General features: G+C 61.4%; 42 protein-coding genes. 28 read left to right on the top strand and 14 right to left on the bottom strand.

Annotated elements, in window-relative coordinates; genetic code table 11:
• Positions 1–191: 191 nt before the first annotated feature.
• Positions 192–569 (bottom strand): hypothetical protein, encoded by a 378-nt coding sequence (locus J3361_RS26025; protein ID WP_186709198.1) that lies wholly within the window; start codon positions 567–569, stop codon positions 192–194.
• Between the two features lie 247 nt (positions 570–816).
• Here J3361_RS26025 and J3361_RS26020 point away from each other — a divergent pair, with 247 nt between their 5' ends.
• Positions 817–1767, top strand: a complete 951-nt coding sequence (locus J3361_RS26020; protein WP_207966961.1) for a YihY/virulence factor BrkB family protein — start codon at positions 817–819, stop codon at positions 1765–1767.
• Complete coding sequence (gene def / locus J3361_RS26015; protein ID WP_207966960.1) at positions 1764–2303, top strand: peptide deformylase; 540 nt, start codon at positions 1764–1766, stop codon at positions 2301–2303. Before J3361_RS26020 ends, def begins: the two co-directional genes overlap by 4 nt.
• 128 nt (positions 2304–2431) lie before the next feature.
• On the opposite strand, the gene J3361_RS26010 is transcribed toward def, so the two are convergent.
• From J3361_RS26010 to J3361_RS26000, 3 genes are all read right to left on the bottom strand, one after another.
• Positions 2432–2854 carry a GNAT family N-acetyltransferase gene (locus J3361_RS26010; protein WP_207966959.1) on the bottom strand — a complete coding sequence of 141 codons (423 nt, stop codon included), beginning with the start codon at positions 2852–2854 and terminating at the stop codon, positions 2432–2434.
• A gap of 289 nt (positions 2855–3143) precedes the next feature.
• Positions 3144–3698, bottom strand: a complete 555-nt coding sequence (locus tag J3361_RS26005; RefSeq protein ID WP_207966958.1) for a hypothetical protein — start codon at positions 3696–3698, stop codon at positions 3144–3146.
• Between the two features lie 162 nt (positions 3699–3860).
• The gene (locus J3361_RS26000; protein WP_186730497.1) at positions 3861–4892 is read right to left on the bottom strand and encodes a LacI family DNA-binding transcriptional regulator; all 1032 of its coding nucleotides are present in this window, start codon (positions 4890–4892) and stop codon (positions 3861–3863) included.
• Positions 4893–5108: 216 nt separating this feature from the next.
• Between J3361_RS26000 and J3361_RS25995 the strand changes: the two genes are divergently transcribed.
• Together J3361_RS25995 and J3361_RS25990 are read left to right on the top strand one after the other, a co-directional pair.
• On the top strand, positions 5109–5642 hold the full coding sequence (locus tag J3361_RS25995; protein WP_186613539.1) for a gluconokinase: 534 nt from the start codon (positions 5109–5111) through the stop codon (positions 5640–5642).
• Positions 5643–5734: 92 nt separating this feature from the next.
• Positions 5735–7087 carry a GntP family permease gene (locus tag J3361_RS25990; RefSeq protein ID WP_207966957.1) on the top strand — a complete coding sequence of 451 codons (1353 nt, stop codon included), beginning with the start codon at positions 5735–5737 and terminating at the stop codon, positions 7085–7087.
• A gap of 120 nt (positions 7088–7207) precedes the next feature.
• On the opposite strand, the gene alaC is transcribed toward J3361_RS25990, so the two are convergent.
• Positions 7208–8425, bottom strand: coding sequence for an alanine transaminase (gene alaC, locus J3361_RS25985; RefSeq protein ID WP_207966956.1), 1218 nt, complete (start codon positions 8423–8425; stop codon positions 7208–7210).
• A 209-nt stretch (positions 8426–8634) separates the two neighbouring features.
• Between alaC and J3361_RS25980 the strand changes: the two genes are divergently transcribed.
• Together J3361_RS25980 and J3361_RS25975 are read left to right on the top strand one after the other, a co-directional pair.
• Positions 8635–9297, top strand: coding sequence for a LysE family translocator (locus J3361_RS25980; protein ID WP_207966955.1), 663 nt, complete (start codon positions 8635–8637; stop codon positions 9295–9297).
• A 79-nt stretch (positions 9298–9376) separates the two neighbouring features.
• Positions 9377–9865 (top strand): GyrI-like domain-containing protein, encoded by a 489-nt coding sequence (locus J3361_RS25975; RefSeq protein WP_207966954.1) that lies wholly within the window; start codon positions 9377–9379, stop codon positions 9863–9865.
• Positions 9866–9900: 35 nt separating this feature from the next.
• Here J3361_RS25975 and J3361_RS25970 read toward each other — a convergent pair whose 3' ends face one another.
• Entirely contained in the window at positions 9901–10386 is a 486-nt protein-coding gene (locus J3361_RS25970) for a GNAT family N-acetyltransferase (protein WP_207966953.1), read from the bottom strand.
• A 142-nt stretch (positions 10387–10528) separates the two neighbouring features.
• Between J3361_RS25970 and J3361_RS25965 the strand changes: the two genes are divergently transcribed.
• From J3361_RS25965 to J3361_RS25950, 4 genes are all read left to right on the top strand, one after another.
• Entirely contained in the window at positions 10529–10963 is a 435-nt protein-coding gene (locus tag J3361_RS25965; RefSeq protein ID WP_207966952.1) for an SgcJ/EcaC family oxidoreductase, read from the top strand.
• 67 nt (positions 10964–11030) lie between these two features.
• Complete coding sequence (locus J3361_RS25960) at positions 11031–11375, top strand: YciI family protein (RefSeq protein WP_186709173.1); 345 nt, start codon at positions 11031–11033, stop codon at positions 11373–11375.
• A gap of 27 nt (positions 11376–11402) precedes the next feature.
• On the top strand, positions 11403–11879 hold the full coding sequence (locus J3361_RS25955; protein ID WP_207966951.1) for an SRPBCC family protein: 477 nt from the start codon (positions 11403–11405) through the stop codon (positions 11877–11879).
• Positions 11879–13114 (top strand): RNA polymerase sigma factor, encoded by a 1236-nt coding sequence (locus J3361_RS25950; protein WP_207966950.1) that lies wholly within the window; start codon positions 11879–11881, stop codon positions 13112–13114. Before J3361_RS25955 ends, J3361_RS25950 begins: the two co-directional genes overlap by 1 nt.
• 219 nt (positions 13115–13333) lie before the next feature.
• Here the strand turns inward: J3361_RS25950 and J3361_RS25945 are convergent, their stop codons facing one another.
• The 4 genes from J3361_RS25945 to J3361_RS25930 form a co-directional block, all read right to left on the bottom strand.
• Complete coding sequence (locus tag J3361_RS25945) at positions 13334–14677, bottom strand: imelysin family protein (RefSeq protein ID WP_207966949.1); 1344 nt, start codon at positions 14675–14677, stop codon at positions 13334–13336.
• 191 nt (positions 14678–14868) lie between these two features.
• Positions 14869–16920 (bottom strand): GGDEF domain-containing phosphodiesterase, encoded by a 2052-nt coding sequence (locus J3361_RS25940; RefSeq protein WP_207966948.1) that lies wholly within the window; start codon positions 16918–16920, stop codon positions 14869–14871.
• Between the two features lie 295 nt (positions 16921–17215).
• Entirely contained in the window at positions 17216–17812 is a 597-nt protein-coding gene (locus tag J3361_RS25935; protein ID WP_122566812.1) for a Fe-Mn family superoxide dismutase, read from the bottom strand.
• A 176-nt stretch (positions 17813–17988) separates the two neighbouring features.
• The gene (locus tag J3361_RS25930) at positions 17989–18591 is read right to left on the bottom strand and encodes a LysE/ArgO family amino acid transporter (RefSeq protein WP_207966947.1); all 603 of its coding nucleotides are present in this window, start codon (positions 18589–18591) and stop codon (positions 17989–17991) included.
• A gap of 99 nt (positions 18592–18690) precedes the next feature.
• On the opposite strand from J3361_RS25930, the gene J3361_RS25925 reads away from it, so the two are divergent.
• The 4 genes from J3361_RS25925 to J3361_RS25910 all read left to right on the top strand — a co-directional run bounded on the left by J3361_RS25925 (position 18691) and on the right by J3361_RS25910 (position 22634).
• On the top strand, positions 18691–19584 hold the full coding sequence (locus tag J3361_RS25925) for a LysR family transcriptional regulator ArgP (protein WP_207966946.1): 894 nt from the start codon (positions 18691–18693) through the stop codon (positions 19582–19584).
• Positions 19585–19642: 58 nt separating this feature from the next.
• Positions 19643–20635 (top strand): NAD-dependent epimerase/dehydratase family protein, encoded by a 993-nt coding sequence (locus J3361_RS25920; RefSeq protein ID WP_207966945.1) that lies wholly within the window; start codon positions 19643–19645, stop codon positions 20633–20635.
• A gap of 105 nt (positions 20636–20740) precedes the next feature.
• Positions 20741–21616, top strand: coding sequence for an ATPase (locus tag J3361_RS25915; protein ID WP_207966944.1), 876 nt, complete (start codon positions 20741–20743; stop codon positions 21614–21616).
• A gap of 175 nt (positions 21617–21791) precedes the next feature.
• The gene (locus tag J3361_RS25910; protein ID WP_207966943.1) at positions 21792–22634 is read left to right on the top strand and encodes a cache domain-containing protein; all 843 of its coding nucleotides are present in this window, start codon (positions 21792–21794) and stop codon (positions 22632–22634) included.
• Between the two features lie 950 nt (positions 22635–23584).
• Here J3361_RS25910 and rapA read toward each other — a convergent pair.
• The gene (gene rapA / locus J3361_RS25905) at positions 23585–26431 is read right to left on the bottom strand and encodes an RNA polymerase-associated protein RapA (RefSeq protein ID WP_207966942.1); all 2847 of its coding nucleotides are present in this window, start codon (positions 26429–26431) and stop codon (positions 23585–23587) included.
• A gap of 229 nt (positions 26432–26660) precedes the next feature.
• Here rapA and J3361_RS25900 point away from each other — a divergent pair, with 229 nt between their 5' ends.
• The 3 genes from J3361_RS25900 to ccoM all read left to right on the top strand — a co-directional run bounded on the left by J3361_RS25900 (position 26661) and on the right by ccoM (position 27519).
• Complete coding sequence (locus tag J3361_RS25900; RefSeq protein ID WP_207966941.1) at positions 26661–27002, top strand: aspartate-semialdehyde dehydrogenase; 342 nt, start codon at positions 26661–26663, stop codon at positions 27000–27002.
• A gap of 94 nt (positions 27003–27096) precedes the next feature.
• A complete protein-coding gene (locus tag J3361_RS25895; protein WP_207966940.1) occupies positions 27097–27258 on the top strand; it encodes a hypothetical protein in 162 nt (53 codons plus the stop codon).
• Between the two features lie 144 nt (positions 27259–27402).
• Positions 27403–27519, top strand: a complete 117-nt coding sequence (gene ccoM / locus J3361_RS29740) for a cytochrome c oxidase subunit CcoM (protein ID WP_014336959.1) — start codon at positions 27403–27405, stop codon at positions 27517–27519.
• Positions 27520–27769: 250 nt separating this feature from the next.
• Here ccoM and J3361_RS25890 read toward each other — a convergent pair whose 3' ends face one another.
• Both J3361_RS25890 and J3361_RS25885 read right to left on the bottom strand, forming a co-directional pair.
• Positions 27770–29245 (bottom strand): inorganic phosphate transporter, encoded by a 1476-nt coding sequence (locus J3361_RS25890; RefSeq protein WP_186704480.1) that lies wholly within the window; start codon positions 29243–29245, stop codon positions 27770–27772.
• 365 nt (positions 29246–29610) lie between these two features.
• Positions 29611–29811, bottom strand: coding sequence for a hypothetical protein (locus J3361_RS25885; protein ID WP_003184509.1), 201 nt, complete (start codon positions 29809–29811; stop codon positions 29611–29613).
• Positions 29812–30386: 575 nt separating this feature from the next.
• Here J3361_RS25885 and pcaR point away from each other — a divergent pair.
• The 11 genes from pcaR to pcaC all read left to right on the top strand — a co-directional run bounded on the left by pcaR (position 30387) and on the right by pcaC (position 41396).
• Positions 30387–31229, top strand: a complete 843-nt coding sequence (pcaR, locus tag J3361_RS25880; RefSeq protein ID WP_003184507.1) for a pca regulon transcriptional regulator PcaR — start codon at positions 30387–30389, stop codon at positions 31227–31229.
• A gap of 141 nt (positions 31230–31370) precedes the next feature.
• Positions 31371–32717, top strand: a complete 1347-nt coding sequence (locus J3361_RS25875) for an MFS transporter (RefSeq protein WP_207966939.1) — start codon at positions 31371–31373, stop codon at positions 32715–32717.
• Positions 32718–33028: 311 nt separating this feature from the next.
• Entirely contained in the window at positions 33029–33889 is an 861-nt protein-coding gene (locus tag J3361_RS25870) for a CoA transferase subunit A (protein ID WP_207966938.1), read from the top strand.
• Entirely contained in the window at positions 33886–34665 is a 780-nt protein-coding gene (locus tag J3361_RS25865; protein WP_181290317.1) for a CoA-transferase subunit beta, read from the top strand. Before J3361_RS25870 ends, J3361_RS25865 begins: the two co-directional genes overlap by 4 nt.
• The gene (pcaF, locus tag J3361_RS25860; protein WP_207966962.1) at positions 34662–35867 is read left to right on the top strand and encodes a 3-oxoadipyl-CoA thiolase; all 1206 of its coding nucleotides are present in this window, start codon (positions 34662–34664) and stop codon (positions 35865–35867) included. Before J3361_RS25865 ends, pcaF begins: the two co-directional genes overlap by 4 nt.
• Positions 35868–35905: 38 nt before the next feature.
• Positions 35906–36610 carry a protocatechuate 3,4-dioxygenase subunit beta gene (gene pcaH, locus J3361_RS25855; protein ID WP_207966937.1) on the top strand — a complete coding sequence of 235 codons (705 nt, stop codon included), beginning with the start codon at positions 35906–35908 and terminating at the stop codon, positions 36608–36610.
• Position 36611: 1 nt separating this feature from the next.
• Positions 36612–37178, top strand: a complete 567-nt coding sequence (gene pcaG / locus J3361_RS25850; protein ID WP_207966936.1) for a protocatechuate 3,4-dioxygenase subunit alpha — start codon at positions 36612–36614, stop codon at positions 37176–37178.
• 193 nt (positions 37179–37371) lie between these two features.
• Entirely contained in the window at positions 37372–38667 is a 1296-nt protein-coding gene (locus J3361_RS25845) for an MFS family transporter (protein WP_207966935.1), read from the top strand.
• A gap of 148 nt (positions 38668–38815) precedes the next feature.
• On the top strand, positions 38816–40180 hold the full coding sequence (locus J3361_RS25840; protein ID WP_207966934.1) for a 3-carboxy-cis,cis-muconate cycloisomerase: 1365 nt from the start codon (positions 38816–38818) through the stop codon (positions 40178–40180).
• Between the two features lie 12 nt (positions 40181–40192).
• Positions 40193–40993, top strand: a complete 801-nt coding sequence (gene pcaD, locus J3361_RS25835; RefSeq protein WP_207966933.1) for a 3-oxoadipate enol-lactonase — start codon at positions 40193–40195, stop codon at positions 40991–40993.
• Positions 40994–41003: 10 nt separating this feature from the next.
• Positions 41004–41396: a 4-carboxymuconolactone decarboxylase gene (gene pcaC, locus J3361_RS25830; RefSeq protein ID WP_014336968.1), complete on the top strand. Its 393-nt coding sequence runs from the start codon at positions 41004–41006 to the stop codon at positions 41394–41396.
• A 226-nt stretch (positions 41397–41622) separates the two neighbouring features.
• Here the strand turns inward: pcaC and J3361_RS25825 are convergent, their stop codons facing one another.
• Positions 41623–42876 carry an OprD family porin gene (locus J3361_RS25825; RefSeq protein WP_207966932.1) on the bottom strand — a complete coding sequence of 418 codons (1254 nt, stop codon included), beginning with the start codon at positions 42874–42876 and terminating at the stop codon, positions 41623–41625.
• Positions 42877–43436: the final 560 nt, after the last annotated feature.

Below are 43436 nucleotides of genomic sequence, written 5' to 3'. Positions count from 1 at the left end.
GCGAGTGAGATTTTATTTTTTCAGGCAAAAGAGGGCATACAAGGATCAGGAGCGTCACGTGAGCTCGGAAATGTGTATAAGGGACAGCTGCAAGACCGCATCGCGTCCATCGCGGGCAAGCCTTGCTCCCACATAGCGGGAGCAAGCTCCCTCGCCACAACAGCTCCCCTGCAATCAACCTATGTGGCGCATTACAACCTGAACTGCGCAAAATCCAGGTTGGTGCCCCCCGGCCGCATGTCCTGCAGGTAGGAGTCCTTGTCAGCGCTCAGCTCCAGGCTCAGGGCTGCCTTGCGTTTGCCCTGGTTGCGCACTTCCAGGCCTTCCATCTTTTCCCGCAGGAACACCGTTGGCACCTTCAAGTGCAACAGCTCATCGGTGGCTGGCGTGTGCAGCAGCAGGTGGATCCATTCGTACTGACCGATGGCCAGGCGCGCCACCGGGATATCGAACCAGAAGATGTTGCGGTTGCGGTTCAATTCGCTGAAGTGGCAGTTGTTGACGCCCAGTACGGCGCCGCCCAGTTCAAGGTTTCTGCGGGCGATGGCCTGCTTTTTATCGAGTTTCATAACGTTCCTACGGGGTTGGAGCTTCAGGCCGCCGCCTGAATACGTGGGGCATTCTCGGTGGTTGCCGGGTAAACATAAAGCCCCGCCTGTACGAACGATGAAACTTGGCTTGGCAATCACCGGTCAACTCAGCGTCGGGCCTGAAAAGACGAAATTGATCCAACGTCGCCAAACAGGCTACTTTGTTGTGGCAACGCCCCCTGAGTCGCCAAGCGACCACCCCTTTTTGCGGCGAAAGGAGACGCACATGATGTTCCCGGCCTTGAAAGGCTTACCCTTGCATCGTGTGATGATGCGCACCGTGACCGAGTTTCTCGACGACGAGATGTCGACCTACGCCTCGGCTTTGGCCTACCAAATGCTGTTTTCGCTGTTCCCGTTCATTCTCTTTCTGATCGCATTGATCGGCTTCCTGCACCTGCCGGACTTCTTCTCCTGGCTGCGCCTGCAATCGGAACTGGTGCTGCCGCCCCAGGCCCTGGAGCAGGTCAACCCGGTGATCGACCAGCTCCAGCAATCCAAGGGCGGCTTGTTGTCGGTGGGTATCGTCATTGCCTTGTGGACCGCTTCGGCGGGCGTGCGGCTGATGATGAGCGCGATGAACGCCGCCTACGATGTGGTGGAGGGCCGTCCGGCCTGGAAGCGCTTTCCGCTGTCGATCTTCTACACGGTCGGAATCGCCGGCATGCTGCTGGCCGCCGCGGCGCTGATGGTGCTCGGGCCGCAGGTGATGGGCTGGATTGCGGCCCAGGTCGGCCTGGAGGAGTTCATCGTCACGCTTTGGACGATCGTGCGCTGGCCGGTGATCGTGTTCTTGCTGATGGTCGCCGTGGCGCTGATCTATTACGTGATGCCCGACGTCAAGCAGGAGTTTCGCTTCATCACCCCGGGGTCGGTGCTGGCGGTGGTGGTGTGGATCATCGCCTCCCTGGGCTTCGCGTTTTACGTCAAGACCTTCGCCAACTACAACGCCATGTATGGCAGCATCGGCGCGATCATCGTGTTGTTGCTGTATTTCTACATCTCTTCGGCGGTGCTGCTGCTCGGTGCGGAGATGAACGCAGTGATCGAGCACATGTCCGCCGAAGGCAAGAATCCAGGTGAAAAGAACCCGGGCGAGCATGAAAAACAGCACGTGTCCGGCCTGGGGCGCGACCATTCCATCCCTCACACCCACCCTGACGAAGCCCGACCATGATCCGTGAAATCCTGAAAATGGGCGACGAACGCCTGCTGCGCATCGCCCCGCCGGTGCCCGCCGACATGTTCGACAGCCCTGAGTTGTGGCAATTGATCGACGACATGTTCCAGACCATGGAAAGCGTCGGCGGTGTCGGTCTGGCGGCGCCGCAGATCGGTGTCGACTTGCAACTGGTGATCTTCGGCTTCGAACACAGCGAGCGTTACCCCGACGCCGAGGCGGTGCCCCAGACAATCTTGATCAACCCTTTGATCACTCCGTTGGGCCCGCAGATGGAAGAGGGTTTTGAGGGTTGCCTGTCGGTACCGGGCCTGCGCGGTGCGGTGGATCGCTACCGGGACATCCGCTACGAAGGCTTCGACCCCAAGGGCGAGCCGATCGTGCGCTACGCGTCGGGCTTTCATGCGCGGGTGGTGCAGCATGAATGCGATCACCTGATCGGGCGCTTGTACCCGTCTCGCATCACGGATTTCAGCAAGTTTGGCTTTACCGACGTGATGTTTCCGGACCTGGACCCCGCGCCCGACGACTAGCTAACAACCGACCCAAAGCCCTGTGGGAGCGGGCTTGCTCGCGAAAGCGGTAGGTCAGCTTGCATTGATGTTGAATGTGCCGCCGTCTTCGCGGGCAAGCCCGCTCCCACATTGATCTGTATTGCACTTCAGGACTGTGTATTTAGCTTCAACCCCATCGCAATCATCGGCTTGCTGCGCGCATACCGGCTCAGGCGTTCGGCCATCGCGTAGGGCAGTTCGGGGTCGAAGCTGAAACCACGCCGCTCATAAAAACCGCGCAAGTCCGGATGGCAGAACAGCCACACCGGCTCATCCACGTCTTTCACCGCCGCAGCGATCAATCGCGCGGCAATGCCCTGTACGCGGTACGCCGGGTCGACAAACAACCCGGTCAACCAACGCCCGCCCGACACGGGGCGCAGGCACAGGGCGGCGACGATCTCATCGCGCCTTGCCACCCACAATTGTGCGTCACGCACCGCTTTCATCGAGGATTGATGGGCGCGGTAAAACTTGTTCATCAGTGGCCACAGCGGCTCGTCGAGTTGCGTGTAATGGATTTCGGACATGGCAGGGTCGTGGCGCAGAAGGGGGAGGCGATTATAAAAGAACGCGGCTGCGGCGATAGGTGTATACCTGACTGCACATCCCGTATGAGTGGAGTACGTATCATGGCCAAAGGCATGGATTCAAAAAAAGCGGCAAAGAAAAAACCGGCGAAGAGCGCTGATGAAAAGCGCGCTGACAAGAAGGCCAAGAAGGTGAATCTGTTCGGTCATTGAGGCGCTACCGTCTCGGTTGAGCTCAGGTTGAGCTGGGGTGGTGCCCCAGCTCGAACCCGTCGCTATGAGTCGAAGCTCAAAGCGAGGCGAGAAACATGTCCGTGGCCGAGGCTTTGTCGTCGGTGCGGCTCTCCTGGGCCTTTTCCACTTGTGCCATCGCTGATTTGTCCTGCATGCGCTGGGCAATCTCCTGGCTGACCGCCATCTGCTTCTCGGGTGGCATCGCCTCGAACTCCTCCTCGGTAATGCCCATCTCTTCAAGGATACTGTCGCGCAGGCGCTCTTCGGGCGTCTTGCTCATGTAATCCTTGAATTCCGCTAATGCCGAACTGCCAATGTCCTTGGCCTCTTCGGACGCTGACGAGGCGACCGTCTGCAATTGCACGCGGGTCTTGGCGAACGCCTCGTCGACATTGTCGCTGATGGCGGTACTTGCATTGACCTGTTGCGTGGCGCGTTTGTTGAAAGAATCCTGGACTTGGGCACTGCCCTGGCTGGCCTGGGCCTGGACGTTATCGCGCAACGCCTGCAATGCGGCGCTTTGCAGGCCGCTGGCGGCTTCGGCGGTAGGATCTTCGCCCGGGCGCTTGAGCGGCAAGACCATCGCTTGCTGTTTTGCACTGACCAACATGATGAACACCTTGTAGGTAATGACTGAGCGAGGGGCAGGAGCAATTCCCATGCCGTTGCCGCGTGGCCCCTATTCCAGGGGCTTTTAGACGGGCGTGCTGGGAGCCGGGCGGCCAATCCTTGCCGTTTGTCGGCACGGATCGACCGCCTCGTGCCGGGCCGCTCAGGTGCTTTCGCGAACCTTGAGCTCAAAGCCCATGTCCACCACCGGCTGGGCGATGCGGTTGCCGGCCATCAACGTCAGCATCTGTTCGGCGGCGCGGCGGCCGATGGCTTCCCGTGGGGTGCTGATGCTGCTCAGGCGCGGCACCATGTGGGCCGAGGCGGGCAGGTCGTTGAAGCCGAGGACCGAGACCTGCTCGGGGATCTTGATTCCGCAGCGCAGGGCCTCGAACAAGGCGCCGTGGGCCAGGTCGTCGTTGCCGAAGAAAATCGCATCGACGTCCGGGTGGCTGTCGAGCAATTGCAGGAACAATTCGCCTCCCAGGCCCACCGAGGAGGGACGCGGGGTCAGCAGTTCCAGGTCCGGGTCATACAGACCGGCTTTCTGCAGGGCGCGGCGAAACCCTTCGCCGCGCAGCAGGGTGCGCTGGTCCAGTTGCGCGCCGATGTAGGCCAGGCGCTTGCGGCCTTTGGAAATCAAGTGCTCGGCCGCCGTTTCGCCAGCCTTGAGCTGGGAAAAACCAACGCAGTTGAGCCCGGCACCGGGGTCCAGTTCCATCATGTACACGCAGGGAATATTGCTGGCCTCGATCATCCGCCGGGCGCTTTCGGTGCGGTCGAAACCGGTCAGCAGCAACCCCCGTGGCTGATAGGCCATGTAGTTGCGCAACAAGTCTTCTTCTTCGTCCCGGGAGTAGTGGTAGTTACCGATCACCACTTCGAAGCCCTTGGGCCGCAGGACCCGATGGATGGCTTCCAAGGTGTCGATGAACAACAGGTTGGACAACGACGGCACCAACACCACAACCGAATGGCTCTGGGCCGAAGCCAGGGCGCGGGCAGCGGGATTGACGACGTAGTTGAGTTCCACGGCGGCCTGGCGGACTTTTTCCACCAGTTCCGAGGCAACGGTGCTGACCCCGCGCAGGGCACGGGAGGCGGTGATGGGGCTGACACCGGCCAGGCGTGCGACTTCGTTGAGCGTGGGGCGACCGGTGGTGCGAGTATTCTTATCGTTTTTAGGGGCGGTCATCAGGGCGGCTTGCCAAACAAAAATCAAGGCACTAAGGTAGCGCTGTCTCGACGCCGCTGCAAATGCGTGAACGGGGGTTGCCTGATCTCCCGTCCGCTCGCGTCGTGAACGAACATGCTGCAACCACAAAAATGACAAGAAGGCGTCGGCAACTTCTGCTTTTGCTGCGGTGTCATAACTGGCAAAGGTAGCGCTGTCTGCGCGCTGAGGTGTTACATGAACAATCCCATCACCGCCCTGGTCATCATGGGCGTTGCCGGTTGCGGCAAAACCTGCGTCAGCCAGGCCCTGTGCCAATTGAGCGGCGCCACCGCCATCGAAGGCGACACCTTCCACCCCGCGGCCAACATCCAGAAGATGAGCGCCGGTATTCCCCTGAACGACGACGACCGTGCCGGCTGGCTCGACAGCCTGTGCGATGAGTTGCGCCGTGTCGACGCCACGGGCGAGCGCCCGGTGCTGACCTGCTCGGCCCTCAAGCACAGTTATCGCGAGCGCCTGCGCAGTGCCTTGCCCGGCCTGGGCTTCGTATTCCTTGAATTGACCCCCGAAGTGGCCGCCGACCGCGTTTCCCACCGTCCCGGTCATTTCATGCCGTCGACTTTGATCGACAGCCAGTTTGCCACCCTTGAATCCCCTGTCGGCGAGCCCCTGACCCTGGCTCTGGACGCGTCCAGCCACAGCATCGACGAACTGGCCCGCCAGGCTTACGTCTGGTGGTTGGCCCACGGTTTGAAGCTCGCCGGCTGAGTTTCAAAAAATTTGCGTCAGAAAGATAGCGCTGTCCCGACGGCCCATAAATAACTGCTTCAATAACAACAACAAATCAGGAGACACCTCCCATGTTCGGCATGTCCCACGAGACGTTCCTACTGCTTGATGCAGTGGTCACGGTGATCGGACTCATCGTCCTCATCACCAAGTTCAAATTCCACCCGTTCATTGCACTGACCATCGCCGCCGCGTTCCTCGGCCTGACGTCGGGCATGCCGACCGGCACCATCATCAAGGCGTTCCAGGACGGCTTCGGTGGCGTGCTCGGCTTTGTCGGCATCATCCTGGCGTTGGGCACGATGCTCGGCAAGATGATGGCCGAGTCGGGTGGGGCCGACCAGATCGCCCAGACCCTGATCCGCGCCTTCGGCAAGGACAAAGTGCAGTGGGCGATGATGTTCGCCGCGTTCCTGGTGGGCATCCCGCTGTTCTTCGAGATTGGCTTCGTGTTGCTGATCCCGCTGGTGTTCATCGTGGCGCGCCGCACCGGCGTATCGATCATCAAGATCGGTATCCCGCTGCTGGCCGGTCTTTCCGCAGTCCACGGCCTGGTGCCACCGCACCCGGGGCCGCTGCTGGCGATCGGCATCTTTGGCGCTGACATCGGCAAGACCATCCTTTATGGACTGATCGTCGCGCTGCCGACCGCCATCATTGCCGGGCCGATCTTCGGTACGTTCATTGCCAAGCACATCCCCGGCCATCCGAACCAGGAACTGGTGGATCAACTGGCCCGCGACACGAACGCCGCCGAGCTGCCAAGCTTCAGCATCACCCTGATCACCGTACTGTCGCCGGTGTTCCTGATGCTGCTCAAGACTTTTGCTGACGTGGCGCTGCCGGACGGCAACCTTTTCCGCGTCTGGATGGACATGATCGGCCACCCGATCTCGGCCTTGCTGCTGGCGTTGCTGCTGTCGCTGTACACCTTCGGCTACAAGCAGGGCATCGGCTCCAGCCAGATGCTCAAATGGCTGGACGCAAGCCTGGCCCCGACCGCCGCGATCATCCTGATCATCGGTGCCGGCGGCGGCTTCAAGCAGATGCTGGTGACCAGCGGTGTGGGTGATGTGATCGGCCACATGGCGGTCAGCGCGCAAATCTCGCCGATCCTGTTGGCGTGGCTGGTGGCGGCGGTGATTCGTATTGCGACGGGTTCGGCCACTGTGGCGACCATTACGGGGGCCGGGATCGTGGTGCCGGTGGTGGGGATGATGCCGGGTGTGAACCGTGAGCTGCTGGTGCTGGCGACCGGTGCCGGTTCGTTGATCCTGTCCCACGTCAACGACGCAGGTTTCTGGCTGGTCAAGCAGTACTTCAACATGACCGTGGCCGAAACCTTCAAGACCTGGACCGCGATGGAAACCATCCTGTCCGTGGTGGGGCTGATCTTTATCCTGCTGTTGTCGCTGGTGATCTAACAAACACCACAAAACAACTGTGGGAGCGGGCTTGCTCGCGAAGGCGATATAACATTCAACCTATTTGTTGACTGTCAGTCCGCCTTCGCGAGCAAGCCCGCTCCCACATTGAGTTTCGTATCAGGCGCCAGGTTTGTTTACCAAGCCATCCGCCCGAAACATCCCACGGATCCCCCGCACAGCCTGGCGAATCCGGTCCTGGTTCTCGATCAGCGCAAAGCGCACATGATCATCCCCATATTCCCCGAACCCAACCCCCGGCGAGACGCAGACCTTGGCTTCGGCCAACAGCTTCTTGGCAAACTCCAATGAACCCAAGTGGGCGTAGGCTTCGGGAATCTTGGCCCAGACGTACATCGACGCCTTCGGGTTCTCCACCATCCAGCCCAGCTCATGCAGGCCCTTGACCAACACATTGCGGCGTTGGCGGTACTGCTCGGCGATGTCGCGCACGCATTGCTGGTCGCCTTCAAGGGCGGCGATGGCGGCCACTTGCAGCGGGGTGAAGGTGCCGTAGTCGTGGTAGCTCTTGATCCGCGCCAGGGCGTTGACCAGTTCCGGATTACCGACCATGAAACCGATGCGCCAGCCGGCCATGTTGTAGCTCTTGGACAGGGTGAAGAACTCCACCGCGATGTCTTTCGCCCCAGGCACCTGCATGATCGACGGGGCTTTCCAGCCGTCATAGACGATGTCGGCGTAGGCCAGGTCGTGGATCACCAGCACGTCGTATTGCTTGGCCAGGGCAATGACCCGTTCGAAGAAGTCCAGCTCCACGCACTGGGCGGTGGGGTTGGAGGGGAAGCCGAGGATCATCATCTTCGGCTTGGGGATCGAGCCGCGAATGGCCCGCTCCAGTTCGTCGAAGAAATCCACGCCGGGCACCAGCGGCACCGAACGCACCTGGGCGCCGGCGATCACTGCGCCGTAGATGTGGATCGGGTAGCTGGGGTTGGGCACCAGCACCGTGTCGCCCTGGTCCAGGGTAGCCAGCATCAGGTGTGCCAGGCCTTCCTTGGAACCGATGGTGACGATGGCTTCGGTTTCCGGGTCGATGTCCACTTCATAGCGGTCCTTGTACCAGCGCGAAATGGCGCGGCGCAGGCGCGGAATGCCTTTGGACGTGGAGTAGCCGTGGGTGTCTTCACGCTGGGCGACGGTGACCAGTTTCTCCACGATGTGCGGGGGCGTGGCGCCGTCGGGGTTACCCATGCTCAAGTCGATGATGTCTTCGCCGCGCCGACGCGCAGCCATCTTCAGCTCGGCAGTGATATTGAATACATACGGGGGGAGTCGATCGATGCGCGCAAAGCGGCGCGGCGAACCTTGTTCGGCCATTGTTGCCTCGAGATACGTGAGCGCCCGGAACCGTCCGAGCGACGTTGGCCACTGCGGTGGCCTGCGGCGCAAGATAATCGGGCGGATGTCGGATTGTCCAGTAGCCGCGCCCAACTATTTTCGACGACACTGTCGACCAGGCTGCTCTGCCATCGATGGCTGCAGTGGCATGTTCAACCTGTCTCACCCCAATCCTGATGGAATGAATGATGGAATTTTCCAGCGGCTTCCTGCTGAGCCTTTCCCTGTGCCTGGACATTGGCGTGGCCAATATCGCAATGATCACCCTGGCGATGCAGCGCGGGTATTTCCAGGGTTTCGCCCTGGGCCTGGGCACCTGCGTGGGCGATCTGGTCTACGCCGTCCTGGCCCTGGCCGGCATGACCGTATTGCTGCAATACGAAACGGTGCGCTGGGTGCTGTGGATCGGCGGGTCGGTGCTGTTGCTGTATTTCGCGGCGAAGATGATCCACTCGGCGATCTATCACGGCACGGTCCTGGCCGAGGCGGGCGAGGTGCAGGGTAACTCTTCGCGCCAGGAGTTTTTCCGCGGGATTTTCCTGGCGATGTCATCGCCCAGCGCCATCCTCTGGTTCGCGGCGGTGGGCGGCACGCTGATCGCTCGTTCGGGCGGCGGAACCCTGCTCAGCTCGGCGTTGTTCCTCAGTGGTTTTCTCTGTGCCGGGCTGCTGTGGTGCGCGGCCTTGTGCCTGGCCGCGACCCAGGGCGGCAAACTGTTGGGGGATAAATTGTTGCGTTATTCCTATTGGGCATCCGCCGCGATTTTCTGCTATTTCGCAGTGTTCGTGATTGTTTCTGGTTACAACGAGTTTGTAGGAAAAGCCGTCACCGGCACCGTGCCTGGCATCTGACAAGCGAAACGGCCTGGCAATTGCGGTTTGGCTTCTATACTGCCAAACCCGACTTCACGTTTTGCTGGAGTGTTGCCGCATGGAAAAGCCCAAACGCGAGTACACAGCCATACCACGCTTTGAACAGGGCCGTTTTCAGCTGATTGCCGGCTTTGGTGCCCGGTTTACCGAGGACACCGCCCAAGACATCCCTTTGCTCTGGGAAAAGTTCCTGCCCTGGCTCGGCAAAGTGCCAGGGCAGAAAGATGAAGTGACTTACGGCGTGTGTTGCAACCCGGACGGGAAGGGTGGGTTCGAATACATCGCCGGCGTGGAGATCAGCCGGCTCGACGATCTGCCGGAACAATACCGCTGGATCGAAATCCAGCCAGGGCATTACGCGGTCTTCGAACACAAAGGGCCGTTGAAACAGCTGCCGGACACGTTCCAATACATCTGGAACGAGTGGCTGCCGCATTCCGGCCACGAAGCGGCGGATGAGCCTGAATTCGAGCGCTACAGCGAGGACTTCAATCCCAGAACCGGCCAAGGCACGCTGGAGATCTGGATCCCGCTCAAGCCCAGTTGAGCGGCGCGGGGCCCTGTGGGAGCGTTTTCTGTTGGTCAAAACACCAACGCCATCCGCCGCTCATAACCGATGCGGCCCTTGTAGGCTTCACCACTGTCGACCCAGCCCATCCGGGTATACAGGCCGATGGCCGAGTCGTTGTCGGCGTCCACGGAGAGCTCCAGCCCGCGAATCTCCGGCCAGGCGGCTCGCGCCACGGCGGGCAACGCCTGCAGGCATGCCTTGCCATAACCTTGGCCTTGGGCCCGGTGGTCGACTTGCAGGGCATGCAGGGTGGCGCTGTGTTCGTTGGCCCAGGCGGGCAGTACCGGTGGGCGCTTGAGCAGCAGGAAGGCCACCGGCACCCCCTCAGCCAATAGCGCAAAGCCTTTGACCCCGGGGCCAGGCTTGGACAGCAGCATGTGCAGGGCACCATGGATATCGCCAGAGAACTTGATCTGTCCAGGGTGGATTTCGATGGCGGTGACCTGTTCGCGTTGAAGCGGGGTCAGGTCTTCGTAGGGGACGAGTTGAGCGGTCACAAAAACATCCGTTGTTTGCCGGCAGAATAGGACGTGGATTCTAGCGAATTTTTTTCTTTGGATTATTTTTGTTGGGCTGTCGATTCGCTGTTTCTCCAAACGACTAAGGGTGTCTTCAACAAAAAAACTGCGGAGAATCACCATGAATACCCAAGCCACTGAAACCGAAATCCAGGTCCTGATCGACACCTATCGCCAAGCCGTCATGGCCAAGGACGTCGAAAAAGTCATGGCGCTCTATGACGAGGACATTGTCTCGTTCGATGCCATCCAGGCCTTGCAATTCAAGGGCAAGACCGCCTACCGGGCCCATTGGCAAGCCTGCATGGAAATGTGCCCCGGCCCGCACAAGTTCGATTTTCATCAGGTCAAGATTACCCCGGCCGACAACATCGCCTTCGCTCACTGGCTGGCCTATTGCGGAGGCACCAGCGAAAAAGGCGAAGAACAGGCCTGCTGGATGCGCGTGACGGCCTGTTACCAACGTGTAGCCGGGCAATGGCGGATTGTCCATGAACACTGGTCCGCCCCGTTCGATCCGATGGCTGGGACGGCGCTGTTCGACCTGCAGCCCTGATCGTCGGTTTTTTCGTCGAGTGTCATTCTGCCGTCCATAGTTGATCAGTCCGATCACGGAGCTTTCCATGAAGTACCTATGCCTGGTGTATAGCAACGAACACACGCTGCACAACTCGCCCGACAGCCCGGAGGACGCCGAGTGCATGGCCTATGCCGAATCGATCCAGGGCAGCGGGCGCATGGTGGCCGCCGAGGCCCTGGAGTCGGTACAGACCGCCACCACGGTGCGCATGCGTGGCGGCAAGTTGTCGATCACCGACGGCCCGTTCGCCGAAACCAAGGAGCAACTGGCGGGCTTCTACCTGATCGACGCCAAGGACCTCAACGAAGCCATCCAGGTCGCGGGCAATATTCCCGCGGCCCGGGTCGGTTGCGTCGAAGTGCGACCGGTACGCCAACTGAACCCCTGAACAACAAGCACAAACAGGATTTCATTCATGAACCTTGCAACTGCCCCTTACGCGTTATCCATCAGCCGGGTGATCGATGCCCCGCGCCAGAAGATCTTCCGCGCCTGGACCGAGCCGGCCTTGCTGATGCAATGGTGGGGCCCCCATGGCATGACCACACCGGAGTGCGAAATGGACCTGTGGGTCGGCGGTCAGTTTCGCACCCTGATGCGCGCTCCTGACGGCAGTGAATACCCGACCATGGGCGTGTTCCTGGAAATTCTCGCCCCGCAGCGCCTGGTGTTCACCGATGCGTTCCTGCCCGGCTGGATTCCTTCCGGCAAGGCCTTTATGACCGCTGAAGTGCTGCTGGAGGAGGTGGACGGCAAAACCCGTTATACCGCCAGTGCACTGCACTGGAGCGAGGAGGATCGCCAGGCACACGAAGCCATGGGCTTCCATGACGGGTGGGGCGAGAGCCTGGATCGGCTTGAGACGCTGGTTACCCAAGGCATGCCCGACTGATGTCGGTCGAAACGGTCAAGGCGCGGGTCGAGCAGGTTTATCGGCAAGACTCGCGGCGGATCCTGGCGACACTGATTCGCCTGCTCGGGGACTTCGATCTCGCGGAAGAGGCCTTGCACGAGGCCTTTTTCATCGCGGTCGAGCGCTGGCAGCGCGACGGTGTACCGGACAATCCACGGGCCTGGCTGGTGTCTGCCGGGCGTTTCAAGGCCATCGACAGTTTGCGCCGGCGGGCGCGTTTCGCCGCGTCCCAACCGATGTTGATCGCTCAGCTCGAGGAACTGGAACAGGGCCAGTGGAGTGACGAAGACGTGGAAGATGATCGCCTGCGGCTGATTTTTACCTGTTGCCACCCGGCCCTGGCGGCGGATGCACAGGTGCCCCTGACGTTGCGGGAAGTCTGCGACTTGACCACCGAGCAAATCGCCCGGGCCTTTCTCGCCGCCCCGGCGGCCATTGCCCAGCGCATCGTGCGGGCCAAGGCGAAAATCCGCGATGCCAGGATTCCCTATCAGGTGCCTTCACGGGCGGAGCTGCCGGAACGGCTGGACAGCGTGCTGCGGGTAATTTACCTGGTGTTCAACGAAGGGTACTCGGCATCGATGGGCGCCGAGCTGACCCGCGAAGACCTGACGCGTGAAGCCATCCGCCTCGGGCGTCTGCTGATGGAGTTGCTGCCCGAGGCCGAGGTCATGGGGCTGCTGGCGTTGATGCTGCTGCATGAATCCCGGCGCCCGGCGCGCACCTCGTCGACCGGTGAGCTGATTCTGCTGGATGAACAGGCGCGATCCTTGTGGGATGCCGAGCTGATCGCCGAGGGCTGCGCGTTGGTGGAGGCCGCTTTGAAAACCCGGCGGTTCGGGCCGTACTGCCTGCAAGCAGCGATTGCGGCGGTGCATGCCGAAGCGCCGACGGCCGAGGAGACCGATTGGCCGCAGATCGTCGGGCTCTATGATGTGCTGCTGAGGGCCGTGCCATCGCCGGTGATCGAACTCAACCGAGCCGCCGCACTGGCCAAGCGCGACGGGCCCCAGGAAGGACTGCGCCTGGTTGACGGAATACTCGCCAGGGGCGATTTGACGGACTATCACCTGGCCCATTCGGCGCGGGCGGAGTTCTGTCGGCAGTTAGGGCAGGTGGAGGAGGCGCGGGCCGCCTACCGACGTGCGCTTGAACTGACGCAGCAACTGCCGGAACGGCGGTTTATCGAAGGGCGGCTTGCGGGATTGCAGTAATGCACCACTGTGGGAGCGAGCCTGCTCGCGATAGCGGTGGATCAGCCAACATCGATGTTGACTGACATACCCTCATCGCGAGCAGGCTCGCTCCCACAGGAAACTGATGGCTGATCCAGCGTTTTCGAAACACCGGAAACCACTGTGGGAGCGAGCCTGCTCCCACAGGTTTTGTGGTTTGGCTGGCTGCGTTAATCCGTTTCAGCCAACCGGCGTTGATCAGAACTCGTGTTCAGCATTGTCCGGGTTCAGGTCGCTGATGCCCAGTTTGCCCGCGGCCTGTTCGATCGAACCGGTCTGCTTGACCAGTGCGGCGATGGCGTCGCGTACGATCTGGTTGCCAGCGGTGTTGCCGGCGGCGATCAGTTGGTCGTAGTGCTCACCCTTGTTGGCGTGATCGACCATGACCTGGATCTTGGCCTCGGTGTCGGCCAGCTCGGCCTTGAGCGCGGTGTCCGCGGCCGGGTCGGCCTTGGCGACCAGGGACGACAGGCTGGCGCCGGTCATCTTGCTGCCGTCGACGCGGGTGTATTCGCCCAGGTAAACGTTACGCACACCCTTGGCATCGTAGAAATGCGAGTAGTGGGTGTTGTCGCTGAAGCAATCCTGCTCGTCTTCAGGCGAGTTGGCTTCCAGGGACACCTTCATGCGCTCGCCCGCCAGTTCACCCAGGGACAGGCTGCCCATGCCGAACAGCATCTTGCGCAGGCCGCTTTCGGCCGGCTCGGCTTCCAGGGTGGCGCGGTAGTTGTCGGCCACGTTCGGCTTCCAGTTACCGACCATTTCCTGCAGGTCGTTGACCAGCAGTTGGGTCACGGACTTGAGGTAGGCACGACGACGGTCGTTGTGGCCGCCGGTGGCGCCGGCGCCTTCCAGGTAATCCGAAGCTGGGCGATTGCCAGCGCCCGGACCGGTACCGTTGAGGTCTTGGCCCCACAGCAGGAATTCGATGGCGTGGTAACCGGTGGCGACGTTGGCCTCGGAACCGCCCAGCTCGTTCAAGCTGGCGAGTTTTTCCGGGGTGATGTCTTTGACGTCGACCTTGTCTTCGCCAACCTGGACTTCGGTGTTGGCGATGATGTTGGCGGTGGCGCCCGGGTTGCCCAAGGCGTGTTCGTAGGATTTGTCGACGTAGTCGATCAGGCCTTCGTCCAGGGGCCAGGCGTTCAATTGGCCTTCCCAGTCGTCAATGATGGTGTTGCCGAAGCGGAACACTTCGCTTTGCAGGTACGGTACGCGTGCGGCGACCCAGGCAGCCTTCGCGGCTTTCAGGGTCTCGGCGTTCGGCTTGGCCAGGAACGCGTCGACGGCGGTTTGCAGGGTTTTCGCCGTGGATTCGGCATCGCTGTAGACGGCGTAGACGATGTCGGCGTAGTGCGCGACAACAGCCTTGGCGGCGGCTTCGTCGACTTTGCCGGCGGCAGCAGGAGCGACCGGTGCCGCGGTGCTGGCGGCTGGCGTTGGCGCTTGCGGCGCGGCGGCCTTGTCTTTGCCTTCGCCGCAACCGGCGAGGGAAATAGCGATGGCCAGCAGACTGGCGGTAGCCAGGGGCATACGAATCATGGCGAACATCCTGCTTCGGTGATGGATGGGACAGGCGCGAGGGTGCGCAAAAACTGCGACATAATGCGAAAGATTTGCATTATGTGTAAAGGGTTATGGTTGTAAATATTTCTTGTTTAATGATGCGGATCACCGCCTTTCGGCGGCGTCTGTAGGCGCTTTCTCGCGAAGCGAGGCGCTTGGGAAAGAAATCAGATGATGGAAACCTTGCTGCGCTCGGCCTGCTTCAGGTAAATGCCCAACTCCCGGGCCGGCAGCGGTTTGCTGTAGTAGTACCCCTGACCTTCATGGCAGCCTTCGGCGATGATGTAGGCTTCTTGCTCGATCGTCTCGACGCCCTCGGCAATGACCTGCATCCCCAGGCTCTTGCCCAACTGGATGATGGCCCGGACGATGGTCGCGTCGTCCTCGTCGTCGAGCAGGTCTTGGACGAAGCTCTTGTCGATCTTGATCTTGTCCAGCGGCAGGCTCTTGAGGTAGCTCAGGGACGAATAGCCGGTGCCGAAGTCATCGATGGCAATCAGCGCCCCGGAGCGGCGCAGGCTCAGCAAATGCTGGGCCGCAGTGGTGATGTCTTCCATCAGGCCAGTCTCGGTGACTTCCAGCTCCAGGCTGCGCGGTGGCAGCCGGTACATTTGCAAAAGATTGTTCACCACCCGTGGTAGTTCGGCGTGGTGCAGTTGCACCGTCGACAGGTTGACCGCCATGCGCAGGTCGAGGAAACCCTGGTCGTGCCATTCGCGTAGTTGCCTGCACGCCTGGTCCAGCACCCATTCGCCGATGGCGATGATGGTGCCGTTCTGCTCGGCCAGGGGAATGAAAAGGTCCGGCGGCACCAGGCCGTGCTCGGGGTGGTGCCAGCGGATCAGGGCTTCGGTGCCCACTATCCGTAGGTCGCGGTAGCTGATCTGCGGCTGGTACACCAGGCTGAACTGCTCGCGGGCCAGGGCCTCGCGCAGGTCTTTCTCCAGTTCGCGACGGCGGCGCATCTCGCTGTCGACGCTGGCAATGTAGAACTGATAGCGATTGCGCGAGCGGCTCTTGGCCAAGGTCATGGTCTGTTCGGCTTTCTGCAACAGCTTCTCGGTGCTGTCGCCGTCTTCGGGGAAAAGAGTGATGCCGATGGTGGCCCGCAGGCGAATTTGTTGATCATCGATGCAGAAGGGTGCTTCCAGGTCATCAAGGATGCTCTGGGCCAGTTCGGCGGCTTCGTACGGCTGCTCGATGTCGGCCTGGACCAGGGCGAACTGGTCGCCTCCCAGTCGCGCCAGCGCGCCGAGCCGACCGCTGTGGGCCCGCAGCCGATCCGCCAGGGCCAGCAGCAACTGGTCGCCGGTCTGGTAGCTGAACTGCTCGTTGATGCCCTTGAAGTCATCCAACCCTACGCACAGCACCGCCACCCGACGTTGCAGGCGCCCGGCGTCCACTAGGATCTTGTCCAATTGCTGTTGCAACTGCTGGCGGTTGGGCAGGCCGGTGAGAAAGTCGTACTGGGCCATGCGCAGCAGGCTGTTTTCCGCTTCGTGGCGCAGGTGCGTGTTGCGTTCGATGGATTCGAGCAGTTGGTTGGCCGTGTTTATCCATAGACCCAGTTCGTTTTGTTCGTGGCCGCGCAACTGCGGGATCTTGTGCGCGCTGGGGCGATCAGGGTTGATTTCGGTCAGGTGCTCGATGATCCGCGACAACGGCTTGGTCAGCAGCCAGTGATAGACCAGGTACAGCACCAGGCCCATGGCCAGGGCCCGCAGCATCCCGGAGATGAAGATGATCACCGAACTGACGATGAAGCCCTCGCCATAGGTGGCGGTGTCGAGGGTGATGCTCAGGTCGCCGTAATACTCGCTATAGGGGCCCCGTCCCACCAGTTGCGTGGTGAAGGTGCGCTCCTTGCCCAGTATCAGGTCGGTCAGCCAGCGGCTGTCGGAGTGCTGCAGAGGCCGGGTTTTTTCGGCGAGCATGGTTTCGCGGGGATGGCCGATGGAAGCCATGCGTACGGCTTCATCCTGGAACAGGCCCTCGATCACCTGCATGCCCATTTCCCGGTCCAGGCTGTAGACGGCCTGGGTCGAAGGGTCGCGGAACATGTCGAGGATACGCTGGGCGTCTGTGGCGACGGCCTGGTTGGTTTTGTAGGCATCGAACACGATCTGGGCGCAGCTCAAGACCACGCCAACGATCAATGCCGAGAGGAGCACGACCCGGAGCAACTTCACAGACAAGCTGTTCTTGAGTTCCAGCTTCAAAGAGTGGTTCCTTGTTCCGTGCGGGTAGCGTCAAGTTGCCATGAGTATTGGCAATCCTGTGATGTCAGTCAAAGGGACAATCAAACACAAGGGTTTTCGCTTGAAACCTGACCGGTTTACGTTTTTTCCAGAGTGATTGCTCTATGACCATTGTGTCGGTTGAAAGGCACCGCAACTTGAGGCCCGCTGGGATTTTTTCTTGCTTTCAAGACGCGAAGTGTTTCGGCTGCGGTCAATTTTTGCTGCGCAAAAAAAACCCGGCACGGCGCCGGGTTTCTTTGGTCTGGCATCGAGCTTAGGCAGTGAAGGCTTTGCCTTCGAACTGCTCGGCAACGAATTTCCAGTTGACCAGGTTCCAGAACGCTTCGACGTATTTCGGACGAACGTTGCGGTAGTCGATGTAGTAGGCGTGTTCCCATACGTCGCAGGTCAACAGCGGGGTGTCGCCGTTGGTCAGTGGGTTGCCGGCGCCGATGGTGCTGGCCAGGGCCAGGGAACCGTCAGCCTTTTTCACCAGCCAGCCCCAACCGGAACCGAAGGTGCCGATGGACGTCTTGCTGAACTCTTCCTTGAACTTGTCGAACGAACCGAAGGCTGCATTGATGGCTTCAGCCAGCGCGCCGGTTGGTTGACCGCCGGCGTTTGGCGCCAGGCAGTTCCAGTAGAAGGTGTGGTTCCAGACCTGAGCGGCGTTGTTGAAGATACCGCCCGAGGAAGTCTTGACGATTTCTTCCAGGGTCTTGCCTTCGAACTCGGTGCCAGGCACCAGGTTGTTCAGGTTCACGACGTAGGTGTTGTGGTGCTTGTCGTGGTGGTATTCCAGAGTTTCTTTGGAGATGTGCGGCTGCAGTGCATCGTGTGGATAGGGCAGCGGCGGCAATTCGAAAGCCATGGTGATTCTCCTAATCAGGTCAGGTTGCGGTGAGCGCAAGGCCGATCACGGGCGGCCAGACTAGCGCCGGGGAGTTTGTACTCTTTGCGGCGCAGGAGTCGGATCATAGCACCGGGGGTGCGGCATAACCACGCAACAACTGTGTGGAATAGAGGTTCCAGAGCGGTTTGGAATAATCAGCCGGTGACGATCAATTGCATCGCCACGGTAAACATCATCACCGCCACCAACAGGTCCAGGATCCGCCAAGTGATTGGACGAGCCAACCAGGGGGCCAGCCATGCCGCGCCGATGGCCAGGGTGAGGAACCACAGCAGCGAGGCACTGGCTGCACCTATCACATAGGCGCCGGGCACACTCTGCTGGGCGCCGAGGGAACCGATCAGCAGCACCGTGTCGAGGTAGACGTGGGGGTTGAGCAGCGTCACCGCCAGCGCGCTGAGCAAAACCGCCCGCAGTGAGCGTACGGCTTGGTTCTCACTTTGTTCCAGGCTCTGCATCGAGCAGGCCCGGCGCAAGGCCAGGCTGGCGTACCAGAGCAGGAATGCCGCACCGCCCCAGCGGGCAATCGACAGCAGCAACGGACTCTGGGCCAGCAAGGTCGCCAGGCCGAATACCCCGGCGGCGACCAACAGGGCATCGCAGGTGATGCACAGCGCCGCCACCGGCAAGTGATGCTCGCGGCGCAGGCTCTGGGCCAGCACGAACGCATTCTGGGCGCCAATGGCCATGATCAGCCCGAGGGCCACCAAGAGCCCATTCACATAGCTTTGCCACATTGGGTTATCCCCCCGGTCAGTTGATGAATTGCTGGCCATTCTCCTGTGGTGGGCTGTATAAGAAAAACCAATATTGCTGATTGCTCATTAGGGAAGCTGATGTTCGATTACAAATTGCTCTCTGCCCTGGCTGCCGTGGTCGAGCAGGCCGGTTTCGAGCGTGCGGCCCAGGTGCTGGGTTTGTCGCAGTCGGCCATTTCCCAACGAATCAAGCTGCTGGAGGCGCGTGTCGGCCAGCCTGTCCTGGTGCGTGCGACGCCGCCGGCGCCGACAGAAATCGGCCGCCGGCTGCTCAATCATGTGCAACAGGTGCGGCTGCTCGAGCGTGACCTGCAAAGCCTGGTGCCGGCGCTGGATGAAGAAGGCCTGCCGGAGCGTCTGCGCATCGCCTTGAACGCCGACAGTTTGGCGACCTGGTGGGCCGCTGCCGTGGGCGATTTTTGCGCCGATCACCACCTGTTGCTCGACTTGGTGGTGGAAGACCAGACCGTTGGCCTCAAGCGCATGCGCGCCGGTGAAGTGGCGGCCTGTGTCTGCGCCAGCGAGCGCCCGGTGGCAGGCGCCCGCAGTGTGTTGCTGGGGGCGATGCGTTACCGGGCGTTGGCCAGTCCGGCCTTCATCGCCCGGCATTTCCCCGACGGGGTGCGGGCCGATCAACTGGCCCGTACGCCAGCCTTGGTGTTTGGTCCGGATGATTTCCTGCAACACCGCTATCTCGCGTCCGTGGGCGTGGAGGGCGGTTTCGAGCATCATCTGTGCCCCTCGTCCGAAGGTTTCATCCGTCTCGCTGAAGCGGGGCTGGGCTGGGGGCTGGTGCCGGAGCTGCAAGTGCGCGAACAGCTGGAACGAGGCGTGCTGGTGGAATTGTTGGCAGATAAACCGATCGATGTGCCGCTGTACTGGCATCATTGGCGCAATGGTGGGCAGTTGCTCGGCTTATTGACCGAGCGACTGATCGCAGCGGCAAGCAGCACGCTGCAAGCGGTACGTTGAGCGAGCAGTGCTTGAAGCTTGTCGCTTGCAGCTGGAAACTGATTTTTTAGGAGCATTCATGAAGATTTTGGTCACCGGCGCGAGCGGCTTCATTGGCGGGCGCTTTGCGCGTTTCGCCCTGGAGCAGGGCCTGGATGTACGGGTCAACGGTCGCCGGGCCGAGAGTGTGGAACATCTGGTGCGGCGCGGTGCGCAATTCGTCCAAGGGGACCTGAGCGACCCGCTGCTGGCCCGGGATTTGTGCGTGGATGTCGAGGCCGTGGTGCATTGCGCCGGTTCCGTTGGGCTGTGGGGCCGCTACCAGGATTTCCACCAGGGCAATGTCCAGGTCACGGAAAATGTCGTCGAGGCCTGCCTCAAGCAGAAGGTGCGACGCCTGGTTCATCTGTCCTCGCCGTCCATTTATTTCGATGGTCGCGACCACCTCGGGCTGACTGAAGAACAGGTACCCAAGCGCTTCAAGCATCCTTATGCCGCCACCAAGTACCTGGCCGAGCAGAAAGTCTTCGGCGCCCAGGAGTTCGGCCTCGAAGTGCTGGCCCTGCGCCCGCGTTTCGTGACGGGTGCCGGTGATATGAGTATTTTCCCGCGCCTGTTGAAAATGCAGCGCAAGGGGCGGCTGGCCATTGTCGGCAATGGGTTGAACAAGGTGGATTTCACCAGTGTGCAAAACCTCAATGAAGCGTTGCTCAGCAGCCTGCTGGCCAGCGATTCTGCCTTGGGCAAGGCCTACAACATCAGTAACGGCGTCCCGGTCCCGTTGTGGGATGTGGTCAATTATGTGATGCGCCAGATGGAAGTCCCACAGGTCCGACGTTATCGTTCCTACGGCTTGGCTTATAGCGTCGCGGCCCTGAATGAGGGGGTCTGCAAGCTTTGGCCGGGCCGCCCCGAACCGACGCTGTCGCGTCTGGGCATGCAGGTCATGAACAAAAATTTCACCTTGGACATCGGCCGGGCCCGGCATTATCTCGATTACGATCCGCAGGTCAGCCTCTGGACCGCCCTGGATGAATTTTGCGCCTGGTGGGCGGTCCAAAACGCCCGCTGATCGGCCCGCCATGAACCGAGTGCCCGGTTCGGGGTCAATCGGTGCGGCGGGCGAGGGGGTTATACTCGCCGCATTAGCCATTATCGGTTTCCCAAAGGTCGAACCATGCCCATGCGTAACGATGCCAACGACGACTTCGACGATGTACCGAGCCTGCGGGTGCGGGCCGACATCCCCGATGACGATGATTTCCTGCCGAACCGCCAGCCGCCCCACGTGCAAGCGCGCCCGGCGCCCGCTGGCGCGGCCAAGGCCAAGGGGCCCAGCACCGGGCCGCTGTGGGCACTGGTCGGCGCGCTGCTGTGTGCGTTCGGTTTCCTGGCCTGGTGGAGCTTCCAGCAGATTTCCCTGATGGAGCAGCAATTGGTGGCGACTCAGGAAAGCTTCGCCCGGATCAGCGAGGATGCGGCGGGGCGCTTGCAAGACATTTCCGGCAAGGTGGTCGCCGGGCAGTCCAACGTCATGAGCGACAGTGAAGCCCTGAAATTGCAGATCAAACAGTTGGACAACAAACTGCAGGAGCAGGCCCGGCAATTCGACGGCAAGCTGCAGGAGCAGTACCGGCAACAGCAGGCCACGTTCGGTCCGTCCGCCGACCTGGACAAGGAACTGGCCCAGCTCATTGCCCAGGCCTCTGACCAGCAGAACACCAACACTCAGCTGCAAGCTTCCAACAAGGAGCTCCAAGCCCAGGTCAAGGCGCTGGCGGCTGAAGTGACCGCCCTGAAGAACCAGGGCGAGGGTGGTGCCCTGGATGCCCAGCTCAAGAGCATCGGTGCCGATATCACCGCCCTCAAAAGAGCCACCTCCAACTCCGCCATCGAGCGCCTGGAGCAGGACGTGATCGTGCTCAAGAGCCAGCAGGATAACGGCAACACTGCCGAGTTCGACGCCTTCCGCGGGCAGGTCACCCGTAATATCAACACCCTGCAAGCGCAGATCCAGCATTTGCAGCAGCAACTCAGCGCTCGGGCTCAATAAGCCTGATGTTCGGCCAGCGCCTATCCCTGTAGGAGCTGCCGAAGGCTGCGATCTTTTGATCTTTGCTCAAGACTCAATTGTCTGGGAAAAGATCGCAGCCTCGTTGCACTCGTCAGCTCCTACTTCCCCACGCCGTCTACGCTCTTGAAACACCAACAAGAACGAGGGCGCGCATATGGTTTTTTTTCACAGGATGGCCTGGCTGGGCGCAATGCTTGTGCTGGGGCTGGCCCAGACCCAGGCGGCCACTGCGGACGATGGCCAGGCGGCCCGGGCGCTGCTGGAGAAGGCTCTGGCCTACTACCACGACAATGGCGACAAGGCCTTTGCCGCCTTCAGCCGCCAAGGGGAATTCGTCGACAAGGATCGCTATGTGTTCGTGGTCGATACCCAGGGTGTGATGCTTGCCAGCGGCGGACCCTCCTCGGCGTTGATCGGGCGGGACGTGTCCGAAGTACTGGGGCCGGAATTGCGCAAAGCCTTCAAGGACGCCTTGAAAACCCCCGAGGCCAGCGGCATTCAGCAAGCCGAGTATCGCTGGCAGAACTGGGCGGACGGCAAGGTCGAGCGCAAGCATGTGTATTTCCAGCGCGTCGGCGAACGAATCCTGGCCGTCGGCTACTACCTGCCACGGGCTTCCGCCGAGCAGGCCAGGGCGCTGCTGGACAAGGCCTCAAGTGATCTGCTGAAAAACGAGAAAGCCACGTTGACGGCGGTCAACTCCCTCAAGGGCGGTTATCTGCAGGATGACCTGTATGTCTTTGTCGTTGACCTCGATACCCGGCGGTATGTGGGGCATGGCACCAATCTGCGTTTGATCAATACCGACTTCGCCAAGGTCAAGGACCCCGATGGCAAACCGGTGGGGGAACCGATCCTGGCCATGATCGCTAAGCAGGATGTGGGGGAGTATGAGTATCGCTGGAAGAACCCGGTGACTGGGAAGGTTGAGGACAAGCATGCTTACCTGAGGAAGGTTGGGCATTTTCTGGTGGCGGTGGGGTATTACAGTCCTTGAGGGGTTAGGGCTGGGTTTTGGGTGTATATCCGTTTCTTTGGTAACGGCGGCTTAGGGTTCCGCCCTGACGGCGGCTCACTTTTGAAAAGCGCAAAAGTAAGCAAAACGCTTTTGCCCCACCACTTGGTGCCTCGCTAGGGCTCGGCATGCCCGAACGAAGGCATTGCTCCGTGGGCCCGCCGCGAAGGGCCATCCATGGCCCAGCGCGGCTAACCCGGCATCCATGCCGGGTTGCCCACTGCGCAATACCTTCGTTCAGCCAGCGTGGTTAACGGGGCGCCCGAGATCAACGTCCGCCACGAGGCGGCCTTATAGCCGACCTGGTTCTCCCGGTCGTACTCCGACCCAACTGTGGGAGCGAGCCTGCTCGCGAAGGCGGCGCCCCAGTCGATGAAAATGTTGGATGTGCTGGCCCCTTCGCGAGCAGGCTCGCTCCCACAGTGGTTCTGTGTTGAATATAAATTTTTTGTCCGCTGAAGACTGAATGTGGGAGCGAGCTTGCTCGCGATGGCGATGGTTCAGTCACATGGGTGTTGAGCTGACTGGCCCCATCGCGAGCAAGCTTTGCTCCCACAGATCTGATGGGTGTACGACCGGGAGAGCCAGGTCGGCTATCAGGCCGCCTCGGGGAGGACGTTGATTTCGGCGCCCCGTTAACCACGCTGGCCGAACGCAGGCATTGTGGAGTGGGCATCCCGGCATGGATGCCGGGATAGCCGCGCTGGGCCATGGATGGCCCTTCGCGGCGGCCCACGGAGCAATGCCGGAGTGAGGGCATGCCGAGCCCTAGCGAGGCACCGAGTGGTGGGGCAAAAGCGTTTTGCTTACTTTTGCGCTCTTCAAAAGTGAGCCGCTGTAAGAGCGGAACCCTAAGCCGCCGTTACCGAAGAAACGGATATACACCCGATAAAAGCACCCCAGCGGGACTATATATCGGGACCCCGCCAAACTCAGCCCGCCACCAACACCCGAATCGCCTCCAAACGCAACGCTGCCTTCTCAAGCATCGCCAGCCCTTGCTCCCGCTGTTGGCGCAGGGCCACGAGTTCGCTGTCGCGCACAGTCGGGTTGACCGCTTGCAGGGCGGTCAGGCGGGCCAGTTCCTCGTCGGTATCGGCGGCCAGGCGGCGCTGGGCCTCGGCCACGCGCTCGGCGTGACGCGGGGCGATCTTCTCTTCGCCGGCATTGATCCGTGGCGTGAGCTGGTCGCGCTGGGCCTGGATGAACTTGTTGGCGCTGGCGCGGGGCACGCTTTCGAGTTGGTCGTTCAGGGTTTCGAACGAGACCCGGGCGGCCAGGTCGTTGCCGTTGGCGTCCAACAGGCAGCGCAGGGCGGCCGGTGGCAGGTAGCGACCCAGTTGCAGCGAGCGCGGCGCAACCACCTCACTGACATAGAGCAGCTCCAACAACACGGTGCCGGGCTTGAGCGCCTTGTTCTTGATCAGCGCCACGGCGGTGTTGCCCATCGAGCCGGACAGCACCAGGTCCATGCCGCCTTGCACCATCGGGTGCTCCCAGGTGATGAACTGCATGTCTTCGCGCGACAGCGCCTGGTTGCGGTCGTAGGTGATGGTCACGCCTTCGTCGTCGCCCAGCGGGAAGCTGGCGTCGAGCATTTTTTCGCTCGGTTTGAGGATCAGCGCGTTTTCCGAATGGTCCTCGCTGTCGATACCAAAGGCATCGAACAGGGTTTCCATGTAGATCGGCAAGGCAAACTGGTCGTCCTGCTCAAGAATGGCCTCCACCAACGCATCGCCTTCACCCGCGCCGCCGGAGTTGAGTTCCAGCAAACGGTCGCGACCGGTGTGCAGCTCGGCCTCCAGGCGCTCGCGCTCGGTACGGGCCTCGTCGATCAGCGCTTGCCACTGGCCGTCGTCGGCTTCCTCCAGCAAGGGCAGCAGGCGCGGGCCGAACTGGTGCTGCAAGGCGTTGCCGGTCGGGCAGGTGTTGAGGAAAGCATTCAGGGCTTCGTGATACCACTGGAACAGCCGCGCCTGGGGACTGGTTTCCAGGTATGGCGCATGCAGCTCGATGGTGTGCTTCTGGCCGATCCGGTCCAGACGACCAATACGTTGTTCCAGCAGGTCCGGATGCGCCGGCAGGTCGAACAGCACCAAGTGATGGGCGAACTGGAAGTTGCGCCCCTCACTGCCGATTTCCGAACAGATCAGCACCTGGGCGCCAAACTCTTCGTCGGCGAAATAGGCCGCCGCGCGGTCGCGCTCCAGGATATTCATGCCTTCGTGGAACACCGTGGCCGGGATGCCGGAACGCACGCGCAGGGCGTCTTCCAGGTCCATGGCGGTTTCGGCGTGGGCACAGATCACCAGCACTTTGGTGCGCTTGAGCATCTTCAGGGTGTCGATCAGCCACTCGACCCGCGGGTCGAAACGCCACCAGCGTTCTTCTTCGCTGGCGTCCGGCTGGGCCTGGAAGCTGACTTCCGGGTACAGCTCGGGGTGATCGCCCAAGGGCAGTTCGAGGTACTCGGCCGGGCACGGCAGCGGGTAGGCGTGTAGCTTGCGCTCGGGGAAGCCCTGCACGGCGGCGCGGGTGTTGCGAAACAGCACGCGACCGGTACCGTGGCGATCCAGCAGTTCACGCACCAGGCGGGCACTGGCTTGGACATCGCCATCATTCACGGCGGTCAGCAATGCTTCGCCTTCGTTCCCCAGGAAACCCTGGATGGTCTTGTGGGCTTCGGGCGAGAGGCGACCTTTGTCCAGCAGCTCCTGCACGGCTTCGGCCACCGGACGATAGTTTTCGCTCTCGGCGCGGAAGGCCTTGAGGTCATGGAAACGGTTCGGGTCCAGCAGGCGCAGGCGGGCGAAATGGCTGTCCTGACCCAGTTGTTCCGGGGTCGCGGTCAGCAGCAGCACGCCCGGGATGGTTTCGGCAAGCTGCTCGACCAGGGCGTATTGAGGGCTAACCTGGTCTTCGTGCCACACCAGGTGATGGGCTTCGTCGACCACCAGCAGGTCCCAGCCGGCGGCGAACAGCGCGTCCTGGGCCTTTTCGTCGTCCACCAGCCATTCCAGCGCCACCAGGGCCAATTGGGTGTCTTCGAACGGGTTGCTGGCATCGCTTTCGATGAAGCGTTCTTCGTCGAACAGCGCGACCTGCAGGTTGAAGCGTCGACGCATTTCCACCAGCCACTGGTGCTGGAGGTTTTCCGGCACCAGGATCAGGACGCGGTTGGCGCGGCCGGACAGCAATTGACGGTGGATGACCAGGCCGGCTTCGATGGTCTTGCCCAGGCCCACTTCGTCGGCCAGCAGTACTCGCGGTGCAATACGGTCGGCCACTTCACGGGCAATGTGCAATTGGTGGGCGATCGGCTGGGCGCGTACGCCGCCCAGGCCCCACAGTGAAGACTGCAACTGGCGGCTGGTGTGTTCCAGGGTGTGATAGCGCAGGGAGAACCAGGCCAGCGGGTCGATCTGGCCGGCGAACAGACGGTCGCTGGCCAGGCGGAACTGGATAAAGTTCGACAGTTGGGTCTCGGGCAGGGTGACGACTTCGTTCTGCCCGTTGAGGCCGTGGTAGACCAGCAGCCCATCGACGTCATCGACTTCGCGCACGGTCATTTTCCAGCCTTCGAAGTGAGTGATCACATCGCCCGGCGAAAACCGTACACGGGTAAGTGGCGCATTCCGTAGCGCGTACTGGCGAGTGTCGCCAGTGGCCGGATAGAGCACGGTCAACAAGCGGCCGTCCTGTGCCAGAACGGTGCCTAAACCCAGCTCGGCTTCGCTGTCACTGATCCAGCGTTGCCCCGGTTGATACTGCTGCGCCATGCTGCCTGACTCCCGCCTTGAAAAAGCCGGTTATCTTAACGGAAGGATCCTTCATACCAAAGGATTTACGTACGTTGATTCGTCTCGATGGTACGGAACTTACGCTTGCCCAGCGATCAAACAAGCTCGGCCCTGGCGATCGCTGCAATTGCCAACTGGGTCACAAGTTTCGGACCGGCGGTTCAAGCTGCCACTTTAGCCGCCGACAACCTGAAGACAGGAGAACCTTATGTTGCCACCCATACTCCCTTTGAGCGTTGTACCCATCACCGCTCAACAGGATCCGGTTCGCCAGCGACCGGACATACCGCCCGTGGTCCCGGTGCAGCAAAGCTCCAACGAAAGCACCATCGACCTGCAGAACCGCGACCCGGAAGAGACCGCGCTGCTGTTGCGCGAGGAACAGCGTCGCCAGCAGGAGCGCGAGCGCCGCCGCCGTGAGGCCGATGAAGACCCTGAAGAGCACCTGGCCGTACCGGGCACCGAACTCAACGCCGACAATACCGTGCCGGTGGTGCCGCTGATAGACGAAGAGTCGCGCCAAGGCCTGTGGGTCGATATCCAGATCTGATCCAGGTGTCTGGCTGCATTCACAGGCTGGTCAACGCCGCCAACAGCCCGCATCATGGGCGCATCCGCAATTCACTGCACGATGCCCACACGCCATGAGCCAAGACGACAAGCTGATCGACCTCAGTACCGAACGCGCCAAGCGCGTTCACGATCTCAATGAAAAACGCCTCAATGAAGTCCGCCAGGCTTTCGAGCAGGCCATGCCGTTGGGCAAGCCAAAGAAAAAGCCGAAGAGCAAGCCGAAAAAGCGCTGAACCCCCTCCTTCCATTGATGCAGATCAGTTATTTCCCCACCTTTACGCCCCGTTGCGGGCGTTATTGACGTCGGTCAATTTCCATCCAGGCCTGATTGGTTACCTTGAACCCATCGCAACAGGGGCAAGACCAGGAGGCCAGTCATGTTTTTCGATAATGTGGTGTTTGCCGGAGTGCTGACGGTCGGCCTCATGGTCGTGTTTTTCGCAGGTTTTGGATTATTCATCTGGAAAGACGCACACAAGCGGAAAAAACCGTAGGTCTTTCTGGTTACAACGAGCACGCAAGGCATTTTGGGCGACTTCGGTCGCCCTTTTTTTTGGCAAATTTTCCCGGTTCCACACAAAGCCATTGTGGGAGCGAGCCTGCTCGCGATAGCGGTGTGCCAGGCGCTGTAGATGTGACAGGCCCGACGCTATCGCGAGCAGGCTCGCTCCCACAGGGATTTGTATTCGGCATAAAAAAAGGTGCGATCCGCAAGGGTCGCACCTTTTTTGTGAGCCGCTGGAATCAGCTGCCGATAGCCTTGGACGCCAGCCAGAACAGCGCCGCCGACAGCGCCACCGTCGCCGGCAGGGTCAGCACCCAGGCCAGCAGGATGGTGCGTACGGTGCCGCCTTGCAGGCCGCTCTTGTTGGCGACCATGGTGCCCGCCACGCCCGAGGACAGTACATGGGTGGTGGAAACCGGCAGGCTGAAGATATTCGCCGCGCCGATCATGCACGCGGTGGTGATCTGCGCCGACATACCTTGCGCATAGGTCATGCCTTGTTTGCCGATCTTCTCGCCGATGGTCAGCACCACACGCTTCCAGCCAACCATGGTGCCCAGGCCCAGCGCCAGTGCGACTGCCAGGATCACCCAGAACGGGGCGTACTCGGTGGTGGCGGTCAGGTCCTTGCGCAGCTTGTTCAAGTCATCTTTTTCGCGAGCTGCCAAGCCTGGCAACTTGCCTACCTTCTTCGCCGTGTCGTCCAGGCAGAGCAGGTAGCGACGAACCTCGATGCGTCGTTCCGACGGCAGCGAATGGTAGTCAGCCACGCCTTTGAGCGTGTCGAGCAGGGCATTGATGGTCGGTTCGGTCTGCTGCGGGTTGCAGCGGAACTTCTCGGGCAGGTCGCCGTTCACGCTTTTGCCCAGCGCCAGGTATTCACCCAGGGACTCGTGGTTGCGTTGGTAGAACTGGCTCAGGTGCAAGGTTGCGTCACGGGTCCGCTCGATCTGGTAGGTGGTGCTGCCCAGGTCCAGTACGAACTGCGCCGGCACGATACCGATCAGCACCAGCATGATCAGGCCGATACCTTTCTGGCCATCGTTGGAACCGTGGACAAAGCTGACGGCCATGGCCGAGATCACCAGTACCAGGCGGTTCCAGAACGGCGGGTGTTTCTTGTCGTCGATCTGGCGGCGCTGTTCCGGCGTCTTGTGCATCTTCGACAGCGGACGCCACCATTTCAGGCCGATCAGCACCAGGGCGGCGATCAGGAAACCGGCCATGGGCGAGAACACCAGGGAAGCGCCGATATCGATCGCCTTCTGCCAGTTCACCCCGTCGGCCAACGGGATATCGTTGATCAGCGCGTTGGCCAGGCCCACGCCGAGGATCGAACCGATCAATGTGTGGGAGCTGGATGCCGGGATACCGAAGTACCAGGTGCCCAGGTTCCAGGTGATGGCCGCTGCGAGCAGCGAAAACACCATGGCCAGCCCGTGTCCGGTGTTCACATTGATCAGCAGCTCCACGGGCAACAGGTGAACGATGGCGTACGCCACCCCCACACCGCCCAGCAACACGCCGAGAAAATTGAACACCCCGGAAAAGAACACCGCCAGGTGAGGCGGCATGGCTTTGGTGTAGATAACAGTGGCAACCGCGTTAGCGGTGTCATGAAAGCCGTTGATGAACTCGAAGGCGAGGACAAAAGCCAGGGCGAGCAAGAGGCTCACAAGCACCCAAGCATCCAGTCCGCTGAATAAATCGATCATGAAGGTTTTCTGACCCGGTCATAAGGGGGCGCGATTATGCCAGAAAACCTCGGTAATCGATGCATTGCCTGCTCATCGGTAACATTCTTCAACGAAATAAATTGTAGGACAGCCTCAAGCGCCATGTCTGCCGCGGGTTGCGTAACCCCTTGAATCATGGGCGCAAAGCACACTTGGCCAGGATCACGACACGCTGAATGATGCCGCGAGCGGTTGTATGAAATATCTGAAAAGGAGGTCGGCCATGACCCTTCCCGACCGTCGGATGGGAACGGATGGCGGCCCGCTCATGGCGGGCGTGCGCTACGGTTTCCGGCCTGGGTGGCGGCCGGAGACCTCTTCACAAGAACCTCGGGCGCGGAGCGTCACTGCTCTTCGGCCTTGAGTTCCTTTTCCATCTTCTGGAGTTCCTGAGTGAAGGCCTGGTCCTGAACGGTGGCGCGCTTGCGCCAGGGTTTGCGTTCCGGTTCAGGTTGCGCGGCGTAGGTGGTGACTTCCCCGCCGTAAACTTCCTTGTAACGTTGTTCCTGGCGCTCAAGTTCCGCGCGCAGTTCGTCTTTCGTCACAGTTTTACCTAAATTAATTGAAGTTGAATCTGGTGATACGCACTGCATGTGGACATGCAGACGGCCACGGCACCAGAGCTGACAGCTGACGTAGCATCAGGGCTTCGCGTTGTTGCCAAACAGGGGAAGCGACCATGAAGGCGCTTCGAGCACCAGGGTAATGACCACGATGCCTGCGCACGGGAACGGTCGATTGGCCGTACCGTCGCTGTTTTGCATTATAGCGGCCCAGCCGAATAACACTATCGGGAAAAATTAAAAGATGCTGTTGTTGTGTGAACTCATGTTTGTATGTGCAACTTGTATCACCGCGTGCAGGAAAGGTCGGCGAGTACCGCTATCCAGATGCCATTCACGCCAACAAGTTCAATATTGCTCATCCCTTCAAGCCAAACCCGAGTCATTGTTTCCTGCAACTTACACTCAAACGTGTTCGCGGCGGAGCGCTATTCGATAGCTGATCCGATTGCGATTATCGGTCGACGGTTCGATAATCGAACGCTCTCGACCGGCAGCCCTTGCTTGCCCATCGGGCCGCCGCTTGAATAGCCGTCATTCCCGGGGAAGGACCAGACATGAACGACCAATTGCGCAATGCCTTCACTTCAGTCGCGCCTCCGATCGTCGCCTCGCCGGCCAAGCGGATCCAGGCCCTGACCGGTGATCCCGACTTCATGACCTCCCTGGCCCGCGGCTTGGCCGTGGTCCAGGCCTTCCAGGAGCGCAAGCGGCACCTGACCATCGCCCAGATCAGCCACCGCACGGAAATTCCCCGCGCCGCTGTCAGACGTTGCCTGCATACCTTGATCAAGTTGGGCTACGCCACCACGGACGGGCGCACCTATTCGCTGCTGCCCAAAGTGCTGACCCTCGGTCACGCCTATCTGTCTTCCACACCCCTGGCCGTTTCTGCCCAGCCGTACCTGGACCGCATGAGCGAGCAACTGCACGAAGCCTGCAACATGGCCACGCTCGAAGGCGACGACATTCTCTACATCGCCCGCTCTGCGACCACTCAGCGCCTGATTTCGGTGGACCTGTCGGTGGGCGGGCGCCTGCCAGCCTATTGCACTTCCATGGGCAGGATTCTCCTGGCGGCCCTGGATGATGCGTCGTTGCGCGACTACCTCGACCACGCCGACTTGCAGGCCAAGACCAGCCGCACCTTGCACACACCTGAGGCTTTGCTCGAGTGCCTGCAACAGGTGCGGCAGCAGGGCTGGTGCATCGTCGACCAGGAACTGGAACAAGGTCTGCGTTCGATTGCCGTACCGGTGTACGACGCTTCCGGCCAAGTAGTGGCCGCGCTAAACGTCAGTACCCATGCCGGGCGGGTCAGCCGCAATGAGTTGGAACAACGCTTCCTGCCTGGCCTGCTGGGGGCCAGTCGCGACCTGAGCGCGCAGCTGTTCACTTAAGCTGTTCGATAAACGCACACAGTCGGCGGCGATGAATTGACGGTGTTTGCCCGGCCTCATTAATGTCGCGCAGCGTCATCCGGCGTGTTTCGCCGGGTTTCCGTTCGTCCGCCTGCGTTTCTCGCTTGGAATAAAAATAAAATGAACCAGCCCCAGACCTCCGTAGGCAATTGCCTCGATGTGCAGTCCTTCATCAATACCCAGCCCATATCGCGTTATCAGTGGCGGGTGGTAATTCTGTGTTTCCTGATTGTGTTCCTCGACGGCCTCGATACGGCCGCCATGGGCTTCATCGCCCCGGCGCTGTCCCAGGATTGGGGCATCGATCGCGCCAGCCTCGGCCCGGTAATGAGTGCCGCGCTGATCGGCATGGTATTTGGCGCACTGGGCTCAGGGCCGTTGGCTGACCGCTTCGGGCGAAAAGTCGTACTGGTGGGCGCGGTCGTGTTGTTCGGCGCGTTCAGCCTGGCGTCGGCCTACAGCACCAACGTCGATCAATTGCTGGTATTGCGCTTCCTGACCGGCCTGGGACTAGGCGCCGGGATGCCGAACGCCACCACCTTGCTCTCGGAATACACCCCGGAACGCAAGAAGTCGCTGTTGGTGACCAGCATGTTCTGTGGCTTCAACCTGGGCATGGCCGGCGGCGGGTTCATCTCCGCCAAGCTGATCCCGGCGTTCGGCTGGCACAGCCTGCTGCTGATTGGCGGGGTGCTGCCGTTGATCCTGGCGGTCGTGTTGCTGTTCTGGCTGCCGGAGTCGGCGCGTTACCTGGTGGTGCGCAATCGCGACACCGACAAAGTGCGCAAGACCCTGGCGCCGATCGAGCCGCAAGTCGTGGCCCAAGCGGCGAGCTTCAGTGTGCCGGAACAGAAAACCGTGAAAGCCCGTAACGTGCTGGCGGTGATTTTCTCCGGCACCTACAGTGCCGGCACCTTGCTGCTGTGGCTGACCTATTTCATGGGCTTGGTGATTGTCTACCTGTTGACCAGTTGGCTGCCGACCTTAATGCGCGACAGCGGCGCGAGCATGGAGCAGGCCGCGTTTATCGGGGCGTTGTTTCAATTCGGCGGCGTGTTGAGCGCTGTGTTTGTCGGTTGGGCGATGGACCGGTTCAATCCGCACAAGGTCATCGGCCTTTTCTATCTGATGGCCGGGGTGTTTGCCTACGCGGTGGGGCAGAGCCTGGGCAACATCACCGTGCTCGCCACCCTGGTGCTGGTGGCCGGCATGTGCGTCAACGGCGCGCAATCGGCGATGCCGTCCCTGGCGGCGCGTTTCTACCCGACCCAGGGCCGGGCCACCGGGGTCTCGTGGATGCTGGGCATCGGTCGTTTCGGCGCGATCCTCGGGGCCTGGATGGGCGCCACACTGCTGGGCCTGGGCTGGAACTTCGAACAGGTCCTGACGGCACTGGTTATTCCTGCCGCCCTGGCGACCACCGCGGTGGTGATCAAGGGCATGGTCAGTCATGCGGATGCGACCTGAGCTATTCACATGCACGAAGCCCTGAGCCACACCTGTGGCGAGGGAGCTTGCTCCCGCTGGGCTGCGTAGCAGCCCTAAAAAGAGGGCCGCTTCGCGCCCCAGCGGGAGCAAGCTCCCTCGCCACGGTTTCCGCTTGTTTTCGATGTGAGGGCAAATCGATAGCCAAACAACAATCTGTTCGATAAACGAACACTCAGTCGATTATCGGATTGTTTTGGCGTCATCCCGAAGCTTAATCTTCAGTCACTCCGGCGCTTGAACCTCGCGCCTTTTTCTTCATGTCGGTCTACTGGAAAACGGGAGCCTGCCCCATGGCTGAAATCCTTTCGCTGCACGACGCGGTGAAGCAATTCGTCAACGACGGCGATACCGTCGCGCTCGAAGGCTTCACTCATCTGATTCCTACGGCGGCAGGTCATGAAATCATTCGCCAGGGCAAGAAGGATCTAACCTTGGTGCGCATGACGCCTGACCTGATCTATGACCAGTTGATCGGCGCCGGTTGTGCTCGCAAGTTGATCTTCTCTTGGGGCGGTAACCCTGGCGTCGGGTCGTTGCACCGCTTGCGCGATGCCGTGGAGAAACAATGGCCGCACCCGCTGGAGATCGAGGAGCACAGCCACGCCGACCTGGCCAATGCCTACGTCGCCGGCGCCTCCGGCCTCCCGTTCGCGGTGTTGCGGGCCTACGCCGGCTCCGACCTGCCGAAGGTCAACCCTCTGATCAAGAGCGTGACCTGTCCCTTCACTGGCGAAGTCCTGGCCGCCGTGCCTTCGGTGCGCCCGGACATCACGGTGATCCACGCCCAGAAAGCCGACCGCAAGGGTAACGTGCTGCTGTGGGGCATCCTCGGTGTGCAGAAAGAAGCCGCCCTGGCCGCCAAGCGTTGCATCGTCACCGTGGAAGAAATCGTCGAGGACCTGAACGCGCCGATGAACGCCTGCGTGCTGCCGACCTGGGCGTTGAGCGCCGTGTGCCATGTCCCCGGCGGTGCCCATCCGTCCTACGCCCACGGCTACACCGAGCGTGACAACCGTTTCTACCAGGCGTGGGACCCGATCGCCCGGGACCGTGAGACTTTTACCGCATGGATCAACGAATACATCCACGGCACTCGAGATTTCAGTGAATTCCAGGCCCGGCTGGCAGCCGCTTCGCAGGTGAAACCATGAACTATTCCACCAACGAAATGATGACCGTCGCCGCGGCGCGTCGCTTGAAAAACAATGCCGTGTGCTTCGTCGGCATCGGCCTGCCGTCGAAAGCGGCCAACCTGGCGCGGCTGACCTCGTCGCCGGACGTCGTACTGATCTACGAATCCGGCCCGATCGGTGCCAAGCCCAGCGTACTGCCGCTGTCCATCGGCGACGGTGAACTGGCGGAAACCGCCGATACTGTCGTACCGACCGGTGAGATCTTTCGCTACTGGCTGCAGGGTGGGCGTATCGATGTCGGTTTCCTTGGCGCGGCCCAGGTCGACCGTTTCGGCAACATCAACACCACGGTGGTGGGCGACTACCATCAACCGAAAGTCCGCTTGCCGGGTGCCGGTGGCGCGCCGGAAATCGCCGGTTCCGCCAAAAGCGTACTGATCATCCTCAAGCAGTCGGCGCGTTCGTTTGTCGACAAGCTGGATTTCATCACCTCGGTCGGCCATGGCGAAGGCGGCGATTCGCGCAAGCGTCTGGGCCTGCCGGGGGCGGGGCCCGTGGGCATCATCACCGACTTGTGCATCATGGAGCCGGAAGCCGGCAGCCATGAATTCGTGGTCACCGCGCTGCACCCCGGCGTGACCCGCGAGCAAGTCATTGCGGCCACCGGGTGGGCGATCCGTTTCGCCGACCAGGTGCAAACCACCGCCGAGCCGACCGAGGTGGAGCTGCGCGCACTGCGCGACCTGGAAGCTCGCACCGCGGCGGCCCACGGCCAGGCACCGGGAGAAGCCTGATGCGCGACGTGTATATCTGTGATGCGATTCGAACCCCCATCGGTCGGTTTGGCGGCGGTTTGTCCGCCGTGCGTGCCGATGACCTGGCGGCCGTGCCGATCAAGGCGCTGATGGAGCGCAACCCATCGGTGGACTGGAGCGCGGTGGACGAAGTGTTTCTCGGCTGTGCCAACCAGGCCGGCGAAGACAACCGCAACGTGGCGCGCATGGCGCTGCTGTTGGCGGGCCTGCCGGAGAGCATTCCCGGCGTGACCCTCAATCGCCTTTGCGCCTCGGGCATGGACGCCATCGGCACCGCGTTCCGCGCCATCGCCAGCGGCGAGATGGAACTGGCGATTGCTGGCGGCGTGGAGTCGATGTCTCGGGCGCCGTTCGTGATGGGCAAGGCCGACGCGGCGTTTTCCCGCAACATGAAGCTGGAAGACACCACCATCGGCTGGCGTTTCATCAACCCGTTGATGAAAGCCCAGTACGGCGTCGACGCGATGCCGCAGACTGCCGATAACGTGGCCGATGACTACGCCGTGTCCCGCGCCGACCAGGACGCTTTCGCCTTGCGCAGCCAACAGCGAACGGCGGTGGCCCAGGCGGCAGGGTTTTTCGCCGAAGAAATCGTGCCGGTGCGCATCACTCATAAAAAAGGCGAAACCGTGGTTGAACAGGACGAGCACCCGCGCGCCGACACCACGCTGGAAACCTTGGGCAAACTCAAACCGGTCAATGGCCCTGACAAGACCGTCACCGCCGGCAACGCTTCGGGTGTCAACGACGGCGCGGCCGCCTTGATCCTGGCGTCGGCCGAAGCGGTGAAAAAACATGGCCTGACGCCTCGGGGCAAAGTGTTGGGCATGGCCAGCGCCGGCGTTGCGCCACGGGTGATGGGCATTGGCCCGGTGCCAGCAGTGCGCAAGCTCACTGAACGCCTGGGCCTGGCGGTCGCGGATTTCGATGTGATCGAACTCAATGAAGCGTTTGCCAGCCAAGGCCTGGCGGTGTTGCGAGACCTGGGGCTGGCGGACGATGCGCCGCAGGTCAACCCGAACGGCGGCGCCATCGCCCTCGGTCATCCATTGGGCATGAGCGGTGCGCGTTTAGTACTGACGGCGCTGCACCACTTGGAAAAGACCGGCGGCAAGAAAGGCCTGGCGACCATGTGCGTCGGCGTCGGCCAGGGTCTGGCATTGGCCATCGAACGCGTCTGACGCGTCGCTCTACTAATAAGAAAACCGAGGAATGCTTCATGACTGACAAGCCTGGTTATCGTCGCCCCCAAGCGGGCACCCAGCCGGAATATCTGCACCCGCCGTACCAGTCCACCAACCTGCGCTCGCCGTCCAAGCCGTTGGTGTTCCTGCCGCATTCGCTGTCGGAAATTACCGGCCCGACGGTAGGCGCCGACCGCTTGCAGGAAAAGGACCACGACCTGACCGCCCAGCATGCCGGCGCGCCACTGGGTGAGCGGATCATCATTCACGGGCGGGTGTTGGATGAGCACGGCGAGCCGGTGCCCGGCATCCTCGTGGAGATCTGGCAGGCCAACGCTGCCGGTCGCTACAACCATGACCGTGACGACCATGACGCGCCACTGGACCCGAATTTCACCGGCACCGGTCGCACCGTGACCGATGCCGACGGCTGGTATCAGTTCCAGACCATCAAGCCCGGCGCTTACCCGTGGGGCAACCACCACAACGCCTGGCGCCCGGCGCATATCCATTTCTCACTGTTCGGGCCGAGCATCCTGACGCGCCTGGTGACGCAGATGTATTTCCCGGGCGATCCGTTGCTGGAATACGACCCGATCTACAACTGCGTGCCGGACACCCGCGCCAAAGAGCGCCTGATTGCCCGTTTCGACCTGGAAAAAACCGTCCCTCACTACGCCCTCGGTTACCGCTGGGACATCGTCTTGCGCGGCCGCGATGCCACGCCGATGGAGAAATAAGATGACGCTCACCGCCACCACGTCCCATACCGTTGGCCCTTACTACCACATCGGCCTGACCTGGCTGAACCGCGAAGACCTGACCGTTGCCCAAACCCTTGGCCAACGTGTGGCAATCACCGGGCAGGTGGTCGACGGTAATGGCCAGTTCGTCAACGACGCGATGCTGGAAGTCTGGCAGGCCAACGCCGCCGGCAAATACGCCCACCCGGAAGACGACCAGGACAAACCTTTGGACCCGCACTTCGACGGTTTTGGTCGGGTGCCGGTGGATGCTGAAGGGCGCTTTCGCTTCACCACCATCAAGCCGGGCACGGTGCAAGGGCTGGGCGATACGACCCAGGCGCCGCATCTTGTCGTGCTGGTGTTCGCACGTGGGCTGGTCAAGCATTTGCTGACACGCATCTACTTTGACGGCGAACCGGCCAACGAAGCTGACCCGCTGCTGGCCTGCGTGCCCGAGGAGCGCCGCGGCACCCTCGTCGCCAAGCCCGATGCGTCGGGCGTGTACCAGTGGAACGTGATCCTGCAGGGCACGGATGCCGAGACGGTGTTCTTCGATTACTGAGTGAGTCAACACTGACGCCATCGCGGGCAAGCCTTGCTCCCACAGGAGTACACGACAGCGGTGGGTAATGGCAACAACCTCTGTGGGAGCAAGGCTTGCCCGCGATAGCGTCAGTCCAGGCAATGCAATACTGTGGAACGGGACTGTTACTAAGTGTGTCTAGACTTCGTCAGCCCCAACGAGTGAATAACCCATGACCATCCCAATCAGCCATTACACCGGTGAAGAACGCAGCAAGCGCATCTTCGCCATCGTCGGCGCCTCATCCGGCAATCTGGTCGAATGGTTCGACTTCTACGTCTATGCGTTCTGTGCGATTTATTTCGCGCCAGCGTTCTTCCCCTCGGACAACCCGACGGTGCAACTGGTCAACACGGCCGGTGTGTTCGCCGCCGGGTTCCTGATGCGCCCCATCGGCGGCTGGATTTTTGGCCGAGTGGCGGACCGTCACGGGCGCAAGAATTCGATGATGATCTCGGTGCTGATGATGTGCTTCGGCTCGTTGCTCATCGCCTGCCTGCCCACCTACAACGACATCGGCGTCTGGGCGCCGGTGCTGCTGTTGCTCGCGCGCTTGCTGCAAGGCCTGTCGGTGGGCGGTGAATACGGCACCACCGCCACCTACATGAGCGAAGTGGCCCTCAAGGGCCAGCGCGGCTTCTTCGCCTCGTTCCAGTACGTGACGCTGATTGGCGGGCAGTTGCTGGCGGTGTCGCTGGTGGTGGTGCTGCAACAGTTTCTCAACGAGGACGAACTGCGTGCCTACGGCTGGCGGATTCCGTTCGTGGTAGGCGCCGCGGCGGCGTTGATTTCCCTGCTCCTGCGTCGCTCGTTGAAGGAGACCAGCAGCAAGGAAATGCGCGAAAACAAGGACGCCGGCAGCATCGCCGCGCTGTTCCGCGACCACAAGGCGGCGTTCATCACCGTGCTCGGCTACACCGCCGGCGGTTCGCTGATTTTCTACACCTTCACCACCTACATGCAGAAATACCTGGTGAACACCGCCGGCCTGCATGCCAAGACCGCCAGCTACATCATGACCGGCGCGCTGTTCCTCTATATGTGCATGCAACCGCTGTTCGGCATGCTGGCGGACAAGATCGGCCGGCGTAACTCCATGCTTTGGTTCGGTGGCCTGGGGGCGTTGTGCACGGTGCCGATCCTGCTGACGCTCAAAAGCATCAGCAGCCCGTTCCTGGCGTTTGTCCTGATTACGTTGGCGCTGGCCATCGTCAGTTTCTACACCTCCATCAGCGGCTTGGTGAAAGCGGAAATGTTTCCACCTGAAGTGCGGGCACTGGGAGTAGGGTTGGCTTACGCGGTGGCCAATGCGATTTTTGGTGGTTCGGCGGAGTACGTTGCCTTGAGCCTGAAGGCCCAGGGCATGGAAAACGCCTTTTATTGGTATGTCACGGTGATGATGGTGGTGGCGTTCCTCTTCAGCCTGCGCCTGCCCAAGCAGCCGGCGTATTTGCACCACGACCTTTGATCCATTCACTTAAGGCTTGTTTGAATCATTGTAGCGAGGGAGCTTGCTCCCGCTGGGCTGCGCAGCAGCCCTCTCTTGTGAGCGCTTCGCACTCAAGCGGGAGCAAGCTCCCTCGCCACAAAGGCATCTACCTTCCCAAGGACTGTTTATGAGCGAACGACCGGGCAATCAGCTGTTCGATGCCTACTTCACCGCCCGCGACATGCGCGAGGTGTTCTGCGATGCAGGGCGGGTGCAGGCCATGCTGGATGTCGAGGCCGCATTGGCCCGGGCCCAAGCGCGAGTGGGGTTGATCCCCCAGGACGCGGTGGCGCCGATCGAGAGCGCCTGCCATGCCCAGTTGTACGACTTTTGCGCATTGAGCGATGCGATTGCCAGTGCCGGCAATTCGGCGATCCCACTGGTGAAGGCATTGGGCAAGCGCATCGCCACCGAGAGCGCGGAGGCCGAACGCTACGTGCACCTGGGGGCTACCAGCCAGGATGTGATGGACAGCGGGCTGGTGCTGCAACTGCGCCAGGCGTTGGGCTTGATCGAGGCAGAGCTGGCGCAACTGGCCGCCACCCTGGCCCGACAAGCCGAGCGCTACGCCGCCACACCGCTGGCCGGGCGCACTTGGTTGCAACATGCCACCCCGGTAACCCTGGGCATGAAGATCGCCGGTTGGCTGGGGGCGACCACCCGCAGTCGCCAGCGCTTGCAGGAACTCAAACCACGCCTGCTGGTGCTGCAATTCGGCGGCGCCTCCGGAACGCTCGCCGCCTTGGGTGAGCAGGCGCTGCCGGTCGCCGAAGCCTTGGCCGCCGAGTTGCAACTGAACCTGCCGGAGCAACCGTGGCACACCCAGCGCGATCGCCTGGTGGAGTTCGGCGCGGTGCTGGGGTTGATCGCCGGCAGCCTGGGCAAATTGGGGCGCGATATCAGCCTGTTGATGCAGACCGAGGCCGGCGAAGCGTTCGAACCTTCTGCACCGGGCAAGGGCGGTTCGTCGACGATGCCGCACAAGCGCAACCCGGTGGGCGCGGCGGTGCTGATAAGTGCGGCGACACGGGTGCCTGGCCTGCTGTCGACGCTGTTCAGCGCCATGCCTCAGGAACACGAGCGCAGCCTGGGCTTGTGGCACGCCGAATGGGAAACCCTGCCTGAGATCTGCTGCCTGGTCTCCGGTGCCTTGCAACAGGCGCGACTGCTGGCCGAAGGGCTGGAAGTGGATGCGGCGCGCATGGCCCGCAACCTGGAACTGACCCAGGGGTTGGTGCTGGCCGAAGCGGTGAGCATCGTCCTGGCCCAGCGGGTTGGCCGTGACACCGCCCATCATCTGCTGGAGCAATGCTGCAAGCGCGCCGTGGCCGAACAGCGGCATCTGCGCGATGTGCTGGGAGACGAATCCCAAGTCACCGCGCAGTTATCCGCGACCGAGCTGGACCATTTGCTCGACCCGGCCCACTACCTCGGACAGGCCCAGACCTGGGTCGCCCGAGCCGTGGCCGAACACCTTGCCTTGAATGCCTGAAAGGAGATTGTTGTGGGATTCGTCAAACTCGCCGAGGGCGATCTGAATTACCGATTGGACGGGCCGCAAGACGCCCCGGTGCTGGTGCTCTCCAACTCCCTGGGCACCGATTTGCACATGTGGGACGAGCAGGTCGCGGCCTTCAGCGAACACTTTCGTGTGCTGCGTTTCGACACCCGTGGTCATGGCCAGTCGCTGGTGACCGAAGGCCCCTACAGCATCGAACAGCTGGGGCGCGATGTGCTGGCGATGCTTGATCAGTTGAACATCGACAAGGTGCATTTCTGCGGCTTGTCCATGGGCGGCTTGATCGGTCAGTGGCTGGGCATCAATGCTGGCGAGCGCCTGCACAAACTGGTGGTGTGCAACACCGCCGCCAAGATCGGCGATCCATCGGTGTGGAACCCACGCATCGAAACCGTACTGCGTGACGGCAAGGCGGCGATGGTTGCGTTGCGCGATGCCTCGATTGCCCGCTGGTTTACCCCTGACTTTGCCGAGGCCCAGCCTGCGACAGCGAAAAAAATCACCGACATGCTGGCTGCGACCTCGCCCCAGGGTTATGCCGCCAACTGCGCGGCGGTGCGTGATGCCGATTTCCGCGAGCAGTTGTCATCGATTCGCGTGCCGCTGCTGGTGATTGCCGGGACGGAAGATGCGGTGACACCGCCGTCGGGAGGGCATTTTATCCAGGAACGCGTCAGCGGGGCCGAGTACGCCGAGTTCCATGCCGCGCACCTGTCCAACGTCCAGGCTGGCGCCGCGTTCAGCGCGCGGGTCTTGGATTTCCTGCTTGATTCGGGCCGGGCCTGAGGAGTTTTTTGTGGACGAGAAACAACGTTACGACGAAGGCATGCAAGTGCGCCGCGCGGTGCTGGGCGATGCCCACGTCGATCGCAGCCTCAATGCCCTGACCGAATTCAACAGTGAATTCCAGGAGATGATCACCCGCCACGCCTGGGGCGACATCTGGACCCGCCCGGGCCTGCCGCGCCATACCCGCAGCCTGATCACCATCGCCATGCTGATCGGCATGAACCGCAACGAAGAACTCAAGCTGCACCTGCGCGCCGCCGCCAACAACGGTGTGAGCCGCAGCGAGATCAAGGAAGTGATCATGCAGAGCGCCATCTACTGCGGCATCCCGGCAGCCAACGCCACCTTCCACCTGGCCGAATCCGTCTGGGACGAACTGGGCGTCGAATCGCGGGCTTGAGATCCACCGCCAATCCCCTGTGTGAGTCATTACTGTGGGAGCAAAGCTTGCTCGCGATGCAATGCCACACTCGGAAGAAACACTACTGGCCCACCGCTATCGCGAGCAAGCTTTGCTCCCACATTGGATCTTCAGTGAACACAAGTTTTGTGCTCGGCACTGATCCCCCTGTGGGAGCGAGCCTGCTCGCGATGACGATGGTACAGCCACCCTCCATATCTAGCTTTTACAGCAAGCTGATCGGATAGCTGACGATCAACCGGTTCTCATCGAACTCGTTAGTGCTGTAGTCCCGGCGCATCGTCGAGTTGCGCCACTTCACATTCAGGCTCTTCAGCGCGCCGCTCTGCACGGTATAAGCTAGCTCACTTTCCCGACCCCATTCCTTGCCATCGTCAACCGTGGCGGTGTGCACGTTGTCACCGCTGATGTAGCGGTTCATCAGCGTCAGGCCCGGCACGCCGACGGCAGCGAAGTTGAAGTCGTGGCGCACTTGCCAGGATTTTTCCTTGGCGTTGTCGTAGCTGGAGTTGTAGCTGTCGTTCGCCAGGGTGCCGCCGCTGGTGCCGTTGACGCGCATCCAGGCATCATCGCCGCCGACTTTTTGCAGGCCGACGTAGAAGGTGTTGCCGCCGTATTTTGCCGAGAGCATGGCGAACGCGGTTTTGTTGTCGAGGTCGCCGGCCAATGCGCTGCCGTTTTCCTTGCCGGTGAAGTAGCCAAGGTTGGCGCCCAGGGTCCAGTCGCCCATGGGTTGGCTGTGGGTCAGGTTGAAATACTGCTGTTGGTAGATGTCGGACAGTTCCGCGTACCAGACGCCGACCTGGGTGCGTTTTTCGTTGAAGGCGTATTCGCCGCCGCCGAAGTTGAAACGGTCGGAGGTGAACGCGCCGCGGCCGTTCATCGACATGTCTTCCATGCTCGCGTCGTTGCGCGGGCTGTTGGCGCGGAACTGGCCGCCGTAGAGGGTCAGGCCGCTGATTTCGGTGGAGGTCACCTGGCCACCACGGAAGGTTTGCGGCAGGGAGCGGCCGTCGTCGGAACGCAGGATCGGCAGTACCGGCATCCATTCGCCGACCTTCAATTCAGTCTTCGAGACCTTGGCCTTGAGGGCCACGCCGAGGCGACCGAAGTCGTCGGCCGGGCGACCGTCGTCATGTACCGGCAGCAGTTGTGTACCTGCCGTGCCGCGACCGCCATCGAGCTTGACCGAGTACATGCCCAGTACGTCCATGCCGAAACCGACGGTGCCTTGGGTGAAACCGGACTTGGCGTCGAGGATGAAGCTCTGGGTCCACTCTTCAGCCTTGCCTTGGGCATTGTTCGGGTTGGTGAAGTTGCGGTTGAGGTAGAAGTTGCGCAGGTTCAGCGTGGCCTTGGCATCTTCGACGAATCCCGATTCCGCGGCCAGGACGGGCAGGGCGGTGCTGGCCAGGGCGACGGCGATAAGGCTGGGGAACAGGTGCTGTGTGGGCTTCATGGGCGTTGTCTCTTGTTTTTTATGGACGAAGCGAGTTGTTGCCGCAACCGTGGGTTACGAACATTGCGGTGGAGCTGGAGGGTTAAAACGATCGAGGATCAGCCGGACGGAGCGGGGCGCAGAGGCATGGCGTCGAACCTGTTGTTATTGGTTTTGTGTGAGGGATGGTGAAGGGCGGCCCGGGATCGGTTCAATTGCCGTTTGCGGGTTTTGGGCGATTATCGAACGGCAAAACGATTGATTGGTTGGGCGCATTCCACTGTGGGAGTGAGCTTGCTCGCGATGGCGGCCTGACAGCCTTGGCTGAGTACATATCCATTGCTGCGGTAACGGCCACTTAGGGTTCCGCTCTTACAGCGGCTCACTTTTGAAGAGCGCAAAAGTAAGCAAAACGCTCCTGCCCCACCACTTGGTGCCTCGCCTAGGCTCGGCATGCCCTCACTCCGGCATTGCTCCGTGGGCCGCCGCGAAGGGCCATCCATGGCCCAGCGCGGCTATCCCGGCATCCATGCCGGGATGCCCACTGCGCAATGCCTGCGTTCGGCCATCGTGGTTAACGG

Source organism: Pseudomonas sp. OA65 (genome assembly GCF_017498305.1).
Taxonomy (GTDB): domain Bacteria; phylum Pseudomonadota; class Gammaproteobacteria; order Pseudomonadales; family Pseudomonadaceae; genus Aquipseudomonas; species Aquipseudomonas zanjanensis.
The sequence above is the reverse complement of the archived record's forward strand: the minus strand, read 5'-3'. Positions and strand labels throughout refer to the sequence as shown.

What these genes read in the sequence shown, in the direction of transcription:
- def (WP_207966960.1), top strand. Translation starts at nt 1,764, where the DNA reads ATGATCCGTGAAATCCTGAAAATGGGCGACGAACGCCTGCTGCGCATC.
- J3361_RS25945 (WP_207966949.1), bottom strand. Translation starts at nt 14,677, where the DNA reads ATGATTCGTATGCCCCTGGCTACCGCCAGTCTGCTGGCCATCGCTATT.
- pcaR (WP_003184507.1), top strand. Translation starts at nt 30,387, where the DNA reads ATGAACGACCAATTGCGCAATGCCTTCACTTCAGTCGCGCCTCCGATC.
- J3361_RS26005 (WP_207966958.1), bottom strand. Translation starts at nt 3,698, where the DNA reads ATGTTGGTCAGTGCAAAACAGCAAGCGATGGTCTTGCCGCTCAAGCGC.
- J3361_RS25910 (WP_207966943.1), top strand. Translation starts at nt 21,792, where the DNA reads ATGGTTTTTTTTCACAGGATGGCCTGGCTGGGCGCAATGCTTGTGCTG.
- J3361_RS25870 (WP_207966938.1), top strand. Translation starts at nt 33,029, where the DNA reads ATGGCTGAAATCCTTTCGCTGCACGACGCGGTGAAGCAATTCGTCAAC.
- ccoM (WP_014336959.1), top strand. Translation starts at nt 27,403, where the DNA reads ATGTTTTTCGATAATGTGGTGTTTGCCGGAGTGCTGACGGTCGGCCTC.
- J3361_RS25990 (WP_207966957.1), top strand. Translation starts at nt 5,735, where the DNA reads ATGTTCGGCATGTCCCACGAGACGTTCCTACTGCTTGATGCAGTGGTC.
- J3361_RS25980 (WP_207966955.1), top strand. Translation starts at nt 8,635, where the DNA reads ATGGAATTTTCCAGCGGCTTCCTGCTGAGCCTTTCCCTGTGCCTGGAC.
- J3361_RS25965 (WP_207966952.1), top strand. Translation starts at nt 10,529, where the DNA reads ATGAATACCCAAGCCACTGAAACCGAAATCCAGGTCCTGATCGACACC.
- J3361_RS25960 (WP_186709173.1), top strand. Translation starts at nt 11,031, where the DNA reads ATGAAGTACCTATGCCTGGTGTATAGCAACGAACACACGCTGCACAAC.
- J3361_RS25935 (WP_122566812.1), bottom strand. Translation starts at nt 17,812, where the DNA reads ATGGCTTTCGAATTGCCGCCGCTGCCCTATCCACACGATGCACTGCAG.
- J3361_RS25845 (WP_207966935.1), top strand. Translation starts at nt 37,372, where the DNA reads ATGACCATCCCAATCAGCCATTACACCGGTGAAGAACGCAGCAAGCGC.
- J3361_RS25840 (WP_207966934.1), top strand. Translation starts at nt 38,816, where the DNA reads ATGAGCGAACGACCGGGCAATCAGCTGTTCGATGCCTACTTCACCGCC.
- J3361_RS25915 (WP_207966944.1), top strand. Translation starts at nt 20,741, where the DNA reads ATGCCCATGCGTAACGATGCCAACGACGACTTCGACGATGTACCGAGC.
- pcaG (WP_207966936.1), top strand. Translation starts at nt 36,612, where the DNA reads ATGACGCTCACCGCCACCACGTCCCATACCGTTGGCCCTTACTACCAC.
- J3361_RS25890 (WP_186704480.1), bottom strand. Translation starts at nt 29,245, where the DNA reads ATGATCGATTTATTCAGCGGACTGGATGCTTGGGTGCTTGTGAGCCTC.
- pcaH (WP_207966937.1), top strand. Translation starts at nt 35,906, where the DNA reads ATGACTGACAAGCCTGGTTATCGTCGCCCCCAAGCGGGCACCCAGCCG.
- J3361_RS25975 (WP_207966954.1), top strand. Translation starts at nt 9,377, where the DNA reads ATGGAAAAGCCCAAACGCGAGTACACAGCCATACCACGCTTTGAACAG.
- J3361_RS25895 (WP_207966940.1), top strand. Translation starts at nt 27,097, where the DNA reads ATGAGCCAAGACGACAAGCTGATCGACCTCAGTACCGAACGCGCCAAG.
- J3361_RS26025 (WP_186709198.1), bottom strand. Translation starts at nt 569, where the DNA reads ATGAAACTCGATAAAAAGCAGGCCATCGCCCGCAGAAACCTTGAACTG.
- alaC (WP_207966956.1), bottom strand. Translation starts at nt 8,425, where the DNA reads ATGGCCGAACAAGGTTCGCCGCGCCGCTTTGCGCGCATCGATCGACTC.
- J3361_RS26010 (WP_207966959.1), bottom strand. Translation starts at nt 2,854, where the DNA reads ATGTCCGAAATCCATTACACGCAACTCGACGAGCCGCTGTGGCCACTG.
- rapA (WP_207966942.1), bottom strand. Translation starts at nt 26,431, where the DNA reads ATGGCGCAGCAGTATCAACCGGGGCAACGCTGGATCAGTGACAGCGAA.
- J3361_RS25865 (WP_181290317.1), top strand. Translation starts at nt 33,886, where the DNA reads ATGAACTATTCCACCAACGAAATGATGACCGTCGCCGCGGCGCGTCGC.
- J3361_RS25825 (WP_207966932.1), bottom strand. Translation starts at nt 42,876, where the DNA reads ATGAAGCCCACACAGCACCTGTTCCCCAGCCTTATCGCCGTCGCCCTG.
- J3361_RS25920 (WP_207966945.1), top strand. Translation starts at nt 19,643, where the DNA reads ATGAAGATTTTGGTCACCGGCGCGAGCGGCTTCATTGGCGGGCGCTTT.
- J3361_RS26020 (WP_207966961.1), top strand. Translation starts at nt 817, where the DNA reads ATGATGTTCCCGGCCTTGAAAGGCTTACCCTTGCATCGTGTGATGATG.
- J3361_RS25995 (WP_186613539.1), top strand. Translation starts at nt 5,109, where the DNA reads ATGAACAATCCCATCACCGCCCTGGTCATCATGGGCGTTGCCGGTTGC.
- J3361_RS25900 (WP_207966941.1), top strand. Translation starts at nt 26,661, where the DNA reads ATGTTGCCACCCATACTCCCTTTGAGCGTTGTACCCATCACCGCTCAA.
- J3361_RS25950 (WP_207966950.1), top strand. Translation starts at nt 11,879, where the DNA reads ATGTCGGTCGAAACGGTCAAGGCGCGGGTCGAGCAGGTTTATCGGCAA.
- J3361_RS25955 (WP_207966951.1), top strand. Translation starts at nt 11,403, where the DNA reads ATGAACCTTGCAACTGCCCCTTACGCGTTATCCATCAGCCGGGTGATC.
- J3361_RS25930 (WP_207966947.1), bottom strand. Translation starts at nt 18,591, where the DNA reads ATGTGGCAAAGCTATGTGAATGGGCTCTTGGTGGCCCTCGGGCTGATC.
- J3361_RS26000 (WP_186730497.1), bottom strand. Translation starts at nt 4,892, where the DNA reads ATGACCGCCCCTAAAAACGATAAGAATACTCGCACCACCGGTCGCCCC.
- J3361_RS25925 (WP_207966946.1), top strand. Translation starts at nt 18,691, where the DNA reads ATGTTCGATTACAAATTGCTCTCTGCCCTGGCTGCCGTGGTCGAGCAG.
- J3361_RS25875 (WP_207966939.1), top strand. Translation starts at nt 31,371, where the DNA reads ATGAACCAGCCCCAGACCTCCGTAGGCAATTGCCTCGATGTGCAGTCC.